This window comes from Variovorax sp. dw_954 (assembly GCF_018449755.1).
GTDB lineage: Bacteria > Pseudomonadota > Gammaproteobacteria > Burkholderiales > Burkholderiaceae_C > Variovorax.
On the sequence record NZ_JAAVVD010000001.1, the window covers coordinates 567244 to 624130 of the forward strand.

The window sequence follows — 56887 nt, forward strand, 5'->3', positions numbered from 1 at the left end:
ATCCCCGTCGGCAGCCCCAGGGTCGACACCAGCAAGCGGACATGGTTGATCGCATCCGGCTGCGCAGGCGCCGTGGGCGGCGTGGCCACTGCAATTCCGTTCGTCAGCACCTTTGAACCCTCGGAAAAGGCCAAGGCCGCTGGTGCTCCGGTCGAAGTCGATATTGGTGCCCTGAAGGTCGGCGAGAAGATGACCGTCGAATGGCGGGGCAAGCCCGTCTGGATCCTCAAGCGCACGCCCGCCCAGGTCTCCGAGCTGGCCAAGCTCGATGGGCAACTGGCGGATCCGCAGTCCAAGCGTCATCCCGATGAATTCACGCCCAAGTACGCGCAGAACGAGCATCGCTCGATCAAGCCTGAAGTGCTGGTCGTGGTCGGTATCTGCACCCATCTCGGCTGCTCCCCGACCGACCGCTTCCAGGCCGGCCCGCAGCCCTCGCTGCCCAATGACTGGGAAGGCGGCTTCCTGTGCCCCTGCCATGGCTCGACCTTCGACCTTGCAGGCCGTGTGTTCAAGAACAAGCCCGCGCCCGACAACCTGCCGGTGCCGCCGCACATGTATCTCTCGGACACGCGCCTGCTGATCGGCGAAGACAAGAAAGCCTGAGGCACAGGAAGAACATGGCTGAATTCAAGGAAATCTCTCCCAATGCACCCGCCGGTGCCAAGTTGCTGAACTGGGTCGACAACCGGTTCCCGCTGTCGAAGCTCTACAACGAGCACATGGGCGAGTACTTCGCGCCCAAGAACTTCAACTTCTGGTACATCTTCGGCTCGCTCGCGATGCTGGTCCTCGTGATCCAGATCGTGACCGGCATCTTCCTTGTGATGCACTACAAGCCGGACGCCACGCAGGCCTTCGCTTCGGTCGAGTACATCATGCGCGACGTGCCATGGGGCTGGCTGATCCGCTACATCCATTCGACGGGTGCATCGGCCTTCTTCATCGTCGTGTACCTGCACATGTTCCGCGGGCTCATCTACGGCAGCTATCGCAAGCCGCGCGAGTTGATCTGGGTGTTCGGCTGCGCGATCTTCCTGTGCCTGATGGCCGAGGCCTTCATGGGCTACCTGCTCCCCTGGGGCCAGATGAGCTACTGGGGTGCGCAGGTGATCGTGAACCTGTTCGCCGCGGTCCCCTTCGTCGGTCCTGACCTGGCCCTGCTGATCCGCGGCGACTACGTGGTGAGCGACGCCACGCTGAACCGCTTTTTCAGCTTCCACGTCATCGCCGTGCCGCTGGTGCTGCTGGGCCTGGTGGTCGCGCACTTGATCGCCCTGCACGAAGTGGGCTCGAACAATCCCGACGGCGTCGAGATCAAGGCCAAGCGCGGCGCCGATGGCCATCCGCTCGACGGCATTCCATTCCATCCGTACTACACGGTGCACGACATCTTCGGCGTGGTGGTGTTCCTGACGGTGTTCTCGGCAGTGATCTTCTTCGCGCCCGAGGCCGGCGGCTACTTCCTGGAGTACAACAACTTCATCCCAGCCGACTCGTTGAAGACGCCCAACCACATCGCGCCGGTCTGGTACTTCACGCCCTTCTATTCGATGCTGCGCGCCACCACCGACGACATGATCAAGGTGTTCTCGCTGATCGTGGCGCTCGGCGCGGTCTATGCGTTCGTCAAGGGCAAGATGGGCATGGGCCTCAAGATCGCGATTGCCGTGGTCGCGGTCATCGCCATCTACCTGCTCAATGTCTTCGATGCCAAGTTCTGGGGCGTGGTGGTGATGGGCGGCTCCGTCATCATCCTGTTCTTCCTGCCGTGGCTGGACAAGAGCGCGGTCAAGTCGATCCGCTACCGTCCGAGCTGGCACAAGTATGTCTACGGCGTGTTCGTCTTCTTCTTCCTGATCCTTGGCTACCTGGGCATCCAGCCCCCGGGCGTGTGGGGCAACCTGGTGATCGGTTCGTTCGCGCTCGACATCGCGCAGACCATTTCGCAGATTGGCACGCTCCTGTACTTTGGCTTCTTCCTGCTGATGCCGGTGTGGAGCCGCCTGGGTGAATTCAAGCCTGTCCCCGACCGCGTGGTCTTTGCCGCGCACTGAGGCAGGAGCTCAAGACAATGAAGAAACTGATCCTCACGCTTGTGGCCGCGTTTGCCCTGATGGGTGGCGCACATGCCAACGAAGAAGGCCTTGCCTGGGACAAGGCGCCCAACAAGACCAACGACGTCGCATCGCTGCAGAACGGCGCCAAGCTGTTCGTCAACTACTGCCTCAGCTGCCATTCCGCGGCCTTCATGCGCTACAACCGCTTGCAGGACATCGGCATCACCGAGCAACAGATCAAGGACAACCTGCTGTTCACGACCGAGAAGGTCGGTGAGACGATGAAGGCGAACATCGATCCGCGCCAGGCCAAGGAATGGTTCGGTGTGAATCCGCCCGACCTGACCCTGGTGGCCCGTTCGCGCGCGGGCCATGGCGGCACCGGCGCCGACTACCTCTACACCTATCTGCGCACGTTCTATCGCGACGACACCAAGGCCACCGGCTGGAACAACCTCGCATTTCCGAGCGTCGCAATGCCGCACGTGATGTGGGAGCTGCAAGGCGACCGCCGCCCTGTCTACGACAAGATCGAGGCGCACGGCCACGAGACGGAAGTGTTCAAGGGCTGGGAGCAACTGACGCCCGGCAAGATGACGCCGTTGCAATACGACCAGGCCGTGGGTGACCTCGTGAACTACCTGCAATGGATGGCTGAACCCGCGCAGAACACGCGCGTGCGCGTCGGCGTCTGGGTGCTGCTGTTCCTGTTGATGGCCGTGGTCTTTACCTGGCGCCTCAATGCGTCGTACTGGAAAGACGTCAAGTAGTCCAACGCCGATCGGGCGCGCTGCGCGCCCGGTCCCGCAGAGTGGGTTGCCAACGCGACCCACTCTTTTTGATTTTTAGGAGGCCTTTCGCCATGATGGTTTTGTATTCAGGAACGACCTGCCCTTTCTCCCATCGTTGCCGCTTCGTGCTGTTCGAAAAAGGCATGGACTTCGAAATCCGTGACGTCGATCTCTACAACAAGCCCGAAGACATCAGCGTGATGAACCCGTACGGCCAGGTGCCGATCCTGGTCGAGCGTGACCTGATCCTGTACGAGTCGAACATCATCAACGAGTACATCGACGAGCGCTTCCCGCATCCGCAGCTGATGCCCGGCGACCCGGTCGACCGCGCCCGCGTGCGCCTGTTCCTGCTCAACTTCGAGAAGGAACTGTTCGTGCACGTCTCGACGCTCGAGAACCGCACGGCCAAGGGCAACGAGAAGGCGCTGGAAAAGGCCCGCTCGCACATCCGCGACCGCCTGACGCAGCTCGCGCCTGTGTTCTTGAAGAACAAGTACATGCTGGGCGACAATTTCTCGATGCTCGACGTCGCGATTGCACCCCTGCTGTGGCGCCTGGATTACTACGGCATCGATCTCAGCAAGAATGCGGCGCCGCTGCTCAAGTACGCCGAACGCATCTTCTCGCGCCCGGCCTATATCGAAGCGCTGACGCCGTCCGAAAAGGTGATGCGCAAGTAGAGTTTGCAAAACTAGGCAAACTACGCTTTAAATGATCAACGCCCTCGAATCGACTTCCACCCGTCCCTATCTGATCCGGGCCCTCTATGAGTGGTGCACCGACAATGGGTACACGCCCTATGTCGCGGTGCAGGTCGACGATTCGGTCCAGGTGCCGCGCGAGTACGTGAAGAACGGCGAGATCGTCCTGAACATCAGCTTCGACGCGACCAGCTCGCTCAAGCTTGGGAACGATTTCATCGAGTTCAAGGCGCGCTTTGCCGGCACGGCGCGGGAAATCAGCGTGCCCGTGGGCCGGGTGATCGCGATCTACGCCCGCGAGAACGGACAGGGCATGGCGTTTCCTGCGCCAGCGCCTGCAGAGCCTGCTCCGGCGATGCCTTCCATGCCGGCATTGCCCGTCCCGAATCCCGCTTCGCGCACGCCGTTGCGCGACACCGCGCGCGGCGGCGAGGGCGATGCAAGCAAGGTCGTGCACCTCGTGCCTGAAGATGGCGCCGGCACGGCCAGCGGGCATGCGGACCTGGACGAGCCTCCGCGTCCACCGGCTGGCGGCGGCGCCCGCCCGTCGCTCAAACGCATCAAGTAGGGCAACCCGGCCAGGCGCCAGCGCACTGGTCGCTAAAATTCGCAGTTACGCCGCTTTAGCTCAGTTGGTAGAGCACCCGCCTTGTAAGCGGAAGGTCGTCAGTTCGATTCCGACAAGCGGCACCAAATCCAGGCCCGGTAGCGTCCAATGCATCCGGGCTTTTCATTTGCACCGTCTGCAGGCCGCGACCCCGCCCGCCTCACCGCTTGGTCTGCACCTTGATGCGGATCGTGGCGTCATCCCATCCCTTGGCTCGCAGTCGCGCCTGCAGCATCGGCACCAGCTGCCGCAGCTTGGCCGCCGCGGCACTGCCCCGCACGAGCACGCACCACACCCCGTCCTCCACCGGCCCGGCCTGGAGGGCGGGGCGCATCTCCAGCGGGATCAGGTCGAGCACCGCGCGCAGGCGCTCGTTCGTGTCGCGGACACGGGCGGCCAGGCTCGCAAGCGCGGGCGAGGCTTCGGTGGCCTGCTGCAGGGTGACGGCGTTGAATCGGGTGCTCATGGGCGTGGTGATAGGGATGCGGCAAGCGGGCTAAAATCTGCGGTTGGCCGGCGTTCGCGCTGGCCGGGCGAGCTTGCATTCTTGCAATTGCGCAAAGCGCGCCCACTTGCATCCACCATATCTTAGGGATTTCGGCCGCAGTGCCTGACGCTGTCGGGCGCCCGTCCATCCTCCACTCATGGCCACCAACTTCCTGACCCAACTTTTCGGCAGTCGCAATGACCGTCTACTCAAGCAGTATCGCAAGACGGTCGACCGCATCAACGCCCTGGAGCCTGCATTCGAAAAGCTCAGCGAAGACGCGCTGAAGGCCAAGACGCAAGAATTCAAGGATCGGCTCGCCAAGGGCGAGACGCTCGACGACCTGCTGCCCGAAGCCTTTGCCACCGTGCGCGAGGCTTCCAAGCGCATCATGAAGATGCGCCATTTCGATGTGCAGCTGCTGGGCGGCATGGCCCTGCACAACGGCAAGATCTCCGAGATGCGCACGGGCGAGGGCAAGACGCTGACAGCCACCTTGCCGGTCTACCTGAACGCGCTCTCAGGCAAGGGCGTGCACGTCGTCACGGTGAACGACTACCTCGCGAGCCGGGACGCGCAGTGGATGGGACGGCTCTACGGCTACCTCGGCCTGACCACCGGCATCAACCTGCCGAACATGCCGCGCGAGGCCAAGCAGGAAGCGTATCGCTGCGACATCACCTACGGCACCAACAACGAATACGGCTTCGACTACCTGCGCGACAACATGGTCTACGAAGTGGCGGATCGCGTCGCGCGCGGCCTGAACTACGCCATCGTGGACGAGGTCGACTCGATCCTGATCGACGAGGCGCGCACGCCGCTGATCATCAGCGGCCAGGCCGAGGATCACACGGACCTGTACCTGGCCATCAACAAGGTCGTGCCGCTGCTGAAGAAGCAGGAGGGCGAGGCCGATCCACGCACGGGCGAGGGCGTCATCACGCCCGGCGACTTCACCGTCGACGAGAAGACTCACCAGGTGTTCCTGACCGAGGACGGCCATGAGAAGGCCGAGCAGCTCCTGTCGGAATTCAAGCTGCTGCCGGAAGGCGCGTCGTTGTACGACCCGGCCAACATCACGTTGATGCATCACCTGAACGCGGCGCTGCGCGCGCGGCATCTCTACCATCGCGACCAGCACTATGTTGTGCAGCAGGGCGAGGTCATCATCGTCGACGAGTTCACCGGCCGGCTGATGACCGGCCGCCGCTGGAGCGATGGCCTGCACCAGGCCGTCGAGGCGAAGGAAGGTGTCGAGATCCAGGCCGAGAACCAGACGCTCGCCTCGATCACCTTCCAGAACTACTTCCGGCTCTACGCCAAGCTGGCCGGCATGACCGGCACGGCCGACACGGAAGCGTACGAGTTCCAGGAGATCTACGGGCTCGAGACCGTCCTCATTCCGCCCAACCGCGTGAGCAAGCGGGATGACCAGCTCGATCGCGTCTACAAAACCACGCGCGAGAAGTACCAGGCGGCCATCGAGGACATCCGCGAGTGCTATGACCGTGGCCAGCCGGTGCTGGTGGGTACCTCGTCGATCGAGAACTCGGAAATCATCGACGGGCTGCTGAACGAAGTGGGCCTGCCGCACCAGGTGCTCAACGCCAAGCAGCACGCACGCGAGGCCGACATCATTGCGCAGGCCGGTCGTCCGAAGATGATCACGATCGCGACCAACATGGCCGGCCGCGGCACCGACATCGTGCTCGGCGGCAATGTCGAGAAGATGATCGAGACGCTCGAGCAGAACCCTGAGTTCGATGAGGCCGCCCGCGAGGCCGAGGCCGAGAAGCTGCGCAGCGAATGGAGCAAGGAGCACGAGTTCGTGACCTCGCAGGGCGGCCTGCGCATTATCGCGACCGAACGCCACGAATCGCGCCGCATCGACAACCAGTTGCGTGGCCGGTCAGGTCGGCAGGGTGACAACGGCTCTTCGCGCTTCTACCTGAGCCTGGACGATCCGTTGATGCGCATCTTCGCGGGCGACCGCGTCAAGGCCATCATGGACCGGCTCAAGATGCCGGACGGCGAGGCCATCGAGGCGGGCATCGTGACGCGCAGCATCGAGAGTGCGCAGCGCAAGGTCGAGGCACGCAACTTCGACGTGCGCAAGCAATTGCTCGAATACGACGACGTGAGCAACGACCAGCGCAAGGTGATCTACCAGCAGCGCAACGACATCCTCGACGCAGCCGACCTCACGGCCCAGATCGCGGCCTTGCGCGAAGGCTGTTTCACCGACCTGGCGCGCCAGTACGTGCCGGCCGAATCCGTCGAAGAGCAGTGGGACCTGCCCGGGCTCGAGAAGGTGCTCTCCACCGAGTGGGGCCTGGAGCTGTCGCTGGTGAAGGACGTCGAAGCCGCGACCGCAATCTCCGACGAGGATGTCGTCGAGAAGGTGGTCGCCGCTGCCAACGCCGCCTTCGCCGCCAAGGTGGAGTTGATCGGCGCGCACAACTTCACCCAGTTCGAACGCATGGTGCTGCTGCAGAGCATCGACACGCATTGGCGCGAGCACCTGGCCTCGCTCGACTACCTGCGCCAGGGGATTCACCTGCGCGGCTATGCGCAGAAGCAGCCCAAGCAGGAGTACAAGCGCGAGGCCTTCGAGCTGTTCGGCCAGTTGCTCGATTCGGTCAAGAACGAAGTCACGCGCCAGTTGATGACGGTGCGCGTGCAGTCGAGTGAGCAACTCGACGAGGCCGCCGAAGCGATGGAGAGCCGTGCCGAGGCGATTTCGAACATCACCTACACGGCGCCTACCGAAACCGGCGAGGCCGAGGTGCGCGTCGACGAGGAAAGCATTCGCCGTGCGGCACTTGGCGGCGGGCTCAGTGCGGGCGCTGCGGCCTTTGCGCGCGTCGGTCGCAACGACCCGTGCCCTTGCGGCAGTGGCAAGAAGTACAAGGCGTGCCACGGCAAGCTGACTTGAGAAGGTGTGAATATTCCTGTTACGGACGCCAATCCCGGAGCTGCGGTGCTCATCGCACAAGAGTGCGGTTCCGCTCCTCGACCCGACCTTGGCGCCCTCGCTACGGAATCTTCACGCCTTCTACGCACACCTTGGACTCCCCGCCTTTGCTGCGCTTGGCCAATGCACCGGTGGCCCGGCGTTGCCGGTCCGCGGTGATTCTGGAATTGAACAAGCGCGTTTCTGGAGATAACTTTCATGCCCGTGAACCTGACCGCCCCTGATCCTGCCGCCTTGTTCGCGGTGCCCGGCATCCGCATCGGCGTTGCCGAAGCCGGCGTGCGCAAAGCCAATCGCAAGGACCTGACCGTCGTGCTCATCGACGAGGGCGCGGCGGTTGGCGGCGTCTTCACCCAGAACCGCTTCTGCGCGGCACCGGTGCAAGTGTGCCGCGAGCACCTGGCGCAGAACTTCGGCATCCGCGCGATGCTGATCAATACCGGCAATGCCAATGCGGGGACGGGCGAGGATGGGCTCGCCCGCACGCGCGCCACCTGCATCGCATTAGCGCGCCACCTGGACATCGCTCCTGAAGAAATCCTGCCGTTCTCGACCGGCGTGATCATGGAGCCGCTGCCGATCGACCGCATCGAGGCGGGCCTGCCGGCCGCGCTGGACGATGCCTCGCCGGACCATTGGGCCCGCGCCGCCGAAGGCATCATGACCACCGACACGGTGCCCAAGGCCTTCAGCCAGCGCGTGCAGATCGGTGGCGCGACTGTCACGATCACCGGCATCAGCAAGGGCGCGGGCATGATCCGGCCGAACATGGCGACCATGCTGGGCTTCATGGCCACCGACGCGAAGATCGACCCCGCCCTGATCCAGCCGCTGGCCAAGGCACTGGCCGATTCGTCATTCAACCGCGTGACCATCGATGGTGACACGTCGACCAACGATTCGTTCGTGGTCATCGCCACGCAGAAGGCCGCGCACGCCACCATCACCTCACTGGAGTCGGCGGACGGCCGCGCCTTGCTCGAGGCCATGCGCGACGTCGCGCGCCTGCTGGCGCAGGCCATCGTGCGCGATGGCGAGGGCGCGACCAAGTTCATCACGATCCGGGTGGAGGGCGGCCGGAATGCCGCGGAGTGCCGCCAGGTGGCCTACGCGGTCGCGCATTCGCCGCTGGTCAAGACGGCGTTCTTCGCCAGCGATCCGAATCTCGGGCGTATCCTGGCGGCGGTGGGCTACGCAGGTATCGACGATCTGGACCAGACCGGCATCGACCTGCACCTCGACGACGTCCACGTGGCTGTGAAGGGCGGTCGCAACCCGTCCTACCGCGAGGAAGACGGCCAACGCGTGATGAAGCAGAGCGAGATCACCGTGCGCATCGGCCTCGGCCGTGGCGACGCGAGTGACACGGTCTGGACCTGCGACCTGAGCCACGACTACGTTTCCATCAACGCCGACTACAGGTCCTGATGCGGAAGGCGTTCGATGAATGAAGCCTTCCAGCGCCTGATCGAGCGCGCCGAACAGCTCATCACCCGAATCGAATCGGTGTTGCCGCAACCCCTGTCCGCGCCCGCGGACTGGAATGCCTCGATCGCCTGGCGCTACCGCCGGCGCAGTACCGGCCATGGCGTGCTGGAGCCGGTCCACCACGTGGCCGCGATGGCACTCGACAACCTGAAGGAAATCGACGTCCAGAAGGAAAAGATCGAGCGCAACACGCGCCAGTTCGTCGAGGGCAAGCCGGCCAACAACGTGCTGCTCACCGGCGCACGCGGCACCGGCAAGTCCTCGCTGATCCGCGCCTGCCTGCAGGCCTATGCACCGCAGGGCTTGCGCCTGATCGAGGTCGACAAGGCCGAGCTCACCGACTTGCCCGACATCGTCGAGGTGGTCGCGAACCGGCCCGAGAAGTTCATCGTGTTCAGCGACGACCTCAGCTTCGACGAGGGCGAGCCGGGCTACAAGGCGCTCAAGTCGATCCTCGATGGCTCCATCGCCGCGTCGACGGCCAACGTGCTGATCTATGCGACCAGCAACCGACGCCACCTGTTGCCGGAATACATGAAGGACAACCTCAGCTACACCCACACCGAGGACGGCGAGGTGCATCCGGGCGAGGTCATCGAGGAGAAGATCTCCCTGTCGGAGCGCTTCGGCCTGTGGGTCAGCTTCTACCCTTTCAGCCAGAACGAGTACCTGGCGATCGTCGCGCAGTGGCTTTCGTCCTTCGGCGTGGCGCCGGCCGCGATCGAGGCGGCGCGCGCGGACGCGCTGGTCTGGGCGTTGGAGCGGGGCTCGCGCAGCGGGCGCGTGGCTTGGCAGTTCGCGCGCGACTATGCGGGGAGGGCCGCGGCGTGACCGAAGCGCGCAAGCACACCGAAGTGGCAGTCGGCATCCTGATCCGCGGCGATGGCGCATTGCTCCTGTCGACGCGCCCGGAAGGCAAGGCCTATGCAGGCTACTGGGAGTTCCCGGGCGGCAAGATCGAGGCCGGCGAGACGGTGGAGCAGGCGCTGCGGCGCGAACTGCACGAGGAACTGGGCATCACGATCGCGCAAGCCCAGGCCTGGAAGATCACGGAACACGACTATCCCCATGCCCTCGTGCGCCTGCACTGGTGCAAGGTGCACGCCTGGAGCGGCGAATTCGAGATGCGCGAAGGCCAGCGGATGTGCTGGCAACAGTTGCCGTTGGAGGTCACACCGGTCTTGCCAGGGGCGATGCCGGTGCTGGCCTGGCTTGCGCAAGAGCGCGGCCTGCCGACGCCGTCGGCCTGATACGGCTTTTGCCCCACGACGCCTATTGAAGCCTGGGGTCGCCGAAGGGCTCGTCGTCGGGCGGCGCATCGGCCGCCACCCGGAACGATTCGCTGGCCCAGGCGCCCAGGTCGAGCCCCTTGCAGCGCGCGCTGCAGAACGGACGATAGGGGTTGCGAGGCGCGTAGTAGGTGTCCTCGCCACAGCCGGGGCAGCGAACGATGCGTTCGCTGAATTTCACCGGGTCGGTCATGCGCAAAGCGTGAGTTCGAAGGGGGCGTTCTCGCTGCTCTGGTGCAGGCGATCGTCCTCGCCGAGCTTCATGAGGCGCACCGACACCATCAGGCGATTGCCGCTGATTTCCGGGACGAGGCCCAGGGTCTGGTCGATGCGCATGCGCAGCAACTGGAAGGTCCGGCCTTGCGGCAGGGTCTGCTGGAACTGCCCGTTGGCCGCGATCACCTTGTAGGGCACGTCGGCGTCGCGCAGGAGCTTGAGCAGCAGGTAGATCGATTCGGCCAGCGGAGACAGCGTGGCGGACCAGCGTTCCAGGTCCGTGCGTCGCGCCGAGGCCTTGTGATGCTGCCACGCGTAGTAGGCCGGCAGGTCGAACTCGCAGGTGCCGCCCGGGATGCCGGCGCGGCTGCGAATGCTCATGAGCCATTCGTTTTCGGTCAGCGATTGGCCAGCCTTGCCGGGCACCGTGTTGAGCGTGTTGAAGTGGCGCTCGAGCTGGGCGATCACCTGGTCGAGCACTGTTTCGGAAATCGCCGGATTGCCGCGATAGCTGTTGAAGACGTGCTTGTGCTTCTCGAGGTCGCGCATCACGTCGGCCTTGAGGTCGGCGCGGGCCGCCACGTCCATGATCTCGAAGATCGTGACGAGCGCGTAGTGGTGCGACAGCGCCGAATCGGCCGGTACCAGTTCGCCGAGTCGGCGAAAAAGATGTTCGAGGCGCAGGTAGGTCCGGATGCGCTCGTTGAAGGGGTACTCGTAGAGGATCACGCGTGTCGGAGGGCTGTTGCGGGGATCATAGCTTCAACAGAATGTTAAGGCGGCGTACTTGCTGGCGGAGGGAGGATCTTGCGCACCTCCTGCAGCATGAATTGCCCCAGGAACACCTGGCCGTGCGTCGAAAGGTGCGTGTCGTTCGGGAAGTACAGGTCGCGCATCGTGAGGCGCTGCTCGCGCATCAGGCTGAACAAGTCCGGTCCCACGCCCAGCTTGTTGAACCCGTCGACGAATTCCCTGGAATAGTCGGGCTTGAGGTAGGTCGTCGTCTTGTTGGGAATCACCATCCACAACAGGGGCGTGGCTTTGCGCGCTGCGGTGAAGGCCTTGAAGCGCTCCAGGGTCTTGAGCGTCAGCGGGCCATTGTCGACGTCGTCGGCGTAGAAGAGGGCGCGGTCGCAGAGGCGGTGGCTGAAGCGATCGCAGCCATCGGGCACGAGACGCACCATGGTTGCCCGGCTGATGAGGACGTCCGACCTGGTTTCCTTGGCGCGCCGGGTGTTGCGGTAGGTCACGAGGCCGCTGGTGAGCCTTGCCGTCCAGTTGAGCTCGAAGCCGGGCACGGCCGTGAACGGATGGATGAAGGGCTCCGGCTTGGCGGTGAACTTGCGGCTCATGCGGCCGTTCACGCAGGCTTCCGACTTCTGCATGCGCTCGTCGAGCAGGCGTTCCACGCTCTGGAAGATGACGAGCTTGCCGTGGAAGCCTGCCTCGGCGAGCCACGCGTCCACGTCGCCGCAGAGCGCCTCGCTGTAGGTGGCCCAGTAGGTGGTGGTCACGCGGTAGCCGGCATGCACCAGGACGGCTTGCCATTGGTGCGTCATCGAGAAGCTGTCGCCCACGATCAAAATATCGGCCTGGCTGACGGGCGACTCGATCAGGTCCTGCTCGACCACGGGAGGCGGCTGAAGCTTCCAGCCGAATTCATGATCGGACACGCGCCCGATGCGCGACAGGTCGCCGTAAGGGACGGGTGTCAGCAGCGTGACGACCAGCAGCGCCGTGATGACGACGAAGCCGGCGAAGAAAACGCGGAGCCAGAGCTTGGCGGGGCTCATGTCGAAGTCACCGCGCTATTGCGGCGCGGCGCCGGGCCGCGCCAGCACCTCGCGCACGGCCTGCAACATCATCGTTCCGAGGATGCCCTGTCCGTAGGTCGACATGTGCGTGTCGTTCGGAAAGTAGAAATCCTTGATCTTGTCGCGGTTCTCGGCGGCCATCGTGAAGAAATCCGGCCCGAGCTTCGCCGGCAGGTAGACGTTGCGGAAGGCCTTCGAATGGTTCTGGTTGAAGTAGGTGGTGGTCTTGTCGGGAATCACCATCCAGACATAGGGAATCCGTGTCTGCCTTGCGTTGAATTCCTTCATGCGCTCGAAGTCGCCGGCATCCAGCTCGCCGGCCTTCTGGTCCTGCTTGAAGAAGAGCACCTTGGGGCACAAGGGGTTGCTGAACAGCGCGCAGCCATCCGGCACCACGCGGACCTGGGTTTCGTCGAAGCTGATGTCGCCCGGCGCCGCGCGCGCGCGCCGCGTGCGGTCCCAGGTGATGATGCCGGTGGCCAGCGTCGCTGTCGAATTGAGAGCGAAGCCCGGCTTCTCGGCCAGCGCCACCACAGGGGGATTGAGCCGCGGAATGAACGGCGCGGTCATGTGCGCGCACTGGGTGCTGAGCCTCATCCGCTCCTTCAGCAGGCGTTCCACGGATTCGAAGATCACCAGCTTGCCGCGGAAGCCGGCGTCGATCAGCCACTGCTGCACGTCGGCGCACATCGTCTCGTGATAGGAGCCCCAATAGATCGTCGTGACCTTGTAGCCGGCGCGCACCAGTTCGGCCTGCCAGACATGCGTCATGGAAAAGCTGTCCCCGATGACCACGATGTCGGCCTCGGCCAGCGGCACCGCGACCATGAAGGGCTTCTCCGGCAATGTCGGTGGGCGTTGCTGCCAGCCGAATTCGGCGTCGGACAGGCGGGACAGGCGCGACAGGTCGCCATAGGGCACCGTGGTGAAAAGCGTCAGGAGCAGCATCGCAACGATGACGGCAAAGCCGGCGAAAAACATACGCAGCCAAAGCTTCGCCGGACTCATCTGCACGGCCCGAATACGGTGCGCGCCGCCGGCGCGATCCAGATGGCGGTCATTCCTAGAACTGGAAATAGAGGAACGGGCTGTAGGAGCCGAGTTGCGACACGCAGAAGGCCAGCATCGTCACGGTCAGCAGCGCCATCACGACGGTCGCGATCGAGCCTGCGCGCGGACGCGTGGCCAGGAAAATCGGCTGAGGCACCCAGCGCTCCAGCGTGATCGTCGGCGGCAGTGCCAGGCAGACCACCAGCGCGACCAGCAGCGTCTGGAAGAACTCCGGCTTGCGGTAGGGGACGATGAATTCGCCGAAGGCGCCGTCCGGAACGCCGTGCAAGCCGAGCATGCCCTTGTAGATCTCGACCGCCGCGGTCATGCTTTCCGCGCGGAACACCACCCAGGCGATCATCACGCAGAGAAAAGTGAGCAGCCAGCCCAGCACCTTGGCAATACGACCCGGTGGCACGTTGCGCCGCACCTTGGCATTCCACAGGTGGTTGACCATGAGGTAGCCCCCGTGCAGCGCGCCCCAGATCACGAAGGTCCAGGCCGCACCGTGCCACAAGCCGCCCAGCAGCATGGTCAGGAACAGGTTGATGTAGCGCCGCGTCTGCCCCTTGCGGTTGCCGCCCAGCGGCACGTAGAGGTAATCGCGCAGGAAGGTCGACAGTGAGATGTGCCAGCGGCGCCAGAACTCGATGATGTTGGTCGACTTGTAGGGCGAGTTGAAGTTGAGCGGCAGCCGGACGCCAAGGCACAACGACAGGCCCACCGCCATGTCGGAGTAGCCCGAGAAATCGAAGTAGATCTGCATCGTGTACGCGAGCACGCCAAACCACGCCGTGTAGAGCGAAGGCATGACGCCGCCGTGCACGCCGTTGAACACCATGTCGGCGTACTGGCCCATCTTGTCGCCGATGAGCAGCTTCTTGGCCAGGCCGAAAGTGAAGATCGCCAGCCCCAGCGCGACCTTGTTCGGGTCGACGCGGTAGGTCGAGGGGTTGGCGAATTGCGGCATCATCTGCGCGTGATGCAGCACCGGCCCCGCGATCAGGTGCGGAAAGTAGGTCACGAAGAGCGCGTAGTGCACGAAGCTGCGCTCATGCACCTTGCCCTGCCAGCAGTCGACCAGGAAGGCGATCTGCGTGAAGGTGTAGAACGAAATACCGATCGGCAATGCGATGTGCAGCATTTCGATGGGCGAGGTGCCGGCTGCCGTCAACGCGTCGTTCACGTTCGCGATGAAGAAGTTCGCGTACTTGAAGATGCCCAGCACCACGAGATTGGCCGTCAACGCCAGCACCAGCATGCGCTTGCGCTTCTTGTCGGAGCGGCCGGGCTGAGGCGTGAGTCGCTGGGCCGACCAGTAGTTGAAGCAGATCGACAGCACCAGCAAAGGCATCGCCTTCACGCTCCACCACCCGTAGAAGAACAACGACGCCAGGGCCAGGAAGCCGGCTGCGGCCCGGATGTTGTGCTTGCCGATGAGGAAGAACCCGATCAGCACGACCGGGAAGAAGGCAAAGATGAACGCGTAGGAGTTGAAAAGCATCGAATCGTGTGGCGTTGCCCGGTCAATCCGGAGGCGCGTCTTGTGGGTGCAACTGCTTGCCGGTGCGACGCCGGCGAGAGCGCAATTATGGCGCGCCGCTGCCCATCCACCGCAGCCAGAGCGCCTCGACCTCGGCATCGAGCTGCGCGAGGCTCAGGCCCTCGTTGAAGATCACTGCATCGGCTGCGGCGCGCCTGGCCTCGCGGCTGGCCTGCTGCGCGATTACCGAGCGCACCGCTTCCTCCGACCAGCCGGAGCGCGCCATCACGCGGCCCATCTGCGTGGCCTCGGTGGCATCGACCACCAGCACCCGATCCACGCGCGCGCGCCAGCGGCCCGACTCGACCAGCAGCGGCACATCGAACACGACGATGTCATGGCCTTGCGCCTGCGCCGCCTGCTGGTCGCAGGCCGTGCCGATCAGCGGGTGCAGGATGGCTTCCAGCCGGCGCTTGGCGGACGCGTCCTGGAACACGATCTGGCGCATGCGGTCCCGGTCCAGGGCGCCGTCGTCCTGGACCACGTCCTGGCCGAACTGCGCCGCGATGGGCGCCATCGCCTGCCCACCCGGCAAGGTGAGCGAGCGGGCGATCGCATCCGTGTCGATCAGCGCGGCGCCGCGCTGCACCAGCATGCCTGCGACCGTGCTCTTGCCGCTGCCGATCCCGCCGGTCAGGCCGATGCGACGCATGCCGCGGGCTCTCTCGCGCAAAGGTGAAGGCATTTCCCGGGGTGCTCAGAACTGCGGAAGGGGAAACGCGAACGGCGCCAGCAGGCGCACCGCGTGCGGCCCGAGCACGAAACACACGATCCCCGTGCCGGCCAGGCAGGGGCCGAAGGAAATTGGAATGTCCTTGTGCGCCACCTTGCCGACGATCCGCAGCACGACCCAGAGAATGACGCCCACGATGGACGACACCAGCACGATCGCCAGCAGGTAGTCGGCCCCCAGCCATGCACCGAGCGCCGCCAGCAACTTGAAGTCGCCGTGTCCCATGCCTTCCTTGCCGCGGACCTTCTGGAACAGCGTGGCAACCACCCAGAAGAACATGTAGCCCGTGAAGGCGGCCCAGACGGCCGAGTTCAACGTCACCCCGGTCCATCCGAGCGCCGCGCCGACCAGCCCCAGCCACAACAGGGCGTAGGTGTATTCGTCCGGCAACAGTTGCGTGTCGAGGTCGATCAGGAACTGGCAGACCAGCAGCGCGTTGAAGGCGGCCCAGAGCCCGCCCACGGGGCTGAGGCCGAAGCGCCATCCCACCAGCGCGAACAAGGCCGCGACGGACAGCTCGACCAATGGATAGCGGATGCTGATGCCGGCCTTGCAGGCGGAGCACTTGCCGCGCAACAGCAGGTAGCTCAGCACCGGAATGTTCTCGTACCAGCGAATCGTGTGTCCGCAGGCGCCGCAGCGCGAGCGCGGCGCCGACAGGCTCAGCGGCGGCAGCGCCTCGATCTGCGCCAGCGCCGGCGTCGCGGCGGCTTCCAGCGCGGGCGGCGTGGCCGACTTGTCGCCGAACACCAGCGTCCACAAGCTCGGCTGCTCTGGCGACGGCGTCAGCGCGGCCACCGAATCCGTCAGCCAGTCGCGATACATCATCGCCGGCTTGCGGTAGACCACGACATTGAGAAAGCTGCCGATCAACAACCCGAGCAGGCCGGCCGCCACCGCGGCCTCAGCCCCTGCCGACAACCACATCAGACGACCTGGCCGAGCTTGAAGATGGGCAGGTACATCGACACCACGATGCCACCGATGATGACGCCGAGGATCACGATGATGATGGGCTCCATCAGGCTCGAAAGCCCGGCCACCATGTCGTCCACTTCCGATTCGTAGAAGTCGGCGGCCTTGCCGAGCATGTGGTCGATCGAGCCGGATTCCTCGCCGATGGCGGTCATCTGCAGCACCATCGACGGGAAGATGTTGGCATTGGTCATTGCCGCAGTCAGGCTGGTGCCGGTCGAGACTTCCTGCTGGATCTTCACCGTGGCATCGGCATACACCGAGTTGCCCGACGCACCACCGACCGAGTCGAGCGCCTCGACCAGCGGCACGCCGGCTGCGAACATGGTCGCGAGCGTGCGCGTCCAGCGCGCGATGCAGGACTTGTCGATCAGCGTGCCGAAGATCGGCAGCTTGAGCAGCAAGCGGTCCATGAACTTCTGCACGCGCTCGTTGCGCTTCCAGGCCTGCATGAAGAAATAGAGGCCGCCGCCGATCACGCCGAAGATCAGCCACCAGTAGGACACGAAGAATTCGCTGATCGCCATCACGATCAACGTGGGCGCAGGCAGGTCGGCGCCGAAGGAGCTGAACACCTGCTTGAAGGCCGGGATCACGAAGATCATGATCACCGCGACCACCACGAAGGCCACCACGATCACCGAGGTCGGATACATCAGCGCCGACTTGATCTTGGACTTGATCGCCTCGGTCTTTTCCATGTAGGTGGCCAGGCGGTCCAGCAACTCTTCCAGGATACCGGCCGCCTCACCCGCTTCGACCAGGTTGCAGTACAGGTTGTCGAAGTACTTCGGGAACTTGCGGAACGCAGCCGACAGCGAGGTGCCCGTCTCCACGTCGCCGCGGACGTCGTTGAGCAGCTTGGCCACGCTCGGATTTGCATTGCCCCGGCCGACGATGTCGAAGGCCTGCAGCAGCGGCACGCCGGCCTTCATCATGGTCGCAAGCTGGCGCGTGAAGATCGCAATGTCCTTCGGCTTGATGGACTTGCCCGAGCGCATCTTGCGCTTCTTGATCTTGGTGGCCAGTACACCCTGGCGCCGCAACGAGGCCTGCACCTGGTTCTCGCCCGATGCGCGCATCTCGCCGCGCACCTGCTTGCCATTGCGGTCCCGACCTTCCCATTCGAAGATCGTTTCCTTGATGTTCCTGACGGATGTTGCAGTTGCCATTCAGTCCTCGTGCGCCGTGTTACTCGTTGGTGACCGCCACCACTTCTTCAAGTGATGTCAGCCCCTGCATGACCTTTTTCAGACCGGACTGGCGCAATGAGCGCACACCCTCGGCCTCGGCCTGCCTGGCAATGTCCAGGGCACTGCCGTCGCGCAGGATGATTTCCTGGATCTTTTCGCTGATCGGCATCACCTGGTAGATACCGACGCGGCCCTTGTAGCCACCATTGCAGGCGCTGCAGCCGACCGGGCGGTATGGCTTCCAGGTGCCGTCGACGTCGCGATCCTTGAAGCCGGCATCGATCAGCGCCTTGCGTGGCACCTCGTGCGCCTCGCGGCACACGGTGCACAGGCGGCGGGCCAGGCGTTGCGCGGTGATCAGGATCACGCTGGACGCGATGTTGAACGGCGCGATGCCCATGTTGCGCATCCGCGTCAGCGTCGTCGGAGCGTCGTTGGTATGCAGCGTGGACAACACCAGATGGCCGGTTTGCGCGGCCTTGATCGAGATGTCGGCGGTTTCCAGGTCGCGGATTTCGCCGACCATGATGATGTCCGGATCTTGGCGCAGGAAGGCGCGCAGGGCCGTGGCAAAGGTCAGCCCCGCCTTCTCGTTCACATTGACCTGGTTGACGCCGGGCAGGTTGATTTCCGACGGATCTTCCGCGGTCGCGATGTTCACGCCCGGCTTGTTCAGCAGGTTCAGGCAGGTGTAGAGCGAAACGGTCTTGCCGGAGCCCGTCGGGCCGGTCACCAGCACCATGCCGTAGGGGCGGGCGATGGCCGAGAGCAGGCGTTCCTTCTCGTCGGCGTCGTAGCCGAGCGCGTCGATGCCGAGGCGGGCGCTGCTCGGGTCCAGAATCCGGATCACGATCTTCTCGCCGAACAGCGTCGGCAAGGTGCTGACCCGGAAGTCGATCACGCGGTCCGGGCCGATCTTGAGCTTCATCCGGCCGTCTTGCGGAATACGCTTCTCGGAGATGTCCAGCCGCGAGATCACCTTGATGCGCGAGGCCAGCTTGTCCTTGATGACGATGGGCGGCGTGGCGATCTCGCGCAATTCGCCGTCGACCCGGAAGCGCACGCGGTACTGGGTCTCGTAGGGCTCGAAGTGGATGTCCGATGCGCGCATGCTGAACGCATCGATCAGCATCTTGTGCAGGAAGCGCACCACCGGCGCGTCTTCGACTTCCGCGACCGCCTGCTCGGTGTCGGCGGCCTCGGTGGCCGCATCGTCGAATTCGAACTCGGCGCCGACGATGTTGTCGATGGTTTCCGCAGCGCTGACCGCGGCGGCCTCGACCATGCGCGAGAGCTTGTCGTACTCGGCAATGACCCAGTCGACGCCCATCTGCGAGGCGAACTTGATCTTTTCCGCGGCTTGCTGGTCGGATGGATCGGCCGTGGCGACGATGAGACGATTGCTCCGCTTGCTCAGCACCACGATGCGGTAGGCCTGGCAAAGCTTGGGGTCGAGCAGGTCCTTTGGCAGGCGCTGCTGGTCGATCGCGTCGAGGTCCAGCAAGGGCGCGCCGAACGCGTTGGACAGCGTGTGGGCCAAGTCCGCCGCAGACACGGCACCGGTGCCCGTGAGTTCCGCAATGAAGCTCGTTCGGCTCGATTGCGACTTCTGGTAGATCTCTTCAGCCGTCCTTGCCGCCAGCTTGCCAGCCGATATCAGCGCGCGGGCCAGCCCTGGCAGCGCGATGGGCGGGTTTTCTTTGGCAAGGGGATCGGCTGCGGCCATTCAACGATTGTAAAAAACGTGAAAAATTGATTCACGATCATCGCTGATCGACCCTATGCTGTAAATCGCAGCCGTGCAACAGTGGCAACAGTCTGAGAAGCATTTGGCAATTCACAGCCACATGTGGCTGGTCGGGGTGAGAGGATTCGAACCTCCGGCCTCTACGTCCCGAACGTAGCGCTCTACCAGGCTAAGCTACACCCCGATTGTTGCGAAAAACAGAGAAACGACCCGCGTAAGACTTTAGGTAACTTAGGTGCGACGCTCAAGCAACTGAGCCGCCAATTGTAGCAAACCTTGCGAGTACGAATTCGAAGGCAGGCCTCGCAAGGCATCGATGGCGCGTTGTGCCTCTGCTGCTGCTGCTGCGCGGGTGGCGTCCAGGGCGCCCGTGGCGCGCACGATTGCCACGATGGCGGGTAGCTTCTCGGTGTCGCCGGCTTCGATGGCGTTGCGAATGAGCGTGCTGCCTTCCGGCGTCGCGCGTTGCATGGCCAGGATCAGCGGCAGCGTGGCCTTGCCTTCGCGCAGGTCGTCGCCGAGGTTCTTGCCGGTTTCGCTGGCGTCGCCGGCGTAGTCGAGCACGTCGTCGATCACCTGGAATGCGGTGCCCAGCGCCTGCCCGAAGGTGGCGCAGGCTTCCTCCACGGCGGGCGTGCTGCCCGCGAGAACGGCCGCCAGGCGGGTGCTGGCCTCGAACAGTTTGGCCGTCTTCGAGCGGATCACGCGCAAATACGCCGCCTCGTCGAGCGTGGCGTCGTGCATGTTCATCAATTGCAGGACCTCGCCTTCGGCGATCACGTTGGTCGCTTCGGCCAGGATCTGCATCACTCGCATGTTGTCGGCGTCCAGCATCATCTGGAACGCGCGCGAGTAGAGGAAGTCGCCAACAAGCACGCTGGCCGGGTTGCCGAATGATTCGTTGGCCGTCGCGCGACCGCGGCGCAGCGTCGACTCGTCGACCACGTCGTCGTGCAGCAGCGTGGCGGTGTGGATGAACTCGACCACGGCCGCCAAATTGAAGCGCTGCGCACCGCGATAGCCGAGCGCGCCGCTCATCAATAGAAGCAGCGCCGGGCGCAAGCGCTTGCCGCCCGCCGAGATGATGTAGCGTGAAACCTCGCTGACCAGTGGAACGCCGGTGTCGAGTCGCGTGGCAATCACGCGGTCGACCTCGCCCATGTCTTCGGCGATCAGGTCAAGTACGGCGTTGGTGGAAGAAGCAGCAGGGGTGACTGACAAAGCGAATGCGCCAGGCGCCGGAGAGGGGTGGTATCTGAAGTCGGCCTGCGGGGGCCGGGTTGGCCGGGGATTATAGGGAGCGCCCCACCCGCCTCCCGTGAGCGCTAAATGCCAGTTAGCGTTGGCTGACAATTCCGGGCTATAATCTTGGGCTCTGCGGAAATTCGTCCGTGGAGCCATCACCCCTTCACAGGGACAAAGAGGTCATTACATGTACGCGGTCATAAAAACCGGCGGCAAGCAGTATCGCGTTGCTTCCGGCGAAAAAATTAAAGTAGAACAGATTGCTGCGGACGTAGGCCAGGAAATCGTGATCGATCAGGTTCTCGCAGTCGGCAACGGCTCGGACATCAAGATCGGCGCGCCCCTGGTGTCCGGCGCAACGGTGACAGCCACGGTGCTGTCGCACGGCAAGCACGACAAGGTGCACATCTTCAAGATGCGCCGTCGCAAGCACTATCAGAAACGTCAAGGCCATCGCCAGCAGTTCACCGAACTGCAAATCGGCGCGATCGCCGGTTAAGGAGCTGAAATGGCACAGAAAAAAGGCGGCGGCTCAACGCGAAACGGGCGCGATTCCAAGCCCAAGATGCTCGGCGTGAAGGCGTTCGGCGGCGAACTGATCAGCGCGGGCTCGATCATCGTGCGCCAGCGTGGCACCCAGTTCCACCCCGGCGTGAACGTCGGTTTGGGCAAGGACCACACCCTGTTCGCCCTGGTCGACGGCCACGTGTCGTTCGGCCACAAGGGTGCTTTGAACAAGCACACGGTCAACGTGACCCCTGCGGCTTGAGCCCAGGTCACTTCGATCCGCTTCGAAGCCCCGCTCGTCGGGGCTTTTTTGTTTTTGCCCCGGTTGCGGGGCCCTCACTCTGTAGACTGCACATCCCATGAAGTTCGTTGACGAAGCCTTCATCGACATCGCCGCCGGCGATGGCGGCAACGGCTGCGTGTCGTTCCGCCATGAGAAGTACAAGGAGTTCGGCGGCCCCAACGGCGGCGACGGCGGTCGCGGCGGCCATGTGTTCGCCGTGGCAGATTCCAATCTGAACACGCTTGTCGACTTCCGCTATTCGCGGCGCCACGATGCCAAGCGTGGCCAGCACGGCATGGGTTCCGACATGTTCGGCGCCGCGGGCGACGACGTCACGCTCAAAATGCCAGTCGGCACCATCATTACCGACGCCGAAACCGGCGAGGTGCTCTACGAATTGCTGGTGCCGGGCGAGGTCATCACCATTGCCAAGGGCGGCGACGGCGGCTTCGGCAACATGCGCTTCAAGAGCGCGATCAATCGCGCGCCGCGGCAGAAGACGCCGGGGTGGCCTGGCGAGAAGAAAAGCCTGAAGCTCGAACTCAAGGTGCTTGCCGATGTCGGTTTGCTCGGCATGCCCAACGCCGGCAAGTCGACCCTGATCAGCGCCATCTCGAATGCGCGGCCGCGCATCGCCGACTACCCGTTCACGACCTTGCATCCGAACCTGGGCGTGGTCCGTGTGGGGCCGGAGCAAAGCTTCGTGGTGGCGGACCTGCCCGGCCTGATCGAAGGAGCCTCCGAGGGCGCGGGCCTGGGCCACTTGTTCCTTCGGCACTTGCAACGCACCCGCCTGCTGCTGCACGTGATCGACATGGCCCCCTTCGACGACAGCATCGACCCCGTGGCGCAGGCCAAGGCGATCGTCGGGGAATTGAAGAAGTACGACGCGGCGCTGTATCAGAAGCCGCGTTGGCTGGTGCTCAACAAGCTCGACATGGTGCCGGCCGATGAGCGTGCCGCGCTCGTGAAGGACTTCGTCAAGCGGCTGCGCTTCAAGGGACCGGTGTTCGAGATCTCGGCACTGACGCGAGAAGGCTGCGAGCCCCTGGTCAAGGCGATCTACCAGCATGTGAAGGCCGAGCAGGTTGCCGAGCAGGCGCCGGCGGAAGTCGATCCGCGCTTTGCGTCGGAGTCGCCGGATCCCGGTCCCGCGGGGCCCGCCCCGCAGGGGGGATCGGGTCGGGTCGGGAAGGCCGCGTCGATTTCAGAGCCGCCGCCAGATTCCGCCTGAGCTTCCCGCGCCTTTGCAGCCATCGAGAAGGTGGCTTCCTTCGATTCCAATCCCAGATCGCTCTCGCTGACATGACCCAACGTCCCCGTTCCACCGTCCTGCGTGATGCGCGCCGCATCGTGGTCAAGGTTGGCTCCAGCCTGGTCACCAACGAAGGCCGTGGCCTCGATGAAGGCGCGATCGGCGAGTGGTGTCGGCAACTCGCGGCCTTGGTGCGCGACGGTCGCGAAGTCGTGATGGTGTCGAGCGGCGCGATCGCCGAGGGGATGAAGCGCCTCGGCTGGCGCACTCGGCCGCATGAGGTGCATGAACTGCAGGCGGCGGCGGCCGTCGGGCAGATGGGGCTCGCCCAGATGTACGAGACCAAGCTGCGCCAGAACAACCTGGGCAGCGCGCAAGTCTTGCTGACCCATGCCGACCTGGCGGACCGCGAGCGCTACCTCAATGCGCGCTCGACCCTGGTGACCTTGCTCGCGCACGGGGTGGTGCCGGTCATCAACGAGAACGACACCGTGGTCAACGACGAGATCAAATTCGGCGACAACGACACCTTGGGTGCGCTGGTGGCGAACCTCGTCGAAGCGGATGCGCTCGTCATCCTGACCGACCAGAAGGGCTTGTACACGGCGGACCCGCGCAAGGATGCCTCTGCCACCTTCGTGCACGAGGCCGTCGCCGGCGACCCGGCGCTGGAAGCGATGGCGGGCGGCGCCGGTTCCAGCCTGGGGCGCGGCGGCATGATCACCAAGATCCTCGCGGCCAAGCGCGCCGCCGCTTCCGGCGCCTCGACAGTGATTGCCTGGGGCCGCGAGCAGGACGCCCTGCTGCGGCTGGCGGCGGGCGAAGCCATCGGCACCTTGCTGGTCGCGCAGGACGCCAAGCACCAGGCGCGCAAGCGCTGGATGGCCGATCACCTGCAGATGCGCGGCGCAGTGACGGTGGACAACGGTGCGGCCGCCAAGGTCCGCGCCGAGGGCAAGAGCCTGTTGCCGATCGGCATGACGGCGGTGGAGGGTGATTTCTCGCGCGGGGACGTGATCGCGGTGCGTGACCCCGCAGGCGCTGAACTGGCGCGGGGGCTGGCCAACTATTCGAGCGCCGAAGCGCGGCTGCTGTGCCGCAAGCCGTCCGGCCAGATCGAAAGCCTGCTCGGCTATGTGGCCGAGCCGGAGATGGTGCACCGGGACAACATGGTCCTGATGCAGAAGGCATGAATTTTCCCGCCGGGAACGCCGATCTCGGGCCTGTGGCGGTCATCGCGCGAGCGTGCGGTGCTGCTGCTCGGCCCGAACTCGGCGCCCTCGTTACGGAGTCTTGAATCCTTCTGCGCCCTCCGGAGATCAAGTCTGGATGGCAAGCCGCACCGACCTGAAAAGGTCGGAAACGTGCCTACTCGACTTCCCGCACGGGCTTGCGCAGCATCTGCACGGTCTCCTGGACCGACACCTGCGTCCCATGGCCGCGGCAGAGACCCTGGTAGGTCAACTGCCTCACGTAGCCAGACTTGATCCCCCGGTAGGGCTTCCATTCGGCGTTCGCGGTTTCGTCCCACTTGCCGTCATTGAAGCGCGCATAGGTCCTGACCTCCTCCGTGGAGCAGCGAACGCCTTCGTAATATGCGTTGGTGGCGCCGCCTTGGCGGCTGCTCGCGACCACCACGTACCGGACCACGCCGTCCTTGGTGATGGCGATGGTCGTTGGGTCGACGCCGAACTTGAGTTCCGTGCGCCCCTGCATGTCGATGGGGATCGCCCGGCTCTCGGCAAATGCCGGCGGTGGCGGCACGTCGGTTTCCTTCCACTCGACGTCGCTGGCGGTCACCGTCGCGAGCGGAGGCGAGCCGGCCTGGGCCCAGTCCGGATTGTCTGTGCTGCGCCCGCTCGAGGACGCGCATGCGGCGAGGAAACAGCAGGCGGAAAGGGCGAGCGCAAGCTCAGCGCTGCGTCGGCAGGAAAGGCGCGTTGTGGGGAGAGGACTCATCGCTCGCGGAAGAAAGATTGGGGTTCGGATCGAAGGTGCCGCCCGGCGGCAGATCCATGCCAACGGGTGCGCCGGCATCGAACGGATGACGATCGAATTCCCGCCCTCGCACGTTGCTGCGCAAGAAGCGGTTGCGGAAATCCTGGCGCGGCAGGTAGCGCGCCAGTTCTGTGAGGGCCATTTCATAGACACCGCGCTTGAACTCGACGACGACATCGAGCGGCACCCAGTAGTCGTGCCAGCGCCAGGCGTCGAACTCCGGATGATCCGTCGCCCGAAGGTTGAGATCCCAGTCGTGCCCCGTCAATTGCAGCAAGTACCAGATCTGCTTCTGGCCCTTGTAGTGACCGCGTGCGTCACGGCGGATGAACCGATCCGGCACCTCGTAGCGCAACCAGTCGCGGGTACGGGCCACGATGCGCACATGCTCCGGTTGCAGGCCCACTTCCTCATGCAGCTCGCGGAACATGGCTTGTTCGGGGCTTTCGCCGCGATCAATGCCACCCTGCGGGAACTGCCAGGAGTGGGTGCGTATGCGCTTGCCCCAAAAAACCTGGTTTCTCTGGTTGAGCAGGATGATGCCGACGTTGGGCCTGAAGCCGTCCCGGTCGAGCATAATCAAACCCCAAATTTCTATGAACTGAGTCGATTATGCACGCCGTGTTACGCACGGCAAGCGACCGGTTCGAAGGCCCCCGGGCCCGCACACCTCCACACTGATCCAGCCGCGCAAGATGAAAGCATCCCGTTTTTTTGTCTCCACCCTCAAGGAAGCACCGACCGACGCTGAAGTGGCGAGCCATCGCCTCATGATGCGCGCCGGCATGATCAAGAAGCTCGGCGCGGGCATCTACACCTACATGCCGATGGGCTTGCGGGTGATCCGCAAGGTCGAGGCGATCGTGCGCGAGGAGATGGACCGCGCCGGGGCCGTCGAGCTGACCATGCCCGTGGTCCAGCCTGCGGAGCTTTGGCAGGAGAGTGGCCGCTTCGACAAGATGGGCCCCGAGCTGCTGCGCATCAAGGACCGGCATGAGCGCGACTACGTGGTGCAGCCGACCAGCGAAGAGGTCGTGACCGACATCGCCCGCCAGGAGATCCGCAGCTACAAGCAACTGCCGCGCAACTTCTACCAGATCCAGACCAAGTTCCGCGATGAGCGCCGCCCGCGCTTCGGCCTGATGCGAGGCCGCGAGTTCACGATGAAGGACGCCTACAGCTTCGACCGCGACCTGACCGCCGCCAAGGCCAGCTACCAGAACATGGCGCAGGCTTATCGCCGCATCTTCGACCGCTTCGGGCTGACCTACCGCGCGGTGGCGGCCGACAGCGGCGCCATCGGCGGCGACATGAGCGAAGAGTTCCAGGTGATCGCCGCGACCGGCGAGGACGCCATCGTTTATTGCCCCGACAGCGACTACGCGGCCAACATGGAGAAGGCCGAGGCGATGGCGCCAGCCGGCCCGCGCCCCGCGGCTTCCAACGTGCTCGCGAAGACGCCGACGCCAGGCAAGTCCACCTGCGAAGACGTCGCCGTGCTGCTCGGCGTGCCCCTGGCCACCACCGTCAAGTCGCTGGTGCTCGCGACCGACACCCTCGATGCGAAGGGCAACATCGTCGGTGCGCAGGTCTGGTTGCTGCTGCTGCGCGGTGACCATGACATGAACGAGATCAAGGTCAGCAAGGTGCCGGGCCTGGATGCGGGCTTCCGCTTTGCGTCTCTCGGCGAGATCGAGGAGCATTTCGGCTGCAAGCCTGGCTACCTCGGACCGCTGAACATGAAGAAGCCGGTCAAGCTGATCGCCGACCGTGAAGTGGCCGTGATGGCCGACTGGATCACGGGCGCCAACGAAGTCGACTTCCACATGACCGGCGTGAACTGGGGCCGTGACCTGCCCGAGCCGGACCTGGTCGCCGATCTGCGCAATGTGGTCGCGGGCGACCCGTCGCCCGACGGCAAGGGCCCACTGGCGATCGAGCGCGGCATCGAGGTCGGCCATGTGTTCGTGCTGGGCACCAAATACAGCCGGGACATGAACGCCACCTTCCTCGACGAAGGCGGCAAGCCGCAGTTCCTGGAGATGGGTTGCTACGGCATCGGCATCACGCGGTTGCCGGCAGCGGCGATCGAGCAGAACCATGACGAGCGCGGCATCATCTGGCCGGACGCGATCGCGCCGTTCACCGTGGTGGTCTGCCCGATCGGCATGGATCGCAGCGCGGACGTCAAGGCCGCCGCGGAGGCGCTGTACGAAGAGCTTCGCGGCGCGGGCGTCGACGTGCTGCTGGATGATCGCGGCGAGCGCCCCGGTGCGATGTTTGCCGACTGGGAGCTGATCGGTGTGCCGCACCGGATCGTGGTGTCCGACCGCGGCATCAAGGAAGGCCAGTACGAGTACCAGCATCGCCGCGATACGGCGGCGACCAAGGTGCCGGCGGCCGAGGCTGCGGCCCACATCCGGGCCAAGCTCGCGGCATGAACGCCGCCCGGCCGCTCCGAAGGCGCTCGCGCCGCAGCGCGCAGTGCGGAGGTTGCCCGGTGATCGGCTTGCCGGAGGGCCGCAGGTGAGTCTTTCGCGGCGTTCATGCCTGGGCGCCGCGGCAGCCGGTGCGCTGTCGATGGCGTTGCCGCGTGTGGCGCTGGCCGGGGCGCAACTGGAGGAGCCGATGATCGACGCGGTGCGCAATGCGCTGACGGCCTCGATACACAGCAGCGCGCCGCCCATCCCGGAGTTCAATGACACCGCGTCGAGGCTGGCCTACCTGCGATGGCTCGGCGAGATGAGCGAGCGCCTGAAGAAGAAGCTGCCGGAGCCGCAGGCGCGCATCGAGTTCCTGCAGACGGTCTGGTACGAGACCCGTCGCTCGGCGCTGGAAGTAAGCCTAGTGCTGGGGCTGGTCCAGGTGGAGAGCAACTTCCGCAAATTCGCAGTGTCCAGCGCCGGCGCGCGCGGCCTGATGCAGGTGATGCCGTTCTGGACGCGCGTGATCGGCGATGGTGACGCGGCGCAGTTGTTCCGCATGCAGACCAACCTGCGCTTCGGCTGCGTCATCCTGCGCCACTACCTGGGACTGGAAAACGGCGACCTGTTCCTGGCGCTGGGCCGCTACAACGGCAGCCGGGGCAAGTCGCCGTATCCGGATGCGGTGTTCGCCAACCAGCGCAACTGGAAATACGTGGATCGTCCCTCAGCCGATTGAACCGGTGCCGCGCGTCACCATCACCTGGTCGATCCGGTAGCTGTCCACGTCCATCACCTCGAAGGTATGGCCGCCCGCGACGACGCGGTCGGTGCGGCGTGGCACGCGGCGCAGCATGACCATCAGGAAGCCGGCCATCGTCTCGTATTCGTCGGGATGGGGGAGGGCTTCGATGTCGAGTGCGCGCAGCACGTCCTGGATCGGGGTCACGCCATCGATCAGCCAGGAATTGTCGTCGCGGCGGATGATCTGCGGTTCCTCGTCGAGGCCGCTGACCAGGTCGCCCATCACCGTGCTCATCACGTCGTTGAGCGTGATCACGCCGACGACGAGGCTGTATTCGTTGACGATGATCGCGAAGTCCTCGTGCGCCTGCTGGAACTGCTCGAGCACCTCGGTGAGCGAGAGCCGGTCGGGCACCACGAGCGCCTTGTGCAGCGGCACGCCCTGGTCGAGCGCGAGCGGCTGGCCGCTCAGCACGCGCTGGAACATGTCCTTCGCGTCGACGTAGCCGAGCACATGGTCGATGTCGCCATCGCAGACCGGATAGGCCGAGAAGGGCTCGGCCACGATGCGGGCGCGCAGCACGGACTCGGGGTCGTCCTTCTGGAACCATGCGATGCGGTCGCGCGATGTCATGACGCTGCTGACGAGGCGGGTGTCGAGTTCGAACACGTTGGCAATCACCTGCTGCTCCCGCACGGCCAGCACGCCGGCACGGGCGCCGGCCTCGGTCATGGCGAGGATGTCTGCGGAGGTGATCTTCTCGTCGCGCTGCAGCGGCATGCCGAGCAGCTTGAACAGGCCATCGGTGCTGCGCGTGAACAGCCACACCAGCGGCTTGAAGGTGGTGATGAGGACGTTCATCGGCCCGACCATGCGCACGGCCAGGCGCTCCGGGTCGGACATGCCCAGGCGCTTGGGGAACAGGTCGGCGAACACGAGGAACAGCGAGATCACCACGACGAAGGAACAGGCGAATGCCCAGCGCGCGGCCGCTTCCGGGCTGGTCCATTGCTCGAAGACTTGCGAGAACCAGGGGGAAAAGGCGCCTTCGCCCACCACGCCACCGAGGATCGCGACTGCGTTGAGGCCGATCTGCACGACGGTGAAGTAATGGCCGGGCTGCTCCTGCACACGCAGCACGCGATCGGCGCGCGGGTCGCCCTCGTCCGCCATCTGGCGCAGGCGCAGGCGGCGCGACGCGGCGAGCGAGATCTCGGCAAGCGAGAAGAAAGCACTCGCCGCGATGAGGAGGGCGATGAGGAAGAGGCTTTGGGTCAGGGACATGGCACGATCTCTACAGACCCTGATGGTGCCATGACCTGGACGGGGCCCCGGACAAGTCCTGCGCCGGACTTGTCCGAAGCAGTCTTCCCGGCCATCGAGCTATTGCACGAATCCCATGCGGCTCTTGTTCGCGCTGGCGCGTGGCAGGTCGTCGACGCGCACTTCGTCGCGGTGCGCAAGGCGCGCGTTGCCGAAGCCGGTCATCAGCGCGCGGCGCATCTCGCGTGGCGCCAGCGTGGCCAGTTGGTCGATGACGTCGTCCGAGGGTTCCGGATTGAGCAGGCGGCCCCAGTCGTGTTCGCCGCGGATCGATGCATAGAGGCTGCGCGCGATCTGGCGCGAGGCCTCTGGGGTCGGCACCTCGATCTCGAACACGTTCATGCGGTTGAGGATCGGCTCCGGGATGCTGCGCTCGTCATTGGCCGTGGTGATCCAGATGACCTGGCTGGCATCGATGGGAATCTCCGCGAACTCGTCGATGAAGTTGTGGGCGGTGTCGTGCTCGAGCAGGTTGTAGAGCGCGCCGAGCGGGTCGTACTGGGCATCGGCGCCGGCCTTGTCGATCTCGTCGACCACCATGACCGGGTTGGCGTATTGGCCGTCGACCAGCGTCTCGAACACCTTGCCCGGCTTGGCGCCCTTCCATTGCGAGGATGAGCCCGAGAGCAGCCAGCCCGCGGTCATCGAGTTCATCGGCACGAGGGACATGCCGGTGCCGAGCAATTCGGCCAGTTTCTTTGCGAAGTGCGTCTTGCCGATGCCGGGCGGCCCGAGCAGGAGCATGGGCGTGACTTCGAGGCCGTCGCGGCTGTCCTGCGCGAGCGCCACGTGGCGGCGCACGTCGTCGAGGACTTCGGTGAAGTTGGGCAACTGGGCGTAGAGGGCCGCCATCTGCGGCACACCGCTGGGCTTGACCTGGAAGCGCTCCGGACCGCGCTCGAGCATGCGTTCGTAGGTGGTGCGGAGGTTTTCGTGGTCCCGGTCGGGCAGCTTGGCGAGCTTGCGCTCAACGTCGTGCGTCTGGAACACGCTGCGCAGGTTGGCCACCGGCAGCTGGAATGCGTGGGAAGCGGGGACGAGACTGCGGGAATCCATGAGACACCTCCGGTTTCGAACACTTCGATACAGCAGCATAAGCCGTGCCCGAAGCCGGTGTCTGTCTAAGTTTTCTCGTTTTTGGCTTTTTGCGACAGGCGCACCGCAAGTCGCGTCGCTCGCCTACACGCCGCCGTGCGGGTGCGTGGGGTCGACCCAGAGCACGGTGTCCGGCTTTTCGACGGGCTCGATGTCGAGGTTGATGGCCACGGCCTGGCCGTCGCTGCGGCACAGCACGCAGTGCAGGGCCTCTGTCTCGCTCGCGTTGATTTCCTGGTGCGGCACGTAGGGCGGCACGTAGATGAAATCGCCGGGACCGGCTTCCGCGGTGAATTCGAGCTGCTCGCCCCAGCGCATGCGGGCCCTGCCGCTGACCACGTAGATCACCGATTCCAGGTGGCCGTGGTGGTGGGCGCCAGTCTTGGCATTGGCATGGATGGTCACGGTGCCGGCCCAGAGCTTCTGCGCGCCGACGCGAGCAAAGTTGACGGCGGCCTTTCGGTCCATGCCCGGCGTTTGCGCGGTGTTGCCGTCGAGCTGGTTGCCGGGGATGACGCGCACGCCGTCGTGCTTCCAGGCGGGTTCGGCGTGCGGATGGCCGTGGTCGGCGTGGTCGTGGCTCATGGCAGGCTCCATGCCCGGCGCTTCACCTGCTTGCTGGCGCCCGCGGGGGCACGCGCTTGCCGGGGTCGGATCATTCGGGCTTCGGGGTCAGGCGTTGGCGCTGATGACCTGTTGCAGCTCGCCGGACTCGTACATCTCCATCATGATGTCCGAGCCGCCGATGAACTCGCCCTTGACGTAGAGCTGCGGAATCGTCGGCCACTGGCTGTATTCCTTGATGCCTTGGCGGATGCCGTCGTCTTCCAGCACGTTGACCGTCTTGAGCGACCGGGTGTCGACGCCGACGGCCTTGAGGATCTGGATGGCGCGGCCAGAGAAGCCGCACATGGGGAAGCTGGCATTGCCCTTCATGAAGAGCAGGATGTCGTTGGACTTGACGAGTTCGTCGATGCGTTGCTGGGCGTCGCTCATGGGCAGGCTCCTTGGGTAGGTGGGTTGGGGCGGATTATTTCACCGTGCGCCAGATCGCGCCGGAGCAGCGGGCGATGCCGGCAAGGTCGTCGCGGCTTTGTGCGTCGGCGAAACCCCGTTCGGTGAGAAGGGCGCGGACGGCAGGGGCCTGGTCGAAGCCGTGTTCGAGCAGCAGCCAGCCGCCGTCGGCAAGGTGGGCGGGGGCTTGCCGGATGATCTGGCGGATGTCGTCGAGGCCATCCGGGCCGGAGGCGAGCGCGCTCAAGGGTTCGTGGCGCAGGGCGGCGAGGTGGGCGTCGTCAGCGGCGATGTAGGGCGGGTTGGAGACGATGAGGTCGTAGCCGGCGTCCGCGCCGGCCAGCCAGTCGGCCTGGGTGAATCGCACCGGAAGTCGAAGGCGCTTGGCATTGGCGCGTGCGACTTCCAGCGCGGCCGCGCTGGCGTCGACCGCATCGACTTTCGAGTCGGGGCGGGCGTGCTGGAGCGCCAGGGCGATCGCGCCGCTGCCCGTGCCGAGGTCCAGCACGCGCGATGCGGCGGTGGCCGACATGAGCGTGAGAGCCCAGTCGACCAGGGTTTCCGTGTCCGGCCGAGGGACCAGCACGCGCCCATCGACTTGCAGTGCGAGGCCGTGGAATTCCTTTTCGCCGAGCAGGTAGGCGGCAGGCTCGCCGGCAGCTCGACGCGTGCAGAGCGCCTCAAATGAATTCCGTGCCGCTGGCGGCAGTTCGTCGGTGTCATGCGAGAGCAACCACGCGCGCTCGTGCACTGGCCGGCCCAGGGCATGCAGCAACAGCAACTGCGCATCGAGCCGGTCGACGCCGAGCGTTGCTGCGGCACGCAGCGCCTGCAGGATCGTCATCGCCATCAGGCGGGCAGGACGGAGGATTCCAGTTCCGCCAACTGCTCGGCCTCGCGCGCCGCCTGCAGCGCGGCCAGCACCTCGCCGAGGTCGCCCTCCATGATCGCCAGCAGCTTGTAGAGCGTGAGGTTGATGCGGTGGTCGGTGAGCCGGCCCTGCGGGAAGTTGTAGGTGCGGATGCGGTCGGAGCGGTCGCCGGTGCCGATCAGGCCCTTGCGCTCGGCAGCGTCCTTGGCGGCGCGTTCGCTGCGGTCCTTCTCCTGGATGCGGGCGGAGAGCACCTGCAGCGCCTTGGCCTTGTTGCGGTGCTGCGAGCGGTCGTCCTGGCACTCGGCCACGATGCCGGTCGGGATGTGCGTGATGCGCACGGCCGAGTCGGTCTTGTTGATGTGCTGGCCGCCGGCGCCGCTCGCACGATAGGTGTCGATGCGCAGGTCGGCCGGGTTGATCTGCACGGCGACCGCCTCGTCGGGCTCGGCCAGCACGGCGACGGTGCAGGCGCTGGTGTGGATGCGCCCCTGGGTCTCGGTGGCCGGCACGCGCTGTACGCGGTGGCCGCCCGACTCGAAGCGCAGCTTGCCGAACACGTCGTCGCCGACAACGCGGATCACGACTTCCTTGAAGCCGCCGAGTTCGCTGGGCGATTCGCTGACGATCTCGCAGCGCCAGCCCGCGCGCTCGCAGTAGCGCGTGTACATGCGCAGCAGGTCGCCCGCGAACAGGGCCGACTCGTCGCCGCCGGTGCCGGCGCGGATTTCGACGAAGGCATTGCGGGTGTCGTCGGGGTCCTTGGGCAGCAGCAGGCGTTGCAACTCGTCTTCGAGCTTTTGCAACTCGTCTTCGGCGGAGGCGATTTCTTCCTGCGCCATCTCGGCCATGTCGGGGTCGTCGAGCATTTCGCGCGCGCCGGCCAGGTCGGTCTCACGCTGCTTGAAACGCAGGTAGCGCCCGGCGATCTGCGTGACCTGGGCATGTTCCTTCGACAAGACCCGGTACTGGGCCATGTCGGCCATGATGTCTTCGCGCGAGAGCAGGAAGTCGAGTTCTTCGAGGCGCTGGGCGTAACGGTCGAGTTGCTGGCGGAGGAAGGTTTTCATGGGGACGGGGTCAGGAGCGGGAGCGGGAACCGGACGCAGAAGTCACGAAGGTTTCGCAAAGGAATGCCGGGAGATTTCTGGAGGTCCTTTTACGACCCCCACGAATCCTTGCGCCTTCTGCGTTCGGCTGTCCGCATTCGGCAGCGGACGCGCGGGGCGTGAGAGCGTCGCTAACGCTCTTTGCGCAGGAACAGGCGCGACAGGGTCTGCGCCGTCTGCTCGCGTGCGGCGCTGTCGCCGGCATGCAATTCGGCCATGGCGCCGTGCAGCATCTTCTGCGTGAGACCGCGCGACAAGGCTTCCAGCACCGTCTCGACGTCCTCGCCCTTGGCCAGCAGCTTGCGGGCGCGCGCCAGTTCGAGCGTGCGCCATTCGTCGGCCTGGGCATTGAGTTGCCGGATCAGCGGTACCGTGCCGCGCTGGGCAAGCCAGTGCATGAAGCTCTGAACGCCCGCGTCGATGATGACTTCGGCCTCGGCGACGGCGGCCTGCCGGCTGGCCTGGCCTTGCTGCACGACCTGCGCGAGGTCGTCCACGGTGTAGAGGTAGACGTCTTCAAGCTTCTTGACTTCGGGCTCGATGTCGCGCGGCACGGCCAGGTCGACCATGAATATCGGCCGGTGCTTGCGTTGCTTGAGCGCGCGCTCCACGGCGCCGAGGCCGATCAGGGGCAGCGTGCTCGCCGTGCAACTGACGACGATGTCGAATTCCGCCAGTCGGCCCGGCAGTTCGGCCAGCCGCATCGCTTCGCCGCCGAAGCGGGTGGCGAGCTTCTCGCCGCGTTCCAGGGTGCGGTTGGCAACCACGATGGATCGAGGCCGGCGCGCCGCGAAGTGCGTGGCGGCCAAGTCGATCATTTCACCGGCGCCGACGAAAAGAACGCGGGTCTTGGCGAGGTCCTCGAACAACTGCGAGGCGAGCCGGACCGACGCCGCCGCCATGCTGATCGAATGGGCGCCGATCTCGGTCGCGGTGCGCACCTCCTTGGCCACGGCGAAGGAGCGCTGGAACAACTGGTTGAGGGTGCTGCCGAGGGCGCCCGCGGTCTCGGCGGCGCGCACGGCGTCCTTCATCTGGCCCAGGATCTGCGGCTCGCCGAGCACCATCGAATCGAGCCCGCTGGCCACGCGGAAAGCATGGCGCGCGGCCTCGTCGTCGTGCAGGGTGTAGGCATGCGAACGCAGCAGCGCGGGGGCGACGCCGCCACTTTCGGCCAGCCAGCCGACCGTGTGGTCCAGCGCCATGTGCTCGGAGGCGCAATAGATCTCGGTGCGGTTGCAGGTGGAGATGATGGCCGCCTCGACCTGGGGATGCCGGTGGCTGCCGAAGGAACTGCGCAGGCTGTGCAGGGTGGGGGCGATCTGGTCGAGCGCGAACGCGAAACGACCGCGCAGGTCGAGTGGCGCGGTCGTGTGGTTCAACCCAAGGGCCCAGACAGACATCCCCCGATTATAAAATTTTGGCGCGACCCCCGGGGCGCCACATCCGCGATGCCCCCCAATCGTCGGCGTAGAAATCTTTTTCCAGCCCCTTCCGATGTCCGCGCTCGACCTGCTGAACCACCTCCTGAACTTTGTCGCGCCGGCGTTCTTCGTCACGGCTGTGCTGGCCCTGCTGGCCGGCTTCCTGATGCCCGCACGGCCGCAAGCGCCCGCCCGATGGGTGCAGTTTGCTATCAATCTCATAGCGGGTGTTGCCGTTCTGGCAGGCGGGCTCGCCTTCTTCGGGCACGACGGCATGATCGCGACCTATGCCGCACTGGTGGTCGTTTGCGGCACCGGCCAGTGGTTGCTGGCGCAGGGGTGGCGGCGCTGATGCGACTTCGCAATCAATCGCATGACTGCGTTGGATTGCCTTGCCTTGCTACTGCACTGTCTGCGGCGCTCCGCCTTGATCTGCGCCTGATTGCAAAGGCGTATGACCGGCGGACCGGCCGGGCGCGCCCGGCCGTGGGGCTCAGGTCTGCGCGGGCGGCGGCGGGCCTTCGGCGGGCGTGGCCATCGGCGTCGCGGCGCCGGAGGCGACCATCATGGTGGGCACGGAAAGCGGCAGGTCGGCGGTGCGCAAGGCGTCGAGGATCTCGAACATCAGGTCGCTGCGCACGCCGCCGGCCAGGCGCGGGCTGGCCACGAACGCGATCGCCTGGAAGATCAGCGCGCCGCCTTCGACGCCTTCCAGCGTGACCGAGGGGGACGGCGTCGGCAGCACCTCGGAATGCGTGTTGCAGGCGGCCAGCATCAGGGCACGGACCTTCTTCGCATCGGTCGACAGCGGCATGGGCAGGCGGATCAGCACGCGGCCCTCGGCATTGGCCAAGGTCATGTTGCGCACGATCTTGGTGATGAACTCCGAGTTGGGCACGATCAGCGTCGAGCGGTCACCCAGCTGGATCTCTGTGGCGCGCACGTTGATGCGCCGCACGTCGCCCTCCGACGTGCCCAGGACCACCCAGTCGCCGACCTTGACCGGACGCTCGGCCAGCAGGATCAGCCCCGAGATGAAGTTCTGCACGATCGCCTGCAAGCCGAAGCCGATGCCCACCGACAGCGCGCTCGCCACCCAGGCGATGCGGTTGACGCCGATGCCCAGCGCCGACATTGCGAACGCCACCACCAGCACGCTGCCGACGTAGCCGAGCAGCGTGGAGATCGAGCTTTGCATGCCGGGCTCGAGCGAGGTGCTCGGCAGGTAGCGTTGCGAGAGCCAGCGCTTGAGCACGCGTACCGCGATGAAGCCGGCCACCGCCACGCCGAGCGCGCTGAAGATGGCGCCGGGCACCAGTTCGAATTCACCGACCTTGAAGCCGGAACCGAACTTACCGCTGCGCTGGAACACCTCGCCGGGTCCGCTGCCCAAGGGCGCCATCAAGGCGATCAGCATGTAGAAGAAGACCGCCACGCGGCTGACGCCGGAGAGCAGCACGGCGGCCTGGTCGAGCGTTTGCGGCGCGAAGCCGAAGCTCTTCTGCAATCGCACGCCGAACCTGCTTTTCGACGAGACGACCGCGGTGAAGAGGTCGTCCGAGAACTTGAACATCACGTACGACGCAGCCGCGACGATGCCGCCCCAGGTCAGCTGGCCGGCCAGGAAGCTGGCGAGCGCGACAAAGCCGATGGCCACCAGCACCCAGATGACGACGATCACGACCATCACCGCGCTCAGCAGCACGCCGACCCAGATCGGCCGGTCGACGGGCACTGGCGCATCGGCCGTGGTTGCGCCGGGCGGGGCAGGCGGCGGCGCAGCGTCCGGCCCCAGCCGCAGCACGATCGCGGCGATCAGCGCCGTGAGCGCCAGCGCGGTGATCACGTGCGTCGCCAGCACGGCAGCGAAGCTCGCATCGATCACCGCGTTGACCTGGGCCGGCGCCCACACCATGGCACCGATGAGCCCGATGAGCCAGGGGTAGGGCGCAAGCCGTCGCGCCATGTCGTCCGACATCGGCGGCAGTCGCCACGAGGGCCGCTTGACCGACAGCAGCGCGCGCCCGAGGCCGACCACGAAGGAGATGAAGATGCTCGCCGCGACCACGGCCTGCGCCACCTTGCGCGTCTGCTCGCCGAGCGCGCCGTTGTCGTCGAGCACCGACGCCAGCCATTGCGCGGAAGCACCGACCAGCAGCACGTTGGCGCCGACGAAGGCGATGACCAGCAGCGAGCGGCGAAGCCGGCCGGGCGGCAGCAGCCGCGTGGCCAGCCGCAGCAGCGCGCTCTCGGCCAGCAGGTTGCCGAGCACGGCGACCAGCAGCGCCGCCACGAAGGTGAGCAGCACCTTGGTACGGTGCTGCGGCTCGCTCGCGACCGCCGCACCGCGGCGCATCTCATCCCACAGCGCGCGCAGCCGCGAAATGTCGTCGGGCCATGCGTCGCGGATGTCGAGCCAGAAGGCGCCGCCCAGTGGCGACGATGCGCGCTCGGTGAGCTGTGCTTCGAACAGCTTGCGACGCTGGTTCACCAGGTCGGTGCCGCGCTGCCGCGCATCGATGGCAAGCAGCTTGGCCAGGCGTATGTCGGAATCCAGCGCATTGCGTTGCTTGGTGAGCGCCGCGCGCTGGCGCGTGATGCTCGGGTCTTCGGTGCCGGGTGCAGCGGGCGCCGCACCGAGTTCGCCGAGCCGCGCGTTGAGATCGGCCAGCGGCGCGGTGCGTGCGTTGATGAAGGCGTCGACCTGCGCCGCGATCGCATTGATCTGCGCCAGCAGTGCGCGCAGGCCGTCGTTGTCGTCGGCGCTGGCGGGCAACTTCGAGAAGCGGGCGCGCAAGTCGGCGATGTTGATGTCGGGCGCTTCTTGCGTCGACTCCGCGGCAGCTTGCGCGCTGGCGACGGGCGCCTGTGCCAGAGCCGGCCCCATCAGCAGCAGGGCGAGCAGCGCGGCGCAGCAGCGTGAAATCAGGGTCATCGCCACATCATAGGAGGCGCGTCCCGGCGCCGTCGTAGGCGCGCTACGCCAACGGGCTGAACAGGTCGACGCGGTCGGTGATGATGCCGTCGGTGCCGAGCGCGAGCAGGCGCTCTGCCGCCCACTCGTCGTTGACGGTGTAGCTCAGCGTGCGCATGCCGGCGGCCTGCGCGCTGGCTACGGTATGGCGGTCCCACAGGGCATGGTTGCAGACGATGGCGACGCAGCCGAGCCGCTGCGCGGTCACGAGCCAATCGGGATGCGGGGTGTCGAGCAGCAGGCCGCGCGGCAGGTCCGGCGCGGCGTCGCGAGCGGCGGCCAGCGCGTCGGGCTCGAAGGAGGTGAGCAGCGGCGGCACGTCTGTTGGCTGCCAGAGTTCGGCCGCGCGCCGTGCCACGACCTTGCCGGTGCGCTCGGCGCTGCCAGGCGTCGGCTTGATCTCGATGTTGAGCATGTAGCGGTTGTGCAGGCAGTAGCGCGCGATGCTCTCGAAGGTGGGGAGCGGCTCGCCTGCGAACCCGCGCGAATGCCAGCCGCCGGCATCGAGCATGGACAGCTCCGCCCACGCCTTGTCGCCGCCGACGCCGTGGCCGCTGGTGGTGCGCTGCAAGCTCGCGTCATGCATGAGGAAGGGCACGTCGTCGGCGCTCAGCTTCACGTCGCATTCGAACATGCGGTAGCCATGCGAGGCGCCGACGCGTAATGCGGCCAGCGTGTTCTCGGGCGCCAGCTTGCCGGCGCCGCGGTGCGCGATCCAGCGGGGGTAGGGCCAGTTCGTCAAATCGTTGGCCCCATGCTCATGACGCGCGCTTGCCGGACCCGGCATCGAACCAGTGCAGCTTGTCCTTGCGCGCCGCGATCTTCACGGTGTCGCCGGCGACGGGCGGGTGATCGCTTTCGTCGGTGCGCATGATGATCTGCTCCTCGCCGATGCGGCCGTAGACCAGGCGCTCGGCGCCGAGCAGTTCCACCGATTCCACCTGCACCGTCCAGCCGCTTTCGTCGAGCGACAGGTGCTCCGGGCGGATACCGAGAATCTGCCCCGGGCGTACGCCGGGCGCATGGTGCAGCAGGTTCATCGGCGGCGAGCCCATGAAGCTGGCGACGAAGGTGGTGGCCGGCCGGTTGTAGACCTCCTCGGGCGCAGCGAATTGGTCCATCACGCCGCCATTCATCACGATGATGCGCTGCGCGAGCGTCATGGCCTCGACCTGGTCGTGCGTCACGAAAAGCGAGGTGATGCCGAGTTCGCGGTGCAGCTTCTGGATCTCGATGCGGGTCTGCGCGCGCAGCTTGGCGTCCAGGTTGGACAGCGGCTCGTCGAACAGGAACACCTTCGGCTGCCGCACGATGGCGCGGCCCATCGCCACGCGCTGGCGCTGGCCGCCGGAGAGCTCGCGCGGCTTGCGCTTGAGCAGCTGGCCGAGTTCGAGGATCTTCGCGGCCTTGTCGACGCGCGTCTTGATCTCCGGCACCGGCACCTTGGCGATCTTGAGCCCGTAGGCCATGTTGTCGAACACGCTCATGTGCGGATAGAGCGCGTAGTTCTGGAACACCATCGCGATGTCGCGCTCCGAGGGTTCCAGGTCGTTCACCACGCGCTCGCCGATGCGGATCTCGCCGCTGGAGATGTCCTCCAGCCCCGCCACCATGCGCAGCAGCGTGGACTTGCCGCAGCCCGAGGGCCCGACGATGACGATGAACTCGTGGTCGGCGATCTCGGCGCTCACGCCGTGGATGACCTGGTTGGCTTTCGGCCCGTGGCCGTAGCGCTTGATGACGTTGCGAAGGGAGAGGGCTGCCATTGTTCTCTTATTTTTCCGTGTCCACGAGGCCCTTGACGAACCATTTCTGCATGAGCACCACGACCAGCGCCGGCGGCAGCATCGCGAGGATGGCGGTGGCCATGACCACGTTCCATTCGTTCTGCGAATCGCCGCCCGCGATCAGGCGCTTGATGCCGACCACGATCGGGTACATGTCTTCGCCGGTGGTCGCCAGCAGCGGCCAGAGGTACTGGTTCCAGCCGTAGATGAACTGGATCACGAACAGCGCCGCGATCGAGGTCTTCGACAGTGGCAGCAGGATATCCAGGAAGAAGCGCATCGGGCTGGCGCCATCCATGCGCGAGGCTTCGGTGAGTTCGTCCGGCACCGTCATGAAGAACTGGCGGAACAGGAAGGTCGCCGTGGCCGAAGCAATCAGCGGCACCGTGAGCCCGGCGTAGGTGTTGAGCATGTTCAGGTCCGACAGCACCTTGTAGGTCGGCAGGATGCGCACTTCCACCGGCAGCATCAGCGTCACGAAGATCATCCAGAAGCAGATCTTCTTGAACGGAAAGCGGAAGTAGACGATGGCGAAGGCCGACAGCAGCGAGATCGAGATCTTGCCGATGGAGATGACCAGGGCCGTCACCAGGCTCACCCACAGCATGTGGGCCACCGGGGCGTTGGAACCGGCACTGGTCGCGCGCCCGAACAGCGCCGACTTGTAGCTTTCCAGCATGTGGTTGCCGGGCAGCAGCGGCATCGGCGTCTGCACGATCTCCTGCGCCGTATGCGTGGACGCCACGAACGCCAGGTAGATCGGAAAGGCGACGATGAGCACGCCGAGCACCATCACCACGTGGGCGAGGATGCCTTTGGTTCCGCGTTTTTCGACCATGTCAGTGCTCCATGGCGTGGTGCGTCCGCGTTGACGCATAAGACCCGGGCGAGAGCAGGGGCGCGGTCCGAGGGCGGCGGGTATCCCCCTCCGCGAATGTCCCCCGGCCTTCGGCCTCCTCCTTTATTTCGCTGCGGGGGATACCCACCGCCCTTGGCCCAGGACACGCTGTGTCGTACTGGCCGCTCAATGACGGCGCGTCCGGATCGCGTCGATGGTGTGCTCTGCGCAGCGAAATAAAGGAGGAGCTGGCAGTCGAAGTCTGACGGCGGGGGACATTCGCGGAGCAGAGTACGCCGTCGGCGTGATCCCGCCCCCAACGCCTCAAATGCCCCAAATGCCGGGCCTCGGCAGGCATCGAACGTCGCATTCGTTGGAGGTGTTTCATCTAGTACTGGACTTTTTTCTCGACGTAGCGGAACTGGACGATCGTCAGCACGATGACCACCGCCATCAGCACCACCGATTGCGCGGCCGACCCACCGAGGTCCATCGCCTGAAAGCCGTCGTGGTAGACCTTGTAGACAAGGATGGAGGTGTCCTGCCCCGGCCCGCCGTTGGTCGCCGCGTGCACGATGGCGAAGGTGTCGAAGAAGGCGTACACGATGTTCATCACTAGCAGGAAGAACGTGGTCGGCGAGAGCAGCGGGAACTGCACCGTCCAGAAGCGGCGCCACGGCCGCGCACCGTCGATGGCAGCGGCTTCGATCAGCGACTTCGGGATCGATTGCAGGCCGGCCAGGAAGAACAGGAAGTTGTAGGAGATCTGCTTCCATACCGCGGCGAGCACGATCAGCGTCATGGCGTGGCGCGAGTTGAGCAGGTGATTCCAGTCGAAGCCCAGCTTGCCGAGCGCATAGGCGACCACGCCCAGCGACGGCGAGAACATGAAGACCCACAGCACCGCAGCCACCGAGGGCGCGACCGCATACGGCAGGATCAGCATCGTCTTGTAGAACATGCCGCCGCGCACGATGCGATCGGCAAACACGGCCAGGACCAGCGACAGGCTGATGCCGATGCCCGCCACCAATGACGAGAACAAGGCCGTGGTCTTGAACGACTCGATGTACGCCGGGTCTTCGAACAGTTGCTTGAAGTTCTCCGTCCCGACGAATTCGACCGAGGTGCCGAACGCGTCCTGCTGCTGCATCGATTGCAGGATGGCCTGCCCGGCCGGCCAGAAGAAAAACACCAGGATGACCAGCATCTGCGGCGCGAGCAACGCCCAGGGCAGCCAGCCGGAACGAAAGAAGACGCGTTTTTCCATGGTGCCTCAAAAGAGAAAGCCCGCCGGCTGTCGATTCGGCGGGCTGGGCGAGTCTACTTGGACGTTAACCCTTGTTTGCCTTCTGGAAGCGCTCCAGTTGCTCGTTGCCCCGCTTCACGATTTCATCGAGCGCGTCCTTCGCGGTCTTCTTGCCATTCCAGACCTGTTCGAGCTCTTCGTCCTCGATCGCGCGCACCTGAACGTAGTTGCCCAGGCGGATGCCGCGGCTCTTGTCGGTGACCTTGCGGATCATCTGCGTGACGGCGACGTCGGTGCCGGGGTTCTCCTTGTAGAAGCCGGACTTCTCGGTGAGCTGGTAGGCGGCCGTGGTGACTGGCAGGTAGCCGGTGCGCTTGTGGCTGGCGGACTGCACTTCAGGCGTGGAGATGAAGCTGAAGAACTTGGCGATGCCCTTGTACTGGGCCGGCTTCTTGCCCGACATGACCCAGAGGCTGGCGCCGCCGATCACGGTGTTCTGCGGTGCGCCGGGCACGTCCTGGTAGTAGGGCAGGGGCGCCAGGCCGTAGGCGAACTTGGCGTTCTTGGCCACGTTGCCGTAGAAGCCCGAGGAGGTGTTGATCATGGCGCACTCGCCCGAGATGAACGAGGCTTCAGGCACGTTGCCACGGCCCTTGTAGACGAACAGGCCCTGCTTGGCCATGTTGGCCAGGTTCTCGATGTGGCGCACGTGCAGCGGCGAGTCGACTTTCATGCGCGCGTCGAGCCCGGCCAGGCCGTTGCTCTTGGTCGCGAATTCGACGTTGTGCCAGGCCGAGAAGCTCTCGAGCTGCGTCCAGCCCTGCCAGGCGGTGGTGAACGGGCACTTGTGGCCGGAGGCCTTGAGCTTGGCGGCGGCGTTGACGACCTCGGGCCAGGTCGTCGGGGCCTTGTCGGTCGGCAGGCCGGCGGCCTTGAAGGCATCCTTGTTGAAATAGAAGATGGTGGTCGAGCTGTTGAACGGGAAGCTCAGCATCTGGCCGTTGGGTGCCGTGTAATAGCCCGCCACCGCCGAGATGTAGGCGCTCGGGTCGAACTTCTCGCCCGCATCCTTCATGACCTGGCCTACCGGAACGATCGCGCCCTTGCTGGCCATCATGGTGGCCGTGCCGACCTCGAACACCTGCAGGATGTCGGGCGCGTTGCCGGCGCGGAAGGCGGCGACCGCGGCAGTCATGGACTCGTCGTAGCTGCCCTTGAAGGTCGGGACGATCTTGTATTCCTTCTGGCTCTCGTTGAACTGCTTGGCCAGGTCGTTGACCCATTCGTTGTTGACGGCGGTCATCGAGTGCCACCACTGGATCTCGGTCTGGGCCTGGGCCGTGCCGACCAGCGTGGCAACCAGTGCCGAGGCCACGGCGAGCGTCTTGAATCGCATGAAAAGACTCCTGAGGGAGAGGTGAGGAAGGCGCGGATGTTATGGCAGCTGCGTGACAGTGCCGAGGCGCGTTTGTCGCATGTGCAACGCGGCGGGTCCAAGCGGGGAAACCCTTTCGGGCATGGCCGCACAGGGTGTATGTTGCAACGCACCATGCTAGCCTTTGGCATGACCACCAAGACCTCCCTGGACAAAAGCAAGATCAAGTTCCTGTTGCTCGAAGGCGTGCATCCGTCGGCGCTCGAAGTGATTCGCGGCGCGGGCTATTCGCAGATCGAGACGCTGCCGAAGGCGCTTCAAGGCGAAGAGCTGAAGGCGAAGCTCGCCGATGTGCATTTCCTGGGCATCCGCTCGCAGAGCCAGCTCACGGCCGACGTGCTGGCGAGCGCGTCGAAGCTGGTGGCGGTGGGGTGCTTCTGCATCGGCACCAACCAGGTGGACCTGAACGCGGCGCGCGAGCGCGGGATTGCCGTCTTCAACGCCCCTTACTCCAACACCCGCTCCGTCGCGGAACTGGTGCTGGCCGAGGCGATCCTGCTGATGCGCGGCATTCCGGAGAAGAACGCGATCTCGCATCGCGGCGGCTGGCTCAAGTCGGCTGCCAATTCGAACGAGATCCGCGGCAAGACGCTGGGCATCGTGGGCTATGGATCGATCGGCACGCAGTTGTCGGTGCTGGCCGAGGCGCTGGGGATGCAGGTGGCGTTCTACGACGTGGTGAGCAAGCTGCCGCTGGGCAATGCGCGCCAGGTGGCCGACCTGCATGACCTGCTGGGCCAGAGCGACGTGGTGACGCTGCACGTGCCGGAGCTTGCGTCGACGAAATGGATGATCGGCGCGGCCGAGATCGCGGCGATGAAGCCGGCGAGCGTGCTGATCAACGCGGCGCGGGGCTCGGTGGTGGTGATCGAGGCGCTGGCGGAAGCGATCAAGGCGAAGAAGCTGCGCGGCGCCGCGATCGATGTGTTCCCGGTGGAGCCGGGCAGCAACAACGAGGAGTTCCAGTCGCCGCTGCGCGGTCTGGACAACGTGATCCTGACGCCGCACGTCGGCGGCTCGACGGCGGAGGCGCAGGCCAACATCGGGCTGGAGGTGGCCGAGAAGCTGGTGAAGTACAGCGACAACGGCACCTCGACGTCGTCGGTCAATTTCCCCGAGGTGGCGCTGCCGGCGCATCCGGGCAAGCATCGGCTGCTGCACATCCACGCCAACGTGCCGGGCGTGCTGTCGGCGATCAACCAGGTGTTCGCGGACAACCAGATCAATATCTCGTCGCAGTACCTGCAGACGAACGAGAAGGTGGGGTACGTGGTGATCGACATCGACGCGGAGTCGTCGGACCTGGCGCTGGAGAAGCTGGCGCAGGTGCCGGGGACGATTCGGAGTCGGGTGTTGTTCTGAGCTTGCGTAGCCGTTCGACACGTTGGGGGCGCGGCGGCGGTCGGCACGCGGTACGGGCCGGCCGACCCTGCTGCGGCGGCCACTTCGGGGCTCCCTTGCGCTGCTCGCTTTGGGCGGGGTCCACATGAACTCGCTTCGCTCAAACAGCATGTGGCCCTGATCCGCCCAAAGCTGCGCTCCTCAGCACCGCAGAAGGGATCGCCCAACCCGCACCGCATACCGCCCGCCGCCGTGGGCACGCCGGTGGTCTTGCTAACGCAGTTCGTCGCCATGGGCAGGCTGTTGGTCTTCCTCCCTCTCCCTCTGGGAGAGGGCCGGGGTGAGAGCACCCCCCTCCCAATAGGGGCGCGGGCGTCCGCACCCCCCAAGCCTGGTACGCGGTACGGGCTGGCCGACCCTTCTGCGCCGCCGAGCAGCGCAGCGTTTCGCGGATCAGGGCTGGCGATTGTCTGAGCGAAGCGAGTTCGAGCCAGCCCCCGCGAAACGCGGGCAGCGCAGGGCAGCCGCGCGGCGGCCGGTGCAGTAGGGTCGGCCGGTCCGTGCCGCGTACCGGGCGCTCTCAGCGGAGAACACCCCCCAACCAACCCACCAATCCATAAGCCCAAGTCCCCTGACCTAAAATCATCGGCCCCCTGGTTCGTGGGCGCGCTGCGCCCGACCGAGGCCATCCCCGATGAATGCTCCGACCGCGTTGACCGCGTTGTTGTCGCAGGCCGAAGAGCCCGTGCGACTCCGCGAGATCCCGTACAACTACACCAGCTTCTCCGACCGCGAAATCGTGATCCGCCTGCTCGGCGCGCGCGGCTGGGAATTGCTGCAAGTGCTCCGCAGCGAGCGCCGCACCGGCCGCTCGGCCCGCATGCTCTATGAGGTGCTGGGCGACATCTGGGTCGTGCAGCGCAATCCCTATCTCGTCGACGACCTGCTCGACAATCCGCGCCGCCGCGGCCAGCTCGTCGATGCGCTCAACCACCGGCTCACCGAAGTCGGCAAGCGCCGCACACCCGATATCGACGCCCAGCGCGATGCGCTCGTCGGCGAACTGGCCGGCCTGGTGTCGCAGGCCATCGCCACTTTCGACCTCATGTTCAGGGACGTGGCCGCGTTGCGCCGCAAGGCCACGCGCGCCTTCCGCAAGCTCACGGCCAAGGACAACGTCAAGTTCGACGGCCTGTCGCGCGTATCGCACGTCACCGACGCCACCGACTGGCGCGTGGAATATCCCTTCGTCGTGCTCTGTCCCGACACCGAGGCCGAGATGGCGCTGCTGGTCAAGGGCTGCATCGAGCTGGGCCTGACCATCATCCCGCGCGGCGGCGGCACCGGCTACACCGGCGGCGCGATCCCGCTGACCTGGAACAGCGCGGTCATCAACACCGAGAAGCTGGAGGCGATGACCGAGGTCGAGATGGTCTCGCTTCCCGGCCTCGAACAACCCGTGCCGACGATCTGGAGCGAAGCCGGCGTCGTCACCCAGCGTGTGGCCGATGCGGCCGAGCGCGCGGGCTATGTCTTCGCAGTCGACCCGACCTCCGCCGAGGCTTCGTGCGTGGGCGGCAACGTCGCCATGAACGCCGGCGGCAAGAAGGCCGTGCTGTGGGGCACGGCGCTCGACAACCTCGCCTCCTGGCGCATGGTGACGCCGCAGGCCGAATGGCTCGAAGTCACGCGCATCGGCCACAACCTCGGCAAGATCCATGACGCCGAAAGCGCCGTGTTCGAGTTGCAGTACTTCGCGGCCGACGGCAAGACGAAGTTGCGCACCGAGCGGCTCGACATTCCCGGCAAGACCTTCCGCAAGGAAGGCCTCGGCAAGGACGTGACCGACAAGTTCCTCTCGGGACTGCCCGGCATCCAGAAGGAAGGCTGCGACGGCCTCATCACGAGCTGCCGCTGGGTGGTGCACCGCATGCCGGCGCACACGCGCACGGTGTGCCTCGAGTTCTTTGGCAATGCCAAGGACGCGGTCCCGAGCATCGTCGAGATCAAGGACTTCATGTTCGCCGAGCAGAAGCGCTCGGGCGTGCTGCTGGCCGGCCTGGAGCACCTGGACGACCGCTACCTCAAGGCGGTCGGCTATGCCACCAAGTCGAAGAAGCACGGCGGCCTGCCGAAGATGGTGCTGTTCGGCGATATCGCCGGCGACGATGCCGACGACGTGGCCCGCGCGACCTCCGAGGTGGTGCGCATTGCCAATTCGCGCAGCGGCGAAGGCTTCATCGCGATCAGCCCCGAGGCGCGCAAGAAGTTCTGGCTCGACCGCAAGCGCACCGCGGCCATCAGCCGGCACACCAACGCCTTCAAGATCAACGAGGACGTGGTGATCCCGCTGCCGCGCATGGCCGAGTACACCGACGGCATCGAGCGCATCAACATCGAGCTGAGCCTGCAGAACAAGCTGGCCTTTGCCGGTGAACTCGAAGCCTTCTTCTCGCGCGGCAACCTGCCGCTGGGCAAGACCGACGATGCCAATGACATTCCTTCGGCCGAGCTGCTGGAAGACCGCGTCGGGCAGGCCATTGCGCTGGTCCAGGAAGTGCGCGCGCTGTGGGCGAGCTGGCTGCAGGACATCGACGCGCTGTTCCCGCAACTTCAGGACCACACGCTGCGTGCCAGCTGGAAGACGCAGCTGCGCGCGCCGCTGCAGCAAATCTTCTCGGGCGCCGAGTTCGTGCCGATCCTCGACGAGTGCAATGCCATTCACCAGCGCGTGCTCAAGGGCCGCGTCTGGGTCGCGCTGCACATGCATGCGGGCGACGGCAATGTGCACACGAACATTCCGGTCAACAGCGACAACTACGAGATGCTGCAGACCGCGCATGCGGCGGTGGTGCGGATCATGGCGCTGGCGCGGTCGCTGGATGGGGTGATCTCGGGGGAGCACGGAATCGGGATCACGAAGCTGGAGTTTTTGAGCGACGAGGAGTTGCAGCCGTTCATGGACTACAAGGCGCGGGTGGATCCGGAGGGGCGGTTCAACAAGGGGAAGCTGCTGCGCAGCCCCTCGCCCCGGCCCGCTCCCGCGAGCGGGGGTCAGTCACTTCCTCTGCCGCACGCGGCAGAGGAAAAGGGCGAGGGCGTTGGCTTGATCCATGCGGATCTCACCAACGCCTATACCCCGAGCTTCGGCCTCATGGGCCACGAGTCGCTGATCATGCAGCAGAGCGACATCGGCGCCATCGCCGACAGCGTCAAGGACTGCCTGCGCTGCGGCAAGTGCAAGCCGGTCTGCGCCACGCATGTGCCGCGCGCCAACCTGCTCTATTCGCCGCGCAACAAGATCCTCGCGACCTCGCTGCTGGTCGAAGCCTTCCTGTACGAAGAGCAGACGCGGCGCGGCATCAGCATCAAGCACTGGGAAGAGTTCGAGGACGTGGCCGACCACTGCACCGTCTGCCACAAGTGCCTGACGCCGTGCCCGGTGAAGATCGACTTCGGCGACGTGTCGATGAACATGCGCAACCTGTTGCGCAAGATGGGGCAGAAGTCTTTCCGCCCCGGCAATGCGGCCGCCATGCTGTTCCTGAACGCGACCAGCCCGCAGACCATCAAGGCGATGCGCGTCGGCATGGTCGACATCGGCTTCAAGGCGCAGCGCCTGGCCAACGACCTGCTGCGTGGGCTCGCGAAGAAGCAGACCGCCGCGCCGCCCGCCACGCTGGGCCCGGCGCCGGTGAAGGAACAGGTCATCCACTTCATCAACAAGAAGATGCCGGGCGGCCTGCCGAAGAAGACGGCGCGTGCGCTGCTCGACATCGAGGACGCGGACTACGTGCCGATCATCCGCAACCCGAAGGCCACGACCTCGGAGACGGAAGCCGTGTTCTATTTCCCCGGCTGCGGTTCGGAGCGCCTGTTCTCGCAGGTCGGCCTGGCCACGCAGGCGATGCTCTGGCATGCCGGCGTGCAGACGGTGCTGCCGCCGGGTTACCTCTGCTGCGGCTATCCGCAGCGCGGCAGCGGCCAGTTCGACAAGGCCGAGAAGATGATCACCGACAACCGCGTGCTCTTCCACCGCGTCGCCAACACGCTCAACTACCTCGACATCAAGACGGTGGTGGTGAGCTGCGGCACCTGCTACGACCAGCTGCAGGGCTACCAGTTCGACAAGATCTTCCCCGGCTGCCGGATCATCGACATCCACGAATACCTGCTCGAGAAGGGCATCACGCTCGACACGTCGCAAGGCGCCGGCTACCTGTACCACGACCCTTGCCACAGCCCGATGAAGCTGCAGGACCCGATGAAAACGGTCAAGGCGCTGGTCGGCGACAACGTGCTCAAGAACGACCGCTGCTGCGGCGAGTCCGGCACGCTGGGCGTGACGCGACCCGACATCTCGACGCAGATCCGTTTCCGCAAGGAAGAGGAACTGAAGAAGGGCGAGGCCGCGCTGCGCGATTCCGGCAAGGTCGGCGCCAAGGACAACGTCAAGATCCTCACCAGTTGCCCGAGTTGCCTTCAGGGCCTCTCCCGCTACGGCAACGACCTGAACAACGGCTTGCTCGAAGCCGACTACATCGTGGTGGAGATGGCCAACCGCATCCTGGGTGAAGACTGGCTGCCCGAATACGTTGCAGCCGCCAACCATGGCGGCATCGAGCGAGTGCTGGTGTGACGGTGACCTGGGCAAGCCAGTCGCGGCATACTGCGCGGGCTCCCCAACTCTGACAACCGATCCAATCCATGGCAGGCCTGCAATCTGGCGCACCGACGCCGCAATCGATCACCGTGCATGGCGCGTCGCGTGTGCTGGAAGTCGGCTTCTCCGACGGCGCGACCTTTCGCATCCCCTTCGAGCTGATGCGCATCAACTCGCCGTCCGCCGAGGTCAAGGGGCACGGCCCGGGGCAGGAAGTGCTGCAGACCGGCAAGCGCGACGTGACGCTGGTCGAGCTGGAGCCGGTCGGCAACTACGCGGTCAAGCCGGTCTTCAGCGATGGCCACGACACCGGCATCTTCTCCTGGGACCTGCTCTATGAACTGGGCGCGAAGCAGTCCCAGCTGTGGGTCGAATACGAAGCACGCCTCAAGGCGGCCGGCGTCGACCGTGATGCCCCGATGGTCGAAAAGGGCGGCCACGGCTGCGCTTCGCACTGAACCTCCGACGCATCGCCGAAGGTGCTAATACCCGCCGGCCCAACGGGTTGTCGGTTTGATATCGGCACTTACGCCCTAACATCGGGCGCATGAGTACAACCCATTTCGGCTTCGAGTCGGTCGAAGAGAAGGACAAGGCGACGCGCGTTCGTGGCGTTTTCGACTCGGTCGCGTCCCGCTACGACGTCATGAATGACCTGATGTCCGCCGGCCTGCATCGCGCATGGAAGGCCTACACGGTCATGGTCGCCAACGTGGGCGAAGGTTCCCGGGTCCTGGACATCGCCGGCGGCACAGGCGACCTCGCGCTGGCATTTGCCAGGAAGGTGGGCGCCAGCGGCCAGGTGGTCCACACCGACATCAACGAAGCGATGCTGCGCACCGGCCGCGACCGCCTGCTCGATGCCGGCGTCGCGTTGCCCACGCTGGTCTGCGATGCCGAGAAGCTGCCCTTTCCCGACAACCACTTCGACGTGGTCACGGTCGCCTTCGGGCTGCGCAACATGACGCACAAGGACGTGGCGCTCAAGGAGATGAATCGTGTGCTCAAGCCCCGCGGCAAGCTGCTGGTGCTGGAGTTCTCGAAGGTCGCCAAGCCGCTGGCCAAGGCCTACGACTGGTATTCGTTCAGCGTGCTTCCGCGGCTCGGCAAGCTGGTCGCGGGCGACGACGCGAGCTACCGCTACCTGGCGGAATCGATCCGCATGCATCCCGGTCAGGAGCAGCTCAAGACCCTCATGAAAGAGGGCGGTTTCGGCCATGTGGACTATCACAACATGACGGGTGGCGTGGTTGCCCTGCATGTTGGAATCAAGTGTTGAAGCATCAGCCGTTGAACGGCAACTACAGAGGAGACGTCATGAGAAGAATTGGATCGGTCTTGCTGGTTTGCGCCATGGCCCTGGTCAGCGTGCAGGCCGACGCGGCACGCATGGGCGGCGGCAAGTCGATGGGCCGCCAGTCGAGCAACGTCACGCAACGCGAGGCCGCCGCACCGTCCGCGCCCTCGCAGAACGCGACCAACAACGCGGCCGCCGCGAAGCCCGCAACGCCGGCGCCTGCGACGCCGCCGGCTGCTGCGCCGAAGCGTCCGTGGATGGGCATGCTGGGCGGCCTGGCTGCCGGCCTCGGCCTCGCATGGCTGGCCAACTCGCTGGGCCTGGGCGCCGCCTTTGGCAACATCCTGCTGATCGGTCTGCTGGTGCTCGCCGCGGTCGTCGCGTGGCGCATCTTCGCGGCACGCTCGCGACCGGCTGCTGCGCGTCCGGGTGGCTTCGCCTTCGAAGGGGCCGGCGGTCCCGGCAATGCCGGCGCGCCGGCGCAATACAAGCCCGCGAATGTCGGCAACGACGCCTCGGCGCGCCCCTGGGAGCAACCCCAAGGCGCCACCTTCGATGCCTCGCCGTCGCATGGTTCCTCGATGGCCGGCGCAGCAGGCGCGGCCGGCGGCAGCATGATCGGCTCGGCGCTTGCGGGCTCGCAGAGCTGGGGCATTCCGGCGGGCTTCGACACCGAAGGCTTCCTGGCCGCGGCCAAGCGCAACTTCGTGACGCTGCAGGACGCCTGGGACAAGAACGACCTCGGCATGCTGCGCTCGATGATGACGGACACCATGCTCGGCGAAATCCGCATGCAGTTGGCCGAACGCGAGAGCCACACCGGCGGCCAGCCCAACAAGACCGAGGTGGTGATGCTCGACGCGAAGCTGCTGGGCATCGAGGAATTGCCGGATGTCTACCTCGCCAGCGTCGAGTTCTCCGGGATGATCCGCGAGGACGCATCGGCCGGCCCGAGCCCGTTCCGCGAAGTGTGGAACATGAGCAAGCCCACGGGTGGCCAGGGCGGCTGGCTGGTGGCGGGCGTGCAGGCGCTGCAATAAGGGTGCGTCCGCCGGCTTCGACGCCGGCAGAGCGACTCGCCGGCTTCGACGCCGGCAGCGCGACCCGCCGGCTTCGACGCCGGCAGCGCGACCCGCCGGCTTCGACGCCGGCTCAACCGATAATGGGGACATGGCCACACCATCGTCCCCATTTGCCTTTCTCGGCGACCTGTTCAACCGTGTCGGCGAGCGTCTGCAGCCGCCGCCGTGGGTGGTTCACGAAATCCAGCACCGCGCCGTGCTGTTCCTCAACCATGTGCTGCAGCAGGAACCGGAAGCGCAGCAGCGACTGATCCGCCAGCAGGGCAACGTGGTGCGCTTCCAGTGGCGCTTCATCACGATGCAGCTGGTGGCCACGCCAGCCGGACTGCTCGACCTCGCCCCCGAGGGCGCGACAGCCGACCTCACGCTCACCGTCATGCAGGATTCCCCGATCGACCTCGTGCGCAGCGGCCTGCGCGGCGACAAGCCGGAGGTGCAGATCGTCGGCGACGTACAGTTGGCGGCCGAGGTCAACTGGCTGGTCGATCACGTGCGCTGGGATGTCGAGGATGACCTGGCCCGCCTGATCGGCGACGTGCCGGCCCATGCCATCGGCAATGGCGCACGTCGCGTGGTGGGCGCATTGCGCCAGTTCGTCGGTGACCGCGCCGGTCGCGCCGCGGCATCGTCGGGCCGCGAATGAGGCGTTTCTACCGCGGCATCTACATCGTCTGGGTCGCGCTTCGCTACGGCCTGGATGAGCTGGTGCTGACCAGCTTCGACAAGCCCTGGCTCGTCCGGGTCGCCCGCCTGCTGGCGGTGGGCCGCAACCTCGAGGCGCCGCGCGGACAGCGCCTGCGCGAGGCGTTGGAGGGCCTGGGGCCCATCTTCGTGAAGTTCGGCCAGGTGCTGTCCACGCGGCGCGACCTGCTGCCGCCAGACATCGCCGACGAGCTCGCGCGCCTGCAGGACCAGGTGCCGCCGTTCCCGTCGAGCGTGGCCATCGCAACCATCGAGCGTGCGTTCCGCCGGCCCGTCGGCGAGGTGTTCGTGCAGTTCGAGGAAGAGCCCGTGGCCAGCGCGTCCATCGCGCAAGTGCACTTCGCCATCCTGCGCACCCGCGACGGCCAGTTGCGCGACGTGGCGGTGAAGGTGCTGCGGCCCAACATGCGCGGCGTGATCGAGAAGGACCTGGCGCTGATGGCCATGATGGCCGGCTGGATCGAGAAGCTGTCTCCGGACGGCAAGCGCCTGAAGCCGCGCGAGGTGGTCGGGGAGTTCGACAAGTACCTGCATGACGAGCTCGACCTGGTGCGCGAGGCCGCCAACGCGGCCCAGTTGCGTCGCAACATGGCCGAGCTGGACCTGGTGCTCATTCCCGAGATCTTCTGGGACTTCTGCCATCCGGACGTGATGGTGATGGAGCGGATGCGGGGCGTGCCGATCGCGCAGATCGAGCGCTTGCGCGCCGGCGGCGTCGATGTGCCGAAGCTCGCGCGCGACGGCGTCACGATCTTCTTCACGCAGGTGTTCCGCGACGGCTTCTTCCATGCCGACATGCACCCCGGCAATATCCAGGTCAGCCTGGATGCCGCCACCTTCGGGCGCTACATCTCGCTGGACTTCGGCATCATCGGCACGCTGACCGAGGTCGACAAGGAATACCTGGCGCAGAACTTCGCGGCATTCTTCCGGCGCGACTACAAGCGCGTGGCCGAACTGCACGTGGAAAGCGGCTGGGTGCCGGTGACCACGCGCGTCGATGAGCTGGAAGCCGCCATCCGTACCGTGTGCGAACCGTACTTCGACCGGCCACTGAAGGAAATCTCGCTGGGCATGGTGCTGCTGCGCCTGTTCCAGACATCGCGCCGCTTCCAGGTCGAGATCCAGCCGCAACTGGTGCTGTTGCAGAAGACCCTGCTCAACATCGAGGGCCTGGGCCGCCAGCTCGATCCGGAACTGGACCTCTGGGCCACGGCCAAGCCCTTCCTCGAAAAGTGGATGGTCGACCAGATCGGCCCGAAGCGGCTCCTGGCGCAATTGCGCGCCGAGGCGCCGCGCTATGCCAAGCTGCTGCCCCAACTGCCGCGCCTGCTGCACGATTTCCTGGAGAATCGGCCCGCCGACCACCGCCGGGAACTGCTCGAACTGCTGGCCGCTCAGAAGCGAACCAACAAGCTGCTGCAGGCGATCATCTACGGTGGCATGGGTTTTGTATTGGGTCTGCTTGCTTTCCAGTTCATCCTGCGCATCCGCCTTTTCTAGTTTTCATCCGCAACCTTCCTTGCTTTCAGGAGAGCCGCCGTGTTGCTGACCCTGGTCATCGTCTACCTGCTGATCACCATCGCCATCGGGCTGATCGCGGCCCGCCGCGTCAAGAACACCACCGACTTCGCCATCGCAGGGCGGCACCTGCCGCTCTACATGATCGTGACGACCACCTTCGCGACCTGGTTCGGGTCGGAGACGGTGCTGGGCATTCCGGCCAAGTTCATCGGCGGCGGGCTCAATGGCGTGATCGAAGACCCGTTCGGGGCGGGCACCTGCCTGATCCTGGTGGGCCTGTTCTTCGCCGGCAAGCTCTACCGCATGACGCTGCTGACCATCAGCGACTACTACCGCGAGCGCTATGGCCGCGTGGTGGAAGTCGCCTGCTCGCTGATCATCATGCTGAGCTACCTGGGCTGGGTGTCGGCGCAGGTCACGGCGCTGGGGCTGGTGTTCAACCTGCTGTCGGCGGGCGCCATCAGCATCCCGATGGGCATGACCATCGGCGTGGTCTCGATCCTGGCCTACACGCTGTTCGGCGGCATGTGGTCGGTGGCGGTGACCGACTTCATCCAGATGATCATCCTGGTGTGCGGCCTGGCGGTGATCGCGGTGTTCGCCGGCGACATGGCTGGCGGCGCCGACAAGGTGATCGACCTGGCCGTCAGCAAGGACCTGTTCAAGTTCTGGCCCGAGCCCAGCTTCCACGACATGATCTTCTTCCTGGCGGCGGCCATCACGATGATGCTGGGCTCGATCCCGCAGCAGGACGTGTTCCAGCGCGTGATGTCGGCCAACAGCGTCAAGTCGGCCACCCGCGGGCCGGTGATCGGCGGCGTCGCATACATCCTGTTCGCCTTCGTGCCGATGTTCCTCGTGGCCAGCGCGCTGCTGATCATGCCGGAGCAGACAGCCACGCTGCTCAAGGAAGATCCGCAGAAGGTGCTGCCGACACTGGTGCTGGAGAAGATGCCCTTCGTGATGCAGGTGCTGTTTTTCGGTGCGCTTCTGTCGGCCATCAAGTCGACCGCTTCCGCGACCTTGCTCGCCCCGAGCGTGACCTTCACCGAGAACATCTGGCGCCAGTTCCGGCCCGCCGGCACCGACCGCGAGAACCTGATGACCATGCGCACACGGTGCTGCTGTTCAGCGCCGCCGTGCTGGGCTATGCCATCCGCATGCAGGGCACGCCGATCTATGAACTGGTCTCCGGCGCCTACCAGGTGCCGCTGGTGGGCGCGTTCGTGCCGCTGGTGGCCGGGTTGTACTGGAACCGGGCCAGCACGCAAGGTGCGGTGCTGGCCGTGGTGCTGGGCATCGGCGTCTGGCTGCTGTTCATGGCCATGCCCTGGGGCGAGGCGTTCCCGGGACAATTGGCCGGCGTGCTGGCTTCGGCGCTCGGCATGGTGATCGGCTCGCTGGCCCCCCAGTGGGTGGTCAACCAACGCACGCCGCACCGGCCGCTGGCCACGGCCTCCGCCTGAACTGGACCCCCCGAATGCGCCTGCGGCGCTCCCCCGCAAGGGGGCGCACCCAGCGGCCCGGCAAAGCCGGTTCCGCGGGTGCCCACGAACATGCATTGCACGCTTTGAACTATCGCGGCCCCCGGCCTTTCTGCGCTCGATTGCAAAGGCGTGCGAAAGTGGCCTGCAGGGGGTGGGCTCTATAATCGAAGGCTTTGCGAGCGGCCACGCTGGCGCTCCATCCGACCCCCCACTCCCATGCCCATCTACGCCTACAAGTGCAGCGCCTGCGGCTTCGCCAAGGACGTGCTGCAGAAAATGTCTGACGCGCCCCTCTCGGTGTGCCCCACCTGCAACGCCAGCGCGTTCGAAAAGCAACTCACGGCAGCCGGTTTCCAGCTCAAGGGCTCGGGCTGGTATGTGACCGATTTCCGGGACGGCGGCAAGAAGCCGGGTGACGGCAAGGCCGCGCCCACCGGCGATGCAGCCAAGCCTGCGGGCGACACTGCCTCCGCAGCGCCCGCTGAGGCAGCGCCTGCTGCCGCAGCCAGTGCGCCCGCCGCCACACCAGCCCCTGCAGCCCCTGCTTCAAGCCCGGCACCCGCTGCCGCCACCAAGACCGACTGAGGCCCCGTTCGATGCACGCCTTGCGCAAATGGCTGCTGTCCGGCTTGCTGGTCATCGTGCCGCTGTTCATCACGCTGGCGGTACTCAAGTGGATCATCGACACGCTGGACCAGACGCTGTGGGTGTTGCCGCTCAACTGGCAGAAATGGCTCTACGACAACAACGTGCGCGGATTGGGCGTGCTGCTCACGCTGGCCATCCTGCTGGTGGTCGGCGCCGTGGCGAGCAATTTCATCGGCAAGCGCCTGCTGGGCTGGGGCGATGCCGTGGTGCGCCGCATTCCCGTGGTGCGCTCGATCTATTCGAGCGTCAAGCAAGTGTCGGACACCCTGTTCTCCGAGAACGGCAATGCCTTCCGCACCGCGGTTCTCATCCAATGGCCGCGTGAAAGCGTCTGGACCATTGCCTTCGTCACCGGCGCGCCGGGCGGCGAGGTCATGGGGCATCTTGGTGGCGAGGAATACCTCAGCGTCTACGTGCCCACCACGCCGAACCCGACCGGCGGCTACTTCGTGATGCTCAAGCGCAGCGACTGCATTGAACTCCAGATGAGCGTCGACGCGGCGCTCAAGTACATCGTCTCGATGGGCGTGGTCGCTCCCGGCCCCATCGCCCTCCCGACGACCCGATAACAACATGCGCCGCCACGGCGCAACGGAAAATTCTTATGGCCATGCGTACTCACTACTGCGGTCTCGTGACCGAAGCCCTCATGGGCGAAACCGTCAGCCTCTGCGGATGGGTCAACCGTCGCCGCGACCACGGCGGCGTGATCTTCATCGACGTGCGCGACCGCGAAGGCTATGTGCAGGTGGTGTGCGACCCGGATCGCGCCAGCACTTTCGCCGTGGCCGAGGGCCTGCGAAACGAGTTCTGCATTCAGATCAAGGGCCTGGTACGCGCGCGCCCCGAAGGCACCACCAACGAAAGCCTCAAGAGCGGCAAGATCGAAGTGCT

At 65.5% G+C, this 56887-nt stretch carries 51 protein-coding genes, 2 tRNA genes and 2 pseudogenes (2 of these 55 running past the window's edge); 28 read left to right on the plus strand and 27 right to left on the minus strand.

Translation table 11 applies throughout. The features are described from left to right. From petA to HB681_RS02590, 6 genes are all read left to right on the plus strand, one after another. Nucleotides 1-606 carry the 3' portion of a ubiquinol-cytochrome c reductase iron-sulfur subunit gene (gene petA, locus HB681_RS02565; protein WP_213953173.1) on the plus strand. The gene continues 9 nt to the left of window position 1, outside the view, so only the last 606 of its 615 coding nucleotides appear in the window; the start codon falls outside the window, past its left edge; its stop codon occupies nucleotides 604-606. A 14-nt stretch (nucleotides 607-620) separates the two neighbouring features. Beyond that, entirely contained in the window at nucleotides 621-2057 is a 1437-nt protein-coding gene (locus tag HB681_RS02570) for a cytochrome bc complex cytochrome b subunit (RefSeq protein WP_213953175.1), read from the plus strand. Nucleotides 2058-2074: 17 nt separating this feature from the next. Next, nucleotides 2075-2830 (plus strand): cytochrome c1, encoded by a 756-nt coding sequence (locus tag HB681_RS02575; RefSeq protein WP_213953176.1) that lies wholly within the window; start codon nucleotides 2075-2077, stop codon nucleotides 2828-2830. Between the two features lie 92 nt (nucleotides 2831-2922). After that, a complete protein-coding gene (locus HB681_RS02580) occupies nucleotides 2923-3534 on the plus strand; it encodes a glutathione S-transferase N-terminal domain-containing protein (RefSeq protein ID WP_057596959.1) in 612 nt (203 codons plus the stop codon). A 31-nt stretch (nucleotides 3535-3565) separates the two neighbouring features. Next, on the plus strand, nucleotides 3566-4123 hold the full coding sequence (locus HB681_RS02585; RefSeq protein ID WP_213953177.1) for a ClpXP protease specificity-enhancing factor: 558 nt from the start codon (nucleotides 3566-3568) through the stop codon (nucleotides 4121-4123). Between the two features lie 49 nt (nucleotides 4124-4172). Beyond that, nucleotides 4173-4248 (plus strand) — tRNA-Thr (locus HB681_RS02590). Between the two features lie 74 nt (nucleotides 4249-4322). Here HB681_RS02590 and HB681_RS02595 read toward each other — a convergent pair. Next, nucleotides 4323-4628, minus strand: a complete 306-nt coding sequence (locus HB681_RS02595; RefSeq protein ID WP_213953178.1) for a hypothetical protein — start codon at nucleotides 4626-4628, stop codon at nucleotides 4323-4325. A 178-nt stretch (nucleotides 4629-4806) separates the two neighbouring features. On the opposite strand from HB681_RS02595, the gene secA reads away from it, so the two are divergent. The 4 genes from secA to mutT all read left to right on the plus strand — a co-directional run bounded on the left by secA (nucleotide 4807) and on the right by mutT (nucleotide 10364). Continuing rightward, nucleotides 4807-7587, plus strand: a complete 2781-nt coding sequence (secA, locus tag HB681_RS02600) for a preprotein translocase subunit SecA (RefSeq protein WP_213953181.1) — start codon at nucleotides 4807-4809, stop codon at nucleotides 7585-7587. 237 nt (nucleotides 7588-7824) lie between these two features. Then, entirely contained in the window at nucleotides 7825-9054 is a 1230-nt protein-coding gene (gene argJ, locus HB681_RS02605) for a bifunctional glutamate N-acetyltransferase/amino-acid acetyltransferase ArgJ (RefSeq protein WP_213953182.1), read from the plus strand. A 15-nt stretch (nucleotides 9055-9069) separates the two neighbouring features. Next, nucleotides 9070-9945 carry an ATP-binding protein gene (locus HB681_RS02610; protein WP_213953184.1) on the plus strand — a complete coding sequence of 292 codons (876 nt, stop codon included), beginning with the start codon at nucleotides 9070-9072 and terminating at the stop codon, nucleotides 9943-9945. Then, nucleotides 9942-10364, plus strand: coding sequence for an 8-oxo-dGTP diphosphatase MutT (mutT, locus tag HB681_RS02615; protein WP_213953185.1), 423 nt, complete (start codon nucleotides 9942-9944; stop codon nucleotides 10362-10364). Before HB681_RS02610 ends, mutT begins: the two co-directional genes overlap by 4 nt. 22 nt (nucleotides 10365-10386) lie before the next feature. On the opposite strand, the gene HB681_RS02620 is transcribed toward mutT, so the two are convergent. The 11 genes from HB681_RS02620 to HB681_RS02670 all read right to left on the minus strand — a co-directional run bounded on the left by HB681_RS02620 (nucleotide 10387) and on the right by HB681_RS02670 (nucleotide 20835). Then, entirely contained in the window at nucleotides 10387-10596 is a 210-nt protein-coding gene (locus HB681_RS02620; RefSeq protein ID WP_213953186.1) for a DNA gyrase inhibitor YacG, read from the minus strand. Then, nucleotides 10593-11348, minus strand: coding sequence for a cell division protein ZapD (zapD, locus tag HB681_RS02625; protein WP_213953187.1), 756 nt, complete (start codon nucleotides 11346-11348; stop codon nucleotides 10593-10595). Before zapD ends, HB681_RS02620 begins: the two co-directional genes overlap by 4 nt. Before the next feature lie 44 nt (nucleotides 11349-11392). Next, nucleotides 11393-12412, minus strand: coding sequence for a hypothetical protein (locus HB681_RS02630; protein ID WP_213953188.1), 1020 nt, complete (start codon nucleotides 12410-12412; stop codon nucleotides 11393-11395). A 15-nt stretch (nucleotides 12413-12427) separates the two neighbouring features. Then, nucleotides 12428-13414 (minus strand): hypothetical protein, encoded by a 987-nt coding sequence (locus tag HB681_RS02635; RefSeq protein WP_213953189.1) that lies wholly within the window; start codon nucleotides 13412-13414, stop codon nucleotides 12428-12430. An 82-nt stretch (nucleotides 13415-13496) separates the two neighbouring features. Beyond that, the gene (locus HB681_RS02640) at nucleotides 13497-14987 is read right to left on the minus strand and encodes an MBOAT family protein (RefSeq protein ID WP_213953190.1); all 1491 of its coding nucleotides are present in this window, start codon (nucleotides 14985-14987) and stop codon (nucleotides 13497-13499) included. A gap of 85 nt (nucleotides 14988-15072) precedes the next feature. Next, entirely contained in the window at nucleotides 15073-15678 is a 606-nt protein-coding gene (gene coaE / locus HB681_RS02645; RefSeq protein WP_213953191.1) for a dephospho-CoA kinase, read from the minus strand. Between the two features lie 45 nt (nucleotides 15679-15723). Further along, nucleotides 15724-16686, minus strand: a complete 963-nt coding sequence (locus tag HB681_RS02650) for an A24 family peptidase (protein ID WP_213953192.1) — start codon at nucleotides 16684-16686, stop codon at nucleotides 15724-15726. Then, complete coding sequence (locus HB681_RS02655) at nucleotides 16686-17906, minus strand: type II secretion system F family protein (RefSeq protein ID WP_213953193.1); 1221 nt, start codon at nucleotides 17904-17906, stop codon at nucleotides 16686-16688. Before HB681_RS02655 ends, HB681_RS02650 begins: the two co-directional genes overlap by 1 nt. A 19-nt stretch (nucleotides 17907-17925) precedes the next feature. Beyond that, the gene (gene pilB, locus HB681_RS02660) at nucleotides 17926-19653 is read right to left on the minus strand and encodes a type IV-A pilus assembly ATPase PilB (RefSeq protein WP_213953194.1); all 1728 of its coding nucleotides are present in this window, start codon (nucleotides 19651-19653) and stop codon (nucleotides 17926-17928) included. Between the two features lie 128 nt (nucleotides 19654-19781). Continuing rightward, nucleotides 19782-19858, minus strand: a tRNA-Pro gene (locus tag HB681_RS02665). Nucleotides 19859-19905: 47 nt separating this feature from the next. After that, the gene (locus HB681_RS02670) at nucleotides 19906-20835 is read right to left on the minus strand and encodes a polyprenyl synthetase family protein (protein WP_213953310.1); all 930 of its coding nucleotides are present in this window, start codon (nucleotides 20833-20835) and stop codon (nucleotides 19906-19908) included. 271 nt (nucleotides 20836-21106) lie between these two features. On the opposite strand from HB681_RS02670, the gene rplU reads away from it, so the two are divergent. From rplU to proB, 4 genes and pseudogenes are all read left to right on the plus strand, one after another. Then, complete coding sequence (rplU, locus tag HB681_RS02675) at nucleotides 21107-21418, plus strand: 50S ribosomal protein L21 (protein ID WP_213953195.1); 312 nt, start codon at nucleotides 21107-21109, stop codon at nucleotides 21416-21418. Between the two features lie 9 nt (nucleotides 21419-21427). Further along, complete coding sequence (rpmA, locus tag HB681_RS02680; protein ID WP_213953196.1) at nucleotides 21428-21688, plus strand: 50S ribosomal protein L27; 261 nt, start codon at nucleotides 21428-21430, stop codon at nucleotides 21686-21688. Nucleotides 21689-21785: 97 nt separating this feature from the next. Then, nucleotides 21786-22838: pseudogene (cgtA, locus tag HB681_RS02685) on the plus strand (Obg family GTPase CgtA); the annotation flags it as partial. A 176-nt stretch (nucleotides 22839-23014) separates the two neighbouring features. Then, nucleotides 23015-24157: a glutamate 5-kinase gene (gene proB / locus HB681_RS02690; RefSeq protein ID WP_213953197.1), complete on the plus strand. Its 1143-nt coding sequence runs from the start codon at nucleotides 23015-23017 to the stop codon at nucleotides 24155-24157. Nucleotides 24158-24332: 175 nt separating this feature from the next. Here the strand turns inward: proB and HB681_RS02695 are convergent, their stop codons facing one another. Together HB681_RS02695 and HB681_RS02700 are read right to left on the minus strand one after the other, a co-directional pair. After that, nucleotides 24333-24764, minus strand: coding sequence for a CNP1-like family protein (locus HB681_RS02695; protein ID WP_345944610.1), 432 nt, complete (start codon nucleotides 24762-24764; stop codon nucleotides 24333-24335). Nucleotides 24765-24876: 112 nt separating this feature from the next. Next, a complete protein-coding gene (locus HB681_RS02700) occupies nucleotides 24877-25539 on the minus strand; it encodes an RNA pyrophosphohydrolase (RefSeq protein WP_213953311.1) in 663 nt (220 codons plus the stop codon). Nucleotides 25540-25657: 118 nt separating this feature from the next. Here HB681_RS02700 and HB681_RS02705 point away from each other — a divergent pair, with 118 nt between their 5' ends. Further along, nucleotides 25658-27403 carry a proline--tRNA ligase gene (locus tag HB681_RS02705; RefSeq protein ID WP_213953199.1) on the plus strand — a complete coding sequence of 582 codons (1746 nt, stop codon included), beginning with the start codon at nucleotides 25658-25660 and terminating at the stop codon, nucleotides 27401-27403. A gap of 139 nt (nucleotides 27404-27542) precedes the next feature. After that, a complete protein-coding gene (locus HB681_RS02710; RefSeq protein WP_213953312.1) occupies nucleotides 27543-28124 on the plus strand; it encodes a lytic transglycosylase domain-containing protein in 582 nt (193 codons plus the stop codon). Here the strand turns inward: HB681_RS02710 and HB681_RS02715 are convergent. The 7 genes from HB681_RS02715 to hemA all read right to left on the minus strand — a co-directional run bounded on the left by HB681_RS02715 (nucleotide 28113) and on the right by hemA (nucleotide 34945). Further along, complete coding sequence (locus tag HB681_RS02715) at nucleotides 28113-29414, minus strand: hemolysin family protein (protein ID WP_213953200.1); 1302 nt, start codon at nucleotides 29412-29414, stop codon at nucleotides 28113-28115. The two genes, HB681_RS02710 and HB681_RS02715, sit on opposite strands and share 12 nt — an antisense overlap. A gap of 99 nt (nucleotides 29415-29513) precedes the next feature. Beyond that, nucleotides 29514-30509, minus strand: coding sequence for an AAA family ATPase (locus tag HB681_RS02720; protein ID WP_213953201.1), 996 nt, complete (start codon nucleotides 30507-30509; stop codon nucleotides 29514-29516). Between the two features lie 123 nt (nucleotides 30510-30632). Beyond that, nucleotides 30633-31133, minus strand: a complete 501-nt coding sequence (locus tag HB681_RS02725) for a cupin domain-containing protein (RefSeq protein WP_213953202.1) — start codon at nucleotides 31131-31133, stop codon at nucleotides 30633-30635. An 87-nt stretch (nucleotides 31134-31220) separates the two neighbouring features. Next, entirely contained in the window at nucleotides 31221-31544 is a 324-nt protein-coding gene (gene grxD, locus HB681_RS02730) for a Grx4 family monothiol glutaredoxin (RefSeq protein WP_213953203.1), read from the minus strand. Nucleotides 31545-31578: 34 nt separating this feature from the next. Beyond that, nucleotides 31579-32412 (minus strand): peptide chain release factor N(5)-glutamine methyltransferase, encoded by an 834-nt coding sequence (gene prmC / locus HB681_RS02735; protein WP_213953204.1) that lies wholly within the window; start codon nucleotides 32410-32412, stop codon nucleotides 31579-31581. Then, complete coding sequence (gene prfA, locus HB681_RS02740) at nucleotides 32412-33503, minus strand: peptide chain release factor 1 (RefSeq protein ID WP_213953205.1); 1092 nt, start codon at nucleotides 33501-33503, stop codon at nucleotides 32412-32414. Before prfA ends, prmC begins: the two co-directional genes overlap by 1 nt. A gap of 170 nt (nucleotides 33504-33673) precedes the next feature. Continuing rightward, nucleotides 33674-34945, minus strand: a complete 1272-nt coding sequence (gene hemA / locus HB681_RS02745; RefSeq protein WP_213953206.1) for a glutamyl-tRNA reductase — start codon at nucleotides 34943-34945, stop codon at nucleotides 33674-33676. A 94-nt stretch (nucleotides 34946-35039) separates the two neighbouring features. On the opposite strand from hemA, the gene HB681_RS02750 reads away from it, so the two are divergent. Then, complete coding sequence (locus HB681_RS02750) at nucleotides 35040-35318, plus strand: hypothetical protein (protein WP_213953207.1); 279 nt, start codon at nucleotides 35040-35042, stop codon at nucleotides 35316-35318. Nucleotides 35319-35459: 141 nt separating this feature from the next. On the opposite strand, the gene HB681_RS02755 is transcribed toward HB681_RS02750, so the two are convergent. The 6 genes from HB681_RS02755 to ugpB form a co-directional block, all read right to left on the minus strand. Next, nucleotides 35460-37901 (minus strand): DUF3772 domain-containing protein, encoded by a 2442-nt coding sequence (locus HB681_RS02755; protein WP_213953208.1) that lies wholly within the window; start codon nucleotides 37899-37901, stop codon nucleotides 35460-35462. 43 nt (nucleotides 37902-37944) lie between these two features. Continuing rightward, nucleotides 37945-38682, minus strand: coding sequence for a glycerophosphodiester phosphodiesterase (gene ugpQ, locus HB681_RS02760; RefSeq protein ID WP_256734792.1), 738 nt, complete (start codon nucleotides 38680-38682; stop codon nucleotides 37945-37947). 16 nt (nucleotides 38683-38698) lie between these two features. Then, on the minus strand, nucleotides 38699-39706 hold the full coding sequence (ugpC, locus tag HB681_RS02765) for a sn-glycerol-3-phosphate ABC transporter ATP-binding protein UgpC (RefSeq protein ID WP_213953210.1): 1008 nt from the start codon (nucleotides 39704-39706) through the stop codon (nucleotides 38699-38701). Nucleotides 39707-39713: 7 nt separating this feature from the next. Then, on the minus strand, nucleotides 39714-40565 hold the full coding sequence (ugpE, locus tag HB681_RS02770) for a sn-glycerol-3-phosphate ABC transporter permease UgpE (RefSeq protein ID WP_213953211.1): 852 nt from the start codon (nucleotides 40563-40565) through the stop codon (nucleotides 39714-39716). 388 nt (nucleotides 40566-40953) lie between these two features. Next, on the minus strand, nucleotides 40954-41835 hold the full coding sequence (ugpA, locus tag HB681_RS02775) for a sn-glycerol-3-phosphate ABC transporter permease UgpA (protein WP_213953212.1): 882 nt from the start codon (nucleotides 41833-41835) through the stop codon (nucleotides 40954-40956). Nucleotides 41836-41899: 64 nt separating this feature from the next. Continuing rightward, nucleotides 41900-43210, minus strand: coding sequence for a sn-glycerol-3-phosphate ABC transporter substrate-binding protein UgpB (ugpB, locus tag HB681_RS02780; protein ID WP_213953213.1), 1311 nt, complete (start codon nucleotides 43208-43210; stop codon nucleotides 41900-41902). Nucleotides 43211-43378: 168 nt separating this feature from the next. Here ugpB and serA point away from each other — a divergent pair, with 168 nt between their 5' ends. The 11 genes and pseudogenes from serA to aspS all read left to right on the plus strand — a co-directional run. Beyond that, nucleotides 43379-44611: a phosphoglycerate dehydrogenase gene (serA, locus tag HB681_RS02785; RefSeq protein ID WP_213953214.1), complete on the plus strand. Its 1233-nt coding sequence runs from the start codon at nucleotides 43379-43381 to the stop codon at nucleotides 44609-44611. 673 nt (nucleotides 44612-45284) lie between these two features. Beyond that, nucleotides 45285-49229 (plus strand): FAD/FMN-binding oxidoreductase, encoded by a 3945-nt coding sequence (locus tag HB681_RS02790; RefSeq protein WP_213953215.1) that lies wholly within the window; start codon nucleotides 45285-45287, stop codon nucleotides 49227-49229. A gap of 68 nt (nucleotides 49230-49297) precedes the next feature. Next, complete coding sequence (locus HB681_RS02795) at nucleotides 49298-49711, plus strand: DUF971 domain-containing protein (RefSeq protein WP_213953216.1); 414 nt, start codon at nucleotides 49298-49300, stop codon at nucleotides 49709-49711. 89 nt (nucleotides 49712-49800) lie between these two features. After that, nucleotides 49801-50532 (plus strand): bifunctional demethylmenaquinone methyltransferase/2-methoxy-6-polyprenyl-1,4-benzoquinol methylase UbiE, encoded by a 732-nt coding sequence (ubiE, locus tag HB681_RS02800; protein WP_213953217.1) that lies wholly within the window; start codon nucleotides 49801-49803, stop codon nucleotides 50530-50532. 38 nt (nucleotides 50533-50570) lie between these two features. Continuing rightward, complete coding sequence (locus tag HB681_RS02805) at nucleotides 50571-51590, plus strand: Tim44-like domain-containing protein (protein WP_213953218.1); 1020 nt, start codon at nucleotides 50571-50573, stop codon at nucleotides 51588-51590. 130 nt (nucleotides 51591-51720) lie between these two features. After that, the gene (locus HB681_RS02810) at nucleotides 51721-52275 is read left to right on the plus strand and encodes a hypothetical protein (RefSeq protein WP_213953219.1); all 555 of its coding nucleotides are present in this window, start codon (nucleotides 51721-51723) and stop codon (nucleotides 52273-52275) included. Further along, entirely contained in the window at nucleotides 52272-53837 is a 1566-nt protein-coding gene (gene ubiB, locus HB681_RS02815) for a ubiquinone biosynthesis regulatory protein kinase UbiB (protein ID WP_213953220.1), read from the plus strand. Before HB681_RS02810 ends, ubiB begins: the two co-directional genes overlap by 4 nt. Before the next feature lie 39 nt (nucleotides 53838-53876). Further along, nucleotides 53877-55324 (plus strand): annotated as a pseudogene (locus HB681_RS02820) (sodium:solute symporter family protein). Between the two features lie 237 nt (nucleotides 55325-55561). Then, nucleotides 55562-55930 (plus strand): FmdB family zinc ribbon protein, encoded by a 369-nt coding sequence (locus HB681_RS02825; protein ID WP_213953221.1) that lies wholly within the window; start codon nucleotides 55562-55564, stop codon nucleotides 55928-55930. An 11-nt stretch (nucleotides 55931-55941) separates the two neighbouring features. Next, nucleotides 55942-56562: a DUF502 domain-containing protein gene (locus HB681_RS02830; RefSeq protein WP_213953222.1), complete on the plus strand. Its 621-nt coding sequence runs from the start codon at nucleotides 55942-55944 to the stop codon at nucleotides 56560-56562. A 35-nt stretch (nucleotides 56563-56597) separates the two neighbouring features. Continuing rightward, nucleotides 56598-56887: the beginning of an aspartate--tRNA ligase gene (aspS, locus tag HB681_RS02835; protein WP_213953223.1), read on the plus strand. Its footprint extends 1516 nt past the window's final position; the window shows 290 of its 1806 coding nt (coding positions 1-290); its start codon is at nucleotides 56598-56600; its stop codon lies beyond the right edge, outside the window.

Excerpts from the sequence above, each read along its gene's own strand:
- HB681_RS02570 (WP_213953175.1), top strand. The coding sequence starts at position 621 with ATGGCTGAATTCAAGGAAATCTCTCCCAATGCACCCGCCGGTGCCAAG.
- HB681_RS02575 (WP_213953176.1), top strand. The coding sequence starts at position 2,075 with ATGAAGAAACTGATCCTCACGCTTGTGGCCGCGTTTGCCCTGATGGGT.
- HB681_RS02580 (WP_057596959.1), top strand. The coding sequence starts at position 2,923 with ATGATGGTTTTGTATTCAGGAACGACCTGCCCTTTCTCCCATCGTTGC.
- HB681_RS02585 (WP_213953177.1), top strand. The coding sequence starts at position 3,566 with ATGATCAACGCCCTCGAATCGACTTCCACCCGTCCCTATCTGATCCGG.
- HB681_RS02595 (WP_213953178.1), bottom strand. The coding sequence starts at position 4,628 with ATGAGCACCCGATTCAACGCCGTCACCCTGCAGCAGGCCACCGAAGCC.
- secA (WP_213953181.1), top strand. The coding sequence starts at position 4,807 with ATGGCCACCAACTTCCTGACCCAACTTTTCGGCAGTCGCAATGACCGT.
- argJ (WP_213953182.1), top strand. The coding sequence starts at position 7,825 with ATGCCCGTGAACCTGACCGCCCCTGATCCTGCCGCCTTGTTCGCGGTG.
- HB681_RS02610 (WP_213953184.1), top strand. The coding sequence starts at position 9,070 with ATGAATGAAGCCTTCCAGCGCCTGATCGAGCGCGCCGAACAGCTCATC.
- HB681_RS02620 (WP_213953186.1), bottom strand. The coding sequence starts at position 10,596 with ATGACCGACCCGGTGAAATTCAGCGAACGCATCGTTCGCTGCCCCGGC.
- HB681_RS02630 (WP_213953188.1), bottom strand. The coding sequence starts at position 12,412 with ATGAGCCCCGCCAAGCTCTGGCTCCGCGTTTTCTTCGCCGGCTTCGTC.
- HB681_RS02635 (WP_213953189.1), bottom strand. The coding sequence starts at position 13,414 with ATGTTTTTCGCCGGCTTTGCCGTCATCGTTGCGATGCTGCTCCTGACG.
- HB681_RS02640 (WP_213953190.1), bottom strand. The coding sequence starts at position 14,987 with ATGCTTTTCAACTCCTACGCGTTCATCTTTGCCTTCTTCCCGGTCGTG.
- coaE (WP_213953191.1), bottom strand. The coding sequence starts at position 15,678 with ATGCGTCGCATCGGCCTGACCGGCGGGATCGGCAGCGGCAAGAGCACG.
- HB681_RS02650 (WP_213953192.1), bottom strand. The coding sequence starts at position 16,686 with ATGTGGTTGTCGGCAGGGGCTGAGGCCGCGGTGGCGGCCGGCCTGCTC.
- HB681_RS02655 (WP_213953193.1), bottom strand. The coding sequence starts at position 17,906 with ATGGCAACTGCAACATCCGTCAGGAACATCAAGGAAACGATCTTCGAA.
- pilB (WP_213953194.1), bottom strand. The coding sequence starts at position 19,653 with ATGGCCGCAGCCGATCCCCTTGCCAAAGAAAACCCGCCCATCGCGCTG.
- HB681_RS02670 (WP_213953310.1), bottom strand. The coding sequence starts at position 20,835 with ATGGGCGAGGTCGACCGCGTGATTGCCACGCGACTCGACACCGGCGTT.
- rplU (WP_213953195.1), top strand. The coding sequence starts at position 21,107 with ATGTACGCGGTCATAAAAACCGGCGGCAAGCAGTATCGCGTTGCTTCC.
- rpmA (WP_213953196.1), top strand. The coding sequence starts at position 21,428 with ATGGCACAGAAAAAAGGCGGCGGCTCAACGCGAAACGGGCGCGATTCC.
- proB (WP_213953197.1), top strand. The coding sequence starts at position 23,015 with ATGACCCAACGTCCCCGTTCCACCGTCCTGCGTGATGCGCGCCGCATC.
- HB681_RS02700 (WP_213953311.1), bottom strand. The coding sequence starts at position 25,539 with ATGCTCGACCGGGACGGCTTCAGGCCCAACGTCGGCATCATCCTGCTC.
- HB681_RS02705 (WP_213953199.1), top strand. The coding sequence starts at position 25,658 with ATGAAAGCATCCCGTTTTTTTGTCTCCACCCTCAAGGAAGCACCGACC.
- HB681_RS02710 (WP_213953312.1), top strand. The coding sequence starts at position 27,543 with ATGGCGTTGCCGCGTGTGGCGCTGGCCGGGGCGCAACTGGAGGAGCCG.
- HB681_RS02715 (WP_213953200.1), bottom strand. The coding sequence starts at position 29,414 with ATGTCCCTGACCCAAAGCCTCTTCCTCATCGCCCTCCTCATCGCGGCG.
- HB681_RS02720 (WP_213953201.1), bottom strand. The coding sequence starts at position 30,509 with ATGGATTCCCGCAGTCTCGTCCCCGCTTCCCACGCATTCCAGCTGCCG.
- HB681_RS02725 (WP_213953202.1), bottom strand. The coding sequence starts at position 31,133 with ATGAGCCACGACCACGCCGACCACGGCCATCCGCACGCCGAACCCGCC.
- grxD (WP_213953203.1), bottom strand. The coding sequence starts at position 31,544 with ATGAGCGACGCCCAGCAACGCATCGACGAACTCGTCAAGTCCAACGAC.
- prmC (WP_213953204.1), bottom strand. The coding sequence starts at position 32,412 with ATGGCGATGACGATCCTGCAGGCGCTGCGTGCCGCAGCAACGCTCGGC.
- prfA (WP_213953205.1), bottom strand. The coding sequence starts at position 33,503 with ATGAAAACCTTCCTCCGCCAGCAACTCGACCGTTACGCCCAGCGCCTC.
- hemA (WP_213953206.1), bottom strand. The coding sequence starts at position 34,945 with ATGTCTGTCTGGGCCCTTGGGTTGAACCACACGACCGCGCCACTCGAC.
- HB681_RS02750 (WP_213953207.1), top strand. The coding sequence starts at position 35,040 with ATGTCCGCGCTCGACCTGCTGAACCACCTCCTGAACTTTGTCGCGCCG.
- HB681_RS02755 (WP_213953208.1), bottom strand. The coding sequence starts at position 37,901 with ATGACCCTGATTTCACGCTGCTGCGCCGCGCTGCTCGCCCTGCTGCTG.
- ugpC (WP_213953210.1), bottom strand. The coding sequence starts at position 39,706 with ATGGCAGCCCTCTCCCTTCGCAACGTCATCAAGCGCTACGGCCACGGG.
- ugpE (WP_213953211.1), bottom strand. The coding sequence starts at position 40,565 with ATGGTCGAAAAACGCGGAACCAAAGGCATCCTCGCCCACGTGGTGATG.
- ugpA (WP_213953212.1), bottom strand. The coding sequence starts at position 41,835 with ATGGAAAAACGCGTCTTCTTTCGTTCCGGCTGGCTGCCCTGGGCGTTG.
- ugpB (WP_213953213.1), bottom strand. The coding sequence starts at position 43,210 with ATGCGATTCAAGACGCTCGCCGTGGCCTCGGCACTGGTTGCCACGCTG.
- serA (WP_213953214.1), top strand. The coding sequence starts at position 43,379 with ATGACCACCAAGACCTCCCTGGACAAAAGCAAGATCAAGTTCCTGTTG.
- HB681_RS02790 (WP_213953215.1), top strand. The coding sequence starts at position 45,285 with ATGAATGCTCCGACCGCGTTGACCGCGTTGTTGTCGCAGGCCGAAGAG.
- HB681_RS02795 (WP_213953216.1), top strand. The coding sequence starts at position 49,298 with ATGGCAGGCCTGCAATCTGGCGCACCGACGCCGCAATCGATCACCGTG.
- ubiE (WP_213953217.1), top strand. The coding sequence starts at position 49,801 with ATGAGTACAACCCATTTCGGCTTCGAGTCGGTCGAAGAGAAGGACAAG.
- HB681_RS02805 (WP_213953218.1), top strand. The coding sequence starts at position 50,571 with ATGAGAAGAATTGGATCGGTCTTGCTGGTTTGCGCCATGGCCCTGGTC.
- HB681_RS02810 (WP_213953219.1), top strand. The coding sequence starts at position 51,721 with ATGGCCACACCATCGTCCCCATTTGCCTTTCTCGGCGACCTGTTCAAC.
- ubiB (WP_213953220.1), top strand. The coding sequence starts at position 52,272 with ATGAGGCGTTTCTACCGCGGCATCTACATCGTCTGGGTCGCGCTTCGC.
- HB681_RS02825 (WP_213953221.1), top strand. The coding sequence starts at position 55,562 with ATGCCCATCTACGCCTACAAGTGCAGCGCCTGCGGCTTCGCCAAGGAC.
- HB681_RS02830 (WP_213953222.1), top strand. The coding sequence starts at position 55,942 with ATGCACGCCTTGCGCAAATGGCTGCTGTCCGGCTTGCTGGTCATCGTG.